This window comes from Herbaspirillum sp. FG34 (assembly GCF_057809315.1).
Genome location: NZ_JBMDJS010000014.1, coordinates 1 through 55,730 on the forward strand (window position 1 = coordinate 1; position 55,730 = coordinate 55,730).

53 protein-coding genes (1 of these 53 running past the window's edge) are annotated in these 55,730 nt (G+C 62.3%); 19 read left to right on the forward strand and 34 right to left on the reverse strand.

All coding sequences use genetic code 11. The features are described 5' to 3' along the window. Window positions 1-318 precede the first annotated feature (318 nt). Both ACODSZ_RS16935 and ACODSZ_RS16940 read left to right on the forward strand, forming a co-directional pair. Window positions 319-984, forward strand: coding sequence for an amino acid ABC transporter permease (locus ACODSZ_RS16935; protein WP_175344420.1), 666 nt, complete (start codon window positions 319-321; stop codon window positions 982-984). Between the two features lie 10 nt (window positions 985-994). Further along, entirely contained in the window at window positions 995-1,777 is a 783-nt protein-coding gene (locus ACODSZ_RS16940) for an amino acid ABC transporter ATP-binding protein (protein ID WP_283810193.1), read from the forward strand. Window positions 1,778-1,865: 88 nt separating this feature from the next. On the opposite strand, the gene ACODSZ_RS16945 is transcribed toward ACODSZ_RS16940, so the two are convergent. The 3 genes from ACODSZ_RS16945 to ACODSZ_RS16955 all read right to left on the reverse strand — a co-directional run bounded on the left by ACODSZ_RS16945 (window position 1,866) and on the right by ACODSZ_RS16955 (window position 5,082). Then, a complete protein-coding gene (locus tag ACODSZ_RS16945) occupies window positions 1,866-3,668 on the reverse strand; it encodes an NAD(P)-binding domain-containing protein (RefSeq protein ID WP_488928104.1) in 1,803 nt (600 codons plus the stop codon). Window positions 3,669-3,752: 84 nt separating this feature from the next. Beyond that, window positions 3,753-4,904, reverse strand: a complete 1,152-nt coding sequence (locus tag ACODSZ_RS16950; RefSeq protein WP_175344422.1) for a helix-turn-helix domain-containing protein — start codon at window positions 4,902-4,904, stop codon at window positions 3,753-3,755. Between the two features lie 31 nt (window positions 4,905-4,935). Further along, the gene (locus ACODSZ_RS16955; protein WP_175344423.1) at window positions 4,936-5,082 is read right to left on the reverse strand and encodes a hypothetical protein; all 147 of its coding nucleotides are present in this window, start codon (window positions 5,080-5,082) and stop codon (window positions 4,936-4,938) included. A 389-nt stretch (window positions 5,083-5,471) separates the two neighbouring features. Between ACODSZ_RS16955 and ACODSZ_RS16960 the strand changes: the two genes are divergently transcribed. After that, window positions 5,472-5,870 (forward strand): type II toxin-antitoxin system VapC family toxin, encoded by a 399-nt coding sequence (locus tag ACODSZ_RS16960; RefSeq protein WP_488928105.1) that lies wholly within the window; start codon window positions 5,472-5,474, stop codon window positions 5,868-5,870. A 106-nt stretch (window positions 5,871-5,976) separates the two neighbouring features. On the opposite strand, the gene ACODSZ_RS16965 is transcribed toward ACODSZ_RS16960, so the two are convergent. Beyond that, window positions 5,977-6,822, reverse strand: a complete 846-nt coding sequence (locus tag ACODSZ_RS16965; protein WP_008333817.1) for a transporter substrate-binding domain-containing protein — start codon at window positions 6,820-6,822, stop codon at window positions 5,977-5,979. A gap of 412 nt (window positions 6,823-7,234) precedes the next feature. Between ACODSZ_RS16965 and ACODSZ_RS16970 the strand changes: the two genes are divergently transcribed. Further along, window positions 7,235-7,561, forward strand: coding sequence for a hypothetical protein (locus tag ACODSZ_RS16970; RefSeq protein ID WP_175344425.1), 327 nt, complete (start codon window positions 7,235-7,237; stop codon window positions 7,559-7,561). Window positions 7,562-7,570: 9 nt separating this feature from the next. Here the strand turns inward: ACODSZ_RS16970 and ACODSZ_RS16975 are convergent, their stop codons facing one another. From ACODSZ_RS16975 to ACODSZ_RS17000, 6 genes are all read right to left on the reverse strand, one after another. Next, window positions 7,571-8,905 carry a DUF2863 family protein gene (locus ACODSZ_RS16975; RefSeq protein WP_488928106.1) on the reverse strand — a complete coding sequence of 445 codons (1,335 nt, stop codon included), beginning with the start codon at window positions 8,903-8,905 and terminating at the stop codon, window positions 7,571-7,573. Window positions 8,906-8,917: 12 nt separating this feature from the next. After that, the gene (locus ACODSZ_RS16980) at window positions 8,918-9,850 is read right to left on the reverse strand and encodes a DMT family transporter (RefSeq protein ID WP_488928107.1); all 933 of its coding nucleotides are present in this window, start codon (window positions 9,848-9,850) and stop codon (window positions 8,918-8,920) included. 170 nt (window positions 9,851-10,020) lie between these two features. After that, the gene (locus tag ACODSZ_RS16985) at window positions 10,021-10,692 is read right to left on the reverse strand and encodes a C39 family peptidase (protein ID WP_488928108.1); all 672 of its coding nucleotides are present in this window, start codon (window positions 10,690-10,692) and stop codon (window positions 10,021-10,023) included. Then, window positions 10,692-10,829, reverse strand: coding sequence for a hypothetical protein (locus tag ACODSZ_RS16990; RefSeq protein WP_488928109.1), 138 nt, complete (start codon window positions 10,827-10,829; stop codon window positions 10,692-10,694). The genes ACODSZ_RS16985 and ACODSZ_RS16990 overlap by 1 nt, the downstream gene beginning before the upstream one ends. Before the next feature lie 51 nt (window positions 10,830-10,880). After that, window positions 10,881-11,207 carry a hypothetical protein gene (locus ACODSZ_RS16995; RefSeq protein WP_488928110.1) on the reverse strand — a complete coding sequence of 109 codons (327 nt, stop codon included), beginning with the start codon at window positions 11,205-11,207 and terminating at the stop codon, window positions 10,881-10,883. A gap of 43 nt (window positions 11,208-11,250) precedes the next feature. Further along, window positions 11,251-12,138, reverse strand: a complete 888-nt coding sequence (locus tag ACODSZ_RS17000; RefSeq protein WP_488928111.1) for a hypothetical protein — start codon at window positions 12,136-12,138, stop codon at window positions 11,251-11,253. 401 nt (window positions 12,139-12,539) lie between these two features. On the opposite strand from ACODSZ_RS17000, the gene ACODSZ_RS17005 reads away from it, so the two are divergent. The 3 genes from ACODSZ_RS17005 (at window position 12,540) to phaP (ending at window position 14,890) form a co-directional block, all read left to right on the forward strand. Beyond that, entirely contained in the window at window positions 12,540-12,746 is a 207-nt protein-coding gene (locus tag ACODSZ_RS17005; protein ID WP_008333821.1) for a DUF3717 domain-containing protein, read from the forward strand. Between the two features lie 130 nt (window positions 12,747-12,876). Beyond that, window positions 12,877-14,082, forward strand: a complete 1,206-nt coding sequence (locus tag ACODSZ_RS17010) for a patatin-like phospholipase family protein (protein ID WP_008333822.1) — start codon at window positions 12,877-12,879, stop codon at window positions 14,080-14,082. A gap of 238 nt (window positions 14,083-14,320) precedes the next feature. Further along, entirely contained in the window at window positions 14,321-14,890 is a 570-nt protein-coding gene (phaP, locus tag ACODSZ_RS17015; protein ID WP_008333823.1) for a TIGR01841 family phasin, read from the forward strand. Between the two features lie 89 nt (window positions 14,891-14,979). Here the strand turns inward: phaP and ACODSZ_RS17020 are convergent, their stop codons facing one another. Continuing rightward, entirely contained in the window at window positions 14,980-16,587 is a 1,608-nt protein-coding gene (locus tag ACODSZ_RS17020) for an NAD(P)/FAD-dependent oxidoreductase (RefSeq protein ID WP_488928112.1), read from the reverse strand. Between the two features lie 244 nt (window positions 16,588-16,831). Here ACODSZ_RS17020 and ACODSZ_RS17025 point away from each other — a divergent pair, with 244 nt between their 5' ends. Then, window positions 16,832-17,809, forward strand: a complete 978-nt coding sequence (locus ACODSZ_RS17025) for a helix-turn-helix domain-containing GNAT family N-acetyltransferase (RefSeq protein WP_008333827.1) — start codon at window positions 16,832-16,834, stop codon at window positions 17,807-17,809. 347 nt (window positions 17,810-18,156) lie between these two features. Further along, window positions 18,157-18,381 carry a YXWGXW repeat-containing protein gene (locus ACODSZ_RS17030; RefSeq protein ID WP_349627570.1) on the forward strand — a complete coding sequence of 75 codons (225 nt, stop codon included), beginning with the start codon at window positions 18,157-18,159 and terminating at the stop codon, window positions 18,379-18,381. On the opposite strand, the gene mnmC1 is transcribed toward ACODSZ_RS17030, so the two are convergent. Continuing rightward, window positions 18,356-20,233 (reverse strand): FAD-dependent 5-carboxymethylaminomethyl-2-thiouridine(34) oxidoreductase MnmC1, encoded by a 1,878-nt coding sequence (gene mnmC1 / locus ACODSZ_RS17035; RefSeq protein ID WP_488928113.1) that lies wholly within the window; start codon window positions 20,231-20,233, stop codon window positions 18,356-18,358. The genes ACODSZ_RS17030 and mnmC1 overlap by 26 nt on opposite strands. 146 nt (window positions 20,234-20,379) lie before the next feature. Between mnmC1 and ACODSZ_RS17040 the strand changes: the two genes are divergently transcribed. Continuing rightward, on the forward strand, window positions 20,380-21,315 hold the full coding sequence (locus ACODSZ_RS17040) for an AEC family transporter (protein ID WP_008333833.1): 936 nt from the start codon (window positions 20,380-20,382) through the stop codon (window positions 21,313-21,315). A 69-nt stretch (window positions 21,316-21,384) separates the two neighbouring features. Here ACODSZ_RS17040 and ACODSZ_RS17045 read toward each other — a convergent pair whose 3' ends face one another. The 3 genes from ACODSZ_RS17045 to ribA form a co-directional block, all read right to left on the reverse strand. Continuing rightward, window positions 21,385-24,225, reverse strand: a complete 2,841-nt coding sequence (locus tag ACODSZ_RS17045) for a bifunctional diguanylate cyclase/phosphodiesterase (RefSeq protein ID WP_175344429.1) — start codon at window positions 24,223-24,225, stop codon at window positions 21,385-21,387. Between the two features lie 157 nt (window positions 24,226-24,382). Then, window positions 24,383-25,549, reverse strand: a complete 1,167-nt coding sequence (locus ACODSZ_RS17050) for a CobW family GTP-binding protein (protein ID WP_488928114.1) — start codon at window positions 25,547-25,549, stop codon at window positions 24,383-24,385. 177 nt (window positions 25,550-25,726) lie between these two features. Beyond that, a complete protein-coding gene (ribA, locus tag ACODSZ_RS17055; protein WP_008333841.1) occupies window positions 25,727-26,413 on the reverse strand; it encodes a GTP cyclohydrolase II in 687 nt (228 codons plus the stop codon). 235 nt (window positions 26,414-26,648) lie between these two features. Between ribA and ACODSZ_RS17060 the strand changes: the two genes are divergently transcribed. Together ACODSZ_RS17060 and ACODSZ_RS17065 are read left to right on the forward strand one after the other, a co-directional pair. Continuing rightward, window positions 26,649-28,280 carry a GMC family oxidoreductase gene (locus ACODSZ_RS17060; protein WP_488928115.1) on the forward strand — a complete coding sequence of 544 codons (1,632 nt, stop codon included), beginning with the start codon at window positions 26,649-26,651 and terminating at the stop codon, window positions 28,278-28,280. Between the two features lie 33 nt (window positions 28,281-28,313). After that, the gene (locus ACODSZ_RS17065) at window positions 28,314-29,732 is read left to right on the forward strand and encodes a coniferyl aldehyde dehydrogenase (RefSeq protein ID WP_488928116.1); all 1,419 of its coding nucleotides are present in this window, start codon (window positions 28,314-28,316) and stop codon (window positions 29,730-29,732) included. A gap of 6 nt (window positions 29,733-29,738) precedes the next feature. On the opposite strand, the gene ACODSZ_RS17070 is transcribed toward ACODSZ_RS17065, so the two are convergent. Continuing rightward, the gene (locus ACODSZ_RS17070; protein ID WP_488928117.1) at window positions 29,739-30,386 is read right to left on the reverse strand and encodes a Fic family protein; all 648 of its coding nucleotides are present in this window, start codon (window positions 30,384-30,386) and stop codon (window positions 29,739-29,741) included. Window positions 30,387-30,880: 494 nt separating this feature from the next. Between ACODSZ_RS17070 and ACODSZ_RS17075 the strand changes: the two genes are divergently transcribed. After that, complete coding sequence (locus tag ACODSZ_RS17075; RefSeq protein WP_488928149.1) at window positions 30,881-31,378, forward strand: biosynthetic peptidoglycan transglycosylase; 498 nt, start codon at window positions 30,881-30,883, stop codon at window positions 31,376-31,378. Here the strand turns inward: ACODSZ_RS17075 and ACODSZ_RS17080 are convergent. The 4 genes from ACODSZ_RS17080 to ACODSZ_RS17095 form a co-directional block, all read right to left on the reverse strand. Further along, entirely contained in the window at window positions 31,286-31,960 is a 675-nt protein-coding gene (locus ACODSZ_RS17080; RefSeq protein ID WP_154135099.1) for a hypothetical protein, read from the reverse strand. The two genes, ACODSZ_RS17075 and ACODSZ_RS17080, sit on opposite strands and share 93 nt — an antisense overlap. Window positions 31,961-32,058: 98 nt before the next feature. Next, window positions 32,059-33,051 carry a lipoyl synthase gene (gene lipA, locus ACODSZ_RS17085; protein WP_299534398.1) on the reverse strand — a complete coding sequence of 331 codons (993 nt, stop codon included), beginning with the start codon at window positions 33,049-33,051 and terminating at the stop codon, window positions 32,059-32,061. Between the two features lie 40 nt (window positions 33,052-33,091). Next, entirely contained in the window at window positions 33,092-33,784 is a 693-nt protein-coding gene (lipB, locus tag ACODSZ_RS17090; RefSeq protein WP_488928118.1) for a lipoyl(octanoyl) transferase LipB, read from the reverse strand. 35 nt (window positions 33,785-33,819) lie between these two features. Beyond that, complete coding sequence (locus ACODSZ_RS17095; RefSeq protein ID WP_241822570.1) at window positions 33,820-34,134, reverse strand: DUF2917 domain-containing protein; 315 nt, start codon at window positions 34,132-34,134, stop codon at window positions 33,820-33,822. Between the two features lie 195 nt (window positions 34,135-34,329). Between ACODSZ_RS17095 and gcvA the strand changes: the two genes are divergently transcribed. Beyond that, window positions 34,330-35,280, forward strand: coding sequence for a transcriptional regulator GcvA (gene gcvA, locus ACODSZ_RS17100; protein WP_488928119.1), 951 nt, complete (start codon window positions 34,330-34,332; stop codon window positions 35,278-35,280). A 65-nt stretch (window positions 35,281-35,345) separates the two neighbouring features. Here the strand turns inward: gcvA and ACODSZ_RS17105 are convergent, their stop codons facing one another. After that, window positions 35,346-35,627 carry an HP0495 family protein gene (locus ACODSZ_RS17105; RefSeq protein ID WP_017452757.1) on the reverse strand — a complete coding sequence of 94 codons (282 nt, stop codon included), beginning with the start codon at window positions 35,625-35,627 and terminating at the stop codon, window positions 35,346-35,348. Window positions 35,628-35,886: 259 nt separating this feature from the next. Here ACODSZ_RS17105 and ACODSZ_RS17110 point away from each other — a divergent pair, with 259 nt between their 5' ends. Both ACODSZ_RS17110 and ACODSZ_RS17115 read left to right on the forward strand, forming a co-directional pair. Continuing rightward, window positions 35,887-36,465: a ComF family protein gene (locus ACODSZ_RS17110; RefSeq protein WP_175344436.1), complete on the forward strand. Its 579-nt coding sequence runs from the start codon at window positions 35,887-35,889 to the stop codon at window positions 36,463-36,465. 73 nt (window positions 36,466-36,538) lie between these two features. Then, window positions 36,539-37,066: a hypothetical protein gene (locus tag ACODSZ_RS17115; RefSeq protein ID WP_488928120.1), complete on the forward strand. Its 528-nt coding sequence runs from the start codon at window positions 36,539-36,541 to the stop codon at window positions 37,064-37,066. 7 nt (window positions 37,067-37,073) lie between these two features. Here ACODSZ_RS17115 and ACODSZ_RS17120 read toward each other — a convergent pair whose 3' ends face one another. Together ACODSZ_RS17120 and ACODSZ_RS17125 are read right to left on the reverse strand one after the other, a co-directional pair. After that, the gene (locus ACODSZ_RS17120) at window positions 37,074-37,922 is read right to left on the reverse strand and encodes a D-amino acid aminotransferase (RefSeq protein ID WP_175344437.1); all 849 of its coding nucleotides are present in this window, start codon (window positions 37,920-37,922) and stop codon (window positions 37,074-37,076) included. A 129-nt stretch (window positions 37,923-38,051) separates the two neighbouring features. Then, entirely contained in the window at window positions 38,052-39,827 is a 1,776-nt protein-coding gene (locus tag ACODSZ_RS17125) for an ABC transporter ATP-binding protein/permease (RefSeq protein ID WP_175344438.1), read from the reverse strand. Window positions 39,828-40,367: 540 nt separating this feature from the next. Between ACODSZ_RS17125 and ACODSZ_RS17130 the strand changes: the two genes are divergently transcribed. Next, window positions 40,368-42,224, forward strand: a complete 1,857-nt coding sequence (locus ACODSZ_RS17130; protein WP_175344439.1) for an ABC transporter ATP-binding protein — start codon at window positions 40,368-40,370, stop codon at window positions 42,222-42,224. Window positions 42,225-42,338: 114 nt separating this feature from the next. Here the strand turns inward: ACODSZ_RS17130 and bglX are convergent, their stop codons facing one another. After that, window positions 42,339-44,693: a beta-glucosidase BglX gene (gene bglX, locus ACODSZ_RS17135; protein ID WP_175344440.1), complete on the reverse strand. Its 2,355-nt coding sequence runs from the start codon at window positions 44,691-44,693 to the stop codon at window positions 42,339-42,341. A gap of 258 nt (window positions 44,694-44,951) precedes the next feature. Between bglX and ACODSZ_RS17140 the strand changes: the two genes are divergently transcribed. Then, a complete protein-coding gene (locus ACODSZ_RS17140; protein WP_081486121.1) occupies window positions 44,952-46,508 on the forward strand; it encodes a glucan biosynthesis protein G in 1,557 nt (518 codons plus the stop codon). 84 nt (window positions 46,509-46,592) lie between these two features. Here the strand turns inward: ACODSZ_RS17140 and ACODSZ_RS17145 are convergent, their stop codons facing one another. The 7 genes from ACODSZ_RS17145 to ACODSZ_RS17175 form a co-directional block, all read right to left on the reverse strand. Continuing rightward, window positions 46,593-47,504, reverse strand: coding sequence for a ParB/RepB/Spo0J family partition protein (locus ACODSZ_RS17145; RefSeq protein ID WP_008333870.1), 912 nt, complete (start codon window positions 47,502-47,504; stop codon window positions 46,593-46,595). A gap of 41 nt (window positions 47,505-47,545) precedes the next feature. Continuing rightward, window positions 47,546-48,316, reverse strand: coding sequence for a ParA family protein (locus ACODSZ_RS17150; RefSeq protein ID WP_008333877.1), 771 nt, complete (start codon window positions 48,314-48,316; stop codon window positions 47,546-47,548). A gap of 18 nt (window positions 48,317-48,334) precedes the next feature. Then, complete coding sequence (leuE, locus tag ACODSZ_RS17155) at window positions 48,335-48,967, reverse strand: leucine efflux protein LeuE (protein ID WP_008333879.1); 633 nt, start codon at window positions 48,965-48,967, stop codon at window positions 48,335-48,337. A 69-nt stretch (window positions 48,968-49,036) separates the two neighbouring features. Further along, window positions 49,037-49,588: a lipocalin family protein gene (locus ACODSZ_RS17160; RefSeq protein WP_175344441.1), complete on the reverse strand. Its 552-nt coding sequence runs from the start codon at window positions 49,586-49,588 to the stop codon at window positions 49,037-49,039. Then, window positions 49,588-50,250: a 16S rRNA (guanine(527)-N(7))-methyltransferase RsmG gene (gene rsmG / locus ACODSZ_RS17165; protein ID WP_175344442.1), complete on the reverse strand. Its 663-nt coding sequence runs from the start codon at window positions 50,248-50,250 to the stop codon at window positions 49,588-49,590. The genes ACODSZ_RS17160 and rsmG overlap by 1 nt, the downstream gene beginning before the upstream one ends. A gap of 52 nt (window positions 50,251-50,302) precedes the next feature. Then, complete coding sequence (mnmG, locus tag ACODSZ_RS17170; protein WP_175344443.1) at window positions 50,303-52,231, reverse strand: tRNA uridine-5-carboxymethylaminomethyl(34) synthesis enzyme MnmG; 1,929 nt, start codon at window positions 52,229-52,231, stop codon at window positions 50,303-50,305. Window positions 52,232-52,538: 307 nt separating this feature from the next. Then, on the reverse strand, window positions 52,539-53,300 hold the full coding sequence (locus ACODSZ_RS17175; protein ID WP_488928150.1) for a sulfite exporter TauE/SafE family protein: 762 nt from the start codon (window positions 53,298-53,300) through the stop codon (window positions 52,539-52,541). Window positions 53,301-53,400: 100 nt separating this feature from the next. Here ACODSZ_RS17175 and ACODSZ_RS17180 point away from each other — a divergent pair, with 100 nt between their 5' ends. Continuing rightward, window positions 53,401-53,586, forward strand: coding sequence for a hypothetical protein (locus ACODSZ_RS17180; RefSeq protein ID WP_488928121.1), 186 nt, complete (start codon window positions 53,401-53,403; stop codon window positions 53,584-53,586). A 15-nt stretch (window positions 53,587-53,601) separates the two neighbouring features. Here the strand turns inward: ACODSZ_RS17180 and ACODSZ_RS17185 are convergent, their stop codons facing one another. The 3 genes from ACODSZ_RS17185 to ACODSZ_RS17195 all read right to left on the reverse strand — a co-directional run. Continuing rightward, window positions 53,602-54,582, reverse strand: a complete 981-nt coding sequence (locus ACODSZ_RS17185) for a branched-chain amino acid ABC transporter permease (RefSeq protein ID WP_008333895.1) — start codon at window positions 54,580-54,582, stop codon at window positions 53,602-53,604. 12 nt (window positions 54,583-54,594) lie between these two features. Next, on the reverse strand, window positions 54,595-55,479 hold the full coding sequence (locus tag ACODSZ_RS17190; RefSeq protein WP_488928122.1) for a branched-chain amino acid ABC transporter permease: 885 nt from the start codon (window positions 55,477-55,479) through the stop codon (window positions 54,595-54,597). A 131-nt stretch (window positions 55,480-55,610) separates the two neighbouring features. Continuing rightward, on the reverse strand, window positions 55,611-55,730 hold the 3' end of the coding sequence (locus tag ACODSZ_RS17195) for an ABC transporter substrate-binding protein (protein WP_008333899.1). 1,089 nt of this gene lie beyond the right edge of the window; 120 of the gene's 1,209 nt are visible here — the last part of the coding sequence; its start codon lies beyond the right edge, outside the window; the stop codon is at window positions 55,611-55,613.

The following is a 55,730-nucleotide window of genomic DNA, read 5'->3' on the forward strand; positions in this document are numbered from 1 at the left end:
TTCATCCCAAACGGGACTCGCTCGCACTCACGTCTATTTATGAAATGGGTTCTAGCCAAAGCCAGCATCTACGGGGGTTCCCGGCGCATGATGAGACGTTTTGTTCAGTTCGTGCCCAAGCCGTTCTCCTTTACAATGGCCGGGTTCGCGGCACGCCGCCGCCTCGATTGCGGTCGATGCGCGGGCGGCTTGTCCCATGTCCTCACCTTCCAGCACCAGGCTCGCTTTGCCCCTGGATGACCAGGGCATGGTTCGTGCATGCGCTGCACACCCCGCCCTCCCCGGGCTCCAGCAATCGGCAACCAAGGAAAATCGCAGATGTATCAATGGGACTTCGGCTCGCTCTGGCAATTCAGGAGCATCATCGGAATCGGCTTCGTCTATACCCTCTCCTACACCGTGGCCTGTATCGCTCTGGGCCTGCTGGTAGGTCTGGTGGTCGGGCTGGGCCGACTGTCTTCCAATCCCTTCATCTCCGCCCCGCTGCGCGCCTTCGTCGAAGTCTTCCGCTGCACGCCGGTGCTGGTGCAACTGGTGTGGTTCTACTATGCGCTGCCGGTGCTGCTGGGCATCGAGATGTCGGCGGGCATGGCGGCCATGCTCTCGCTGGCGCTGTATGGCGGCGCGTTCTATTCCGAGATCATTCGCGGCGGCATCGTCTCCATCGATGTCGGCCAGTCCGAAGCCGGCTGGGCGCTGGGCATGACGCGATTCCAGCTGATGAAGCGCGTGATCCTGCCGCAAGCCTTCAAGCGCATGACACCGCCGCTGGTGAACCAGTCCATCATGCAGTTGAAGAACACCTCGCTGCTGTCGGTGCTGGCCGTGCCGGACCTGCTGTACCAGGGCCAGATCATCGCCCACGAAACCTATCGCCCGCTGGAAATCTACACCCTGGTGGCGATCATCTACTTCGTGATCCTGCTACCGGCCACCATCTGGGCCAAGCGCCTGGAAAACCGCCTGTCGGTCCAGCACGGTTGAGGAGCAGCACATGAGCAACCCATCTTCCAACGCGATGAACGCGATGATCCAGATCAGCAATCTAAAGAAGTCCTTCGGCGAGCACGTGGTGCTCAAGGACATTTCCATCGCCGTGCCCCGTGGCAGCGTGGTGGCCATGATCGGCCCGTCGGGCTCGGGCAAGTCCACCCTGCTGCGCTGCCTGAACCTGTTGACCGTGCCGGACCAGGGCACGGTGCGCATCGGCGAGCGCCACTTCGAATTCAGCGGTCGCAACTCGCGCCTGCCCAAGGACCGTGAACTGGCCGCCTTCCGCGCGCGCACCGGCATGGTGTTCCAGCACTTCAACCTGTTCCCGCACATGACGGCGCTGGAAAACGTGATGGAAGGCATGGTCACCGTGCTGCGCACGCCCAAGGCCGAAGCGCGCGCCAAGGCCATGGTCCTGCTGCAGAAAGTGGGCCTGGCCGAACGCGCCGACATGTATCCGCAAAAGCTCTCCGGCGGACAGAAGCAGCGCATCGCCATCGCCCGTGCGCTGGCCATGCAGCCGGACGTGATGCTGTTCGATGAAGCCACCTCGGCGCTGGACCCGGAGCTGGTCGGCGAAGTGCTCAACGTGATTCGCGGCCTGGCGGCCGATGGCATGACCATGATTCTGGTCACGCACGAAATCGCCTTCGCCCGCGAAGTCGCCGATCAGGTGGTGTTCATGCGGGATGGCGTGGTGGTCGAAGCCGGCCCGCCCGCGCAGGTGATCGACCATCCGCAGGAAGCGGCCACGCAGGCTTTCCTGGCCCGCTTCAATGCCTGATCGTCCAGATCACGCGGCGCAAACCCACTGAAAAATGGCGCACAGAGAAATCTGCGCGCCATTTTTTCACCTGCGTTACGCCAGCGCTTTACTGCAGGTGATGCACTTCCTGCAAGCCATACACCGGCGTCGCAATGCCTTCCATGCGCGCCTTCAACTGCAGCGCCAGATACAGCGAGTAATGACGCGACTGGTGCAGATTGCCGCCGTGGAACCACAGCGCGGCTTGCTGCGTGGGCTTCCACATGTTGCGCTGTTCGCCCTCCCACGGCCCCGGATCCTTGGTGGTGGCCGATCCCAGCCCCCAGCACTTGCCGACCTTGTCGGCCACCTCGCGCGAGATCAGGTCGGCGGCCCAGCCATTCATGGAGCCGTATCCGGTGGCATAGACGATCACGTCGGCCGGCAATTCGCTGCCATCGGAGAGCAGGATGGAGTGCGCGCGGATCTCCTTGACGTCGACGCCGCTCTTGAGGCGGATCTTGCCCTCGGCGATCAGCTCGGAAGCACCGACGTCGATGTAGTAGCCGGACCCGCGCCGCAGGTATTTCATGAACAGGCCCGAATCGTCGTCGCCGAAATCGAGCAGGAAGCCGGCCTCTTCGAGCCGCCGGTAGAAGTCCGCATCGCGTTCGCGGATCTTGTCGAACACCTGCTTCTGCATGGACGGCAAGACCTTGTAGGGGATCGAGGCGAACAGCAGGTCGGCCTTGCCGGTCGTGAGGCCGCTGGCCACTGCGCGCTCCGAATAAAGATCACCGAGGGCCAGTTCCATCAGCGAATCGGACTTGACGATATGGGTGGAGGAACGTTGCAGCATGGTCACGTCCACGCCGTTCTCCCACAGGGCCGCGCAGATGTCGTGCGCCGAATTGTTGGAGCCGACCACCACCACTTTCTTGCCGCGATAAGCATCGGGGCCGGGATGGCGCGAGGAGTGATGCTGATCGCCCCGGAAGTTTTCCGCTCCGGGAAACTGCGGCACATTGGGCTTGCCCGACATGCCGGTAGCCAGCACCAGCTGGGTCGGCTGAAGCACGACTTCCCGGCCTTCGCGCTCGACCACGACGGTCCACTTCTGCGTGCTCTCGTCGAAGCTGGCGGACTTGCAGACGGTGCTGCCCCAGTAGTTCAGCTCCATCACCTTGGCATACATCTCCAGCCAGTCACCGATCTTGTCCTTGGGCGCGAACACCGGCCAGTTCTCGGGGAAGGGAATGTAGGGCAGATGGTCGTACCACACCGGATCATGCAGGCACAGCGACTTGTAGCGCTTGCGCCAGCTGTCGCCGGCACGCTCGTTGCGTTCGATGATGATGGTCGGTACGCCCAGCTGGCGCAGCCGCGCACCCAGCGCAATGCCCCCCTGCCCGCCGCCGATGATGAGGCAATACGGTTGCTGCTGGTAGCCCAGTTCACGCGCCTCCGCTTCGCGTTCTTCCTTCCAGGTACGGCGCTGCGTATGCACGCCATGCACCGCCCCGCGCGGGCGGTTTAGGCCCTTGGGCTCTTCGTGGCCCTTCAGTTCGGCGGCGGTGGTCAGCAGGGTCCAGATCTTGCCGTCGCGCAGGCGCAGGTAACCCTTGCCGCGTGCGATGCCGGTCTCCAGCAGGATCCAGCCCTGGGTCACGCCATCGGCTTGCGATGGCGTCTCATCCGGATCCAGGCGCAGCTGTATGGGTCCCAGCTGCGGCACTTGCGATTGCAGCATGGCGCGGATCTGGTCGCGGCCTTCCAGGGTCTTGATGTTCCAGGTGAAGGCGATCAGGTCGCGCCAGTAGCCCTCCTCCTCGAACAGGGCGGCGGCCTTGGCGGCATTGCCTTCGCGCAATGCGGCTTGCAGGGTTTCCAGCGTATGGGCAATGGCCTGGCTGGCGTTTTCTTCGGGCATGACAAGTCTCCTCTATCTCGACAATAGATCTCGTGGTTGGATGGGGGTGGCGGTTCTTTGACCGCCTGGATGAAGCCTGCAGCGCTAACGTCGATGCGGCGGCAGGATGCGGTAGCGCGCCATGCGCCGGTACAGCGTGGCGCGTGACATGCCCAGCAATTGGGCGGCGTGCGGGGCACGCCATTTGCATTCGGTCAGGGCGGCGACGATCTGGTCGCGCTCCTGTCGTTCATCGGCCTTGATGGCGTTGCCCTCGTCGCTGGAGGCAGCCGGTGTCGTAAGCGCATGCGCGCGGGCCGGGCGCAGCGCGCGCGATACCGGCGCGCGTACGCGGCCATAGAGCGTGGCGCCACCGTGCAGGCGCAACAGGTGCAAGCCTTGCAGGGCGCGACTGTCGAGCAGGCTTTCAAAGTGCAGGTCGAAGATTTCGTCCAACGGGCAGGGCAAGCGTTGCAGACCGGCGATGCACTCGCGCGCACGGCCATTGGCGGCGATGACGTTGCCCAGGGCATCGAAGGCGATGAGGATTTCCGGTTGCGCTTCGACATAGTGGCGGCTGCGATGCACCAGCAGTACCCAGGCGCAGGCCATGGCGTTGAGGAAATAGCCATCTTCGATCAGGGTGGCGCTTTGCTGGACGATGCGATTGACCAGGTTCTGGCTGTCGCGCGCATCGGGTGAGCGGATCGCCGAGGCATCGAGCACACCGATCAGTTCGCCCGCTGGCGAAAAGATGGGGGCGGCGCTGCAGGTCAGGGTGGTAAAGGCGGCGCGAAAATGATCGCCCTTGTGCACCGTGATGGGCAGAGCATCCTGCAGTACGGCGGCCACGCCGCAGGTGCCTTCTTCACTCTCGGACCAGCAGGAACCGAGATAAAGGCCGGCGCGCTTGAAATCCTGACGGCGTTCGCGGTCCACGCGATAGTCGATGGTGGTACCGCCGGCATTGGTGAGCATGACGCAGTAATCGGCTTCGCGCACGGTCTGGTGCAGCACCGACAGGCATTGACCGGATGCGCGCAGAAAATCCTCCTCGCCCTGCTGCACCTGGCGCAGTTCGCCGGAACTCAACACGCGCGGGCCCCGCATGTCGGCGGGGTCGAGGTGATGCTGGTCCAGTGAACGCAGATAGGACGAGCTCAGCCGTTGCAGGTAGTGACTGGCGGCGGGATCGGGCTGGCCATCGAGCAGACGGCGCACGCGGTCGAGATGGCTGACTTTCGCAACGTAGGGCATGGCGGCTCCTGGCGGGACGAGACTGCGCGAATCAATGCGGATCAATGCGGATCAGGGCGAAGACGACGGTGAAGCGATGGGTGATGTTGTAGCACAGCGTGCGCGGCGAGTTGTCCTGCGGCGCAGCATGGGGGGATGGTGAGACGCTTGTCTCACGGGCCGAGGGACTCGAGTGCATGCGGAGCTGGTGCGTTCATGTGGATGATGCAGAGGTGGCGACCTGCCAGCCGGCGGGAGAAGGGCCGCAAAAAGTCGAGACCCTCCGGCAGAAATCTGCCATGACCTCGACATCGGAGAAGGCATCGGGCAAGGTCGCCGTTCTCCCCTTTTCCCTGACTGGAGGCTCATCATGCGTACTACAGCCATCGCACCCTACGTGGTCAAGGCGCCCCCGAACAACCAGAAACCGATCGCGGGAAAGTCCCGGTCTCGAGCATCTTCACCAGCCACTTCCAGCGTTGTTCCAGGTTCGATTCGTTCACTCAAGGGATGTGTGACTGCGCCGCAGCATCCGGTGTCTCTGGCGGACATGGAGCTGGCCATTGCCCGACGCGGCGGAGCGCCGCAATGATCGGATTGGATACCAATGTGCTGGCGCGCTATTTTGCCCAGGACCATCCGCAGCAATCGGCCCGGGCGACCGCGCTGATCGAATCGCTGGACGCGCAGCATCCGGGCTTTCTATGCCAGATCGCCCTGGCAGAACTGGTGTGGGTACTACAATCTGCCTACAAGGTGCGCAAGCCTCAATTGGTGTGCATCATCGAGCGGCTCCTGATGGCCCCGGAAATCGTGGTGGAAAACACTGAAAGTACCTTGCAGGCACTGCACCGTTTTGCTGAGTCGACAGCCGGATTCGCCGATTGTCTGATCGAGCGATGCGGCCATCAGGCGGGATGCAGCGATACGCTGACCTTTGATCGCAAGGCCGCCCGTACCACCGGGATGCGCTTGCTCAACGACTGACGCGACGACCAGCAAGCCACCTCTGACCCGGTCACAAAAAACCCGCACGGCATCACCCGTGCGGGTTTTTCTTTGCGCCCTGTGCGGCCCGCCAGGCCGCCCGCCATTACAACGGAATCTGCGCCGGCACATCCTCCGGCTTCACGCCCGAGAGCTTCTCCAGGTTGCCCAGCACGGTCGGCTTGATCTTGCCGGCGGCGCGTTCGGCGGCGATCCACTTGTTGATGGTCTCGACCCAGGCCTTGCTCTCTTCCTTGGGCACGCCGATGTTGGTGGAGGTCGCTTCCAGCGGCTGCGGGACAGTCATCTTGCCCAGCGAGGGATTCTTCTTGAGGATGTTCAGGGCCAGCAGCCACACCAGCACCTGCGCATCGACGCGACCGGTCTGCAGCGCCAAGGTGGCGTCATCGGCCTTTTCCAGGCGCACGATGGTGGCATTCGGGCAGACCCGGCTGATCATCTGGTCGTGCGAGGAACCGATATCGACGGCGATCTTCACCTCCGGCTTGTTCAGGTCTGCCCAGGTCTTGTAGTCCTTCTTGGACACCACGGTGAAGGCATTCAGGAACAGCGGCTCGGAAAAATTGATCACCTCGCGCCGCGCCGGGGTCGGGTTCATGCCGAAGAACAGATCGATCTTGTGCGTCTGCAGATCCAGCACCGAATTGCCCCAGGTGGTCTCGGTGATGTCGAGCTTGACGTTCAGGCTGGCCGCCAGGCTCCTGGCAAAATCGATCATGAAACCGCCCCACTCGCCGCTGGCCAGATCCTTGTTGTAGTACGGCGCGGCACCGCGCACGGCGCCGATGCGCAGGGTCTTGGTGCGCTGTACGCGCGCCAGGGTCGGCTCGGTCGAGCCGGTCGCAGCGGCGGCCTGGGCAAAGACGTTGGGGATGGCAGTGGCGGCGGCAAGGCCGGCCACGCCAGTGATGAAACTGCGACGGTTGGTCATTCTCGGTTCTCCCTGATTTGGCGGATGGCGCCGCTGCCCTGTGGTCGGCAACATGGCGCACGGGTCTGCGGTCCGGCTTGGCCAGACCGCGTCGATGATTTTAGCCCAGCCGCAAGCCGCTCGCGCAGGCAAATGCCTGCTACGGACCTCACCAGGCGGCGCTCTCCCGGCAGGCAGGAAATTTTTTACGCCATCACCGATCGTGCGAGCTCCTGACATGGCTGTACGAAAATTGACAGCCAGCTCTCTTGTGCGAGCTTCATTGAAGATTTTTTTACAGCCACGGCATCCGGGTAAAACCGGGTAAGCCGCCGCCAGCGGAGCCTGGCGCGCGCGTAGGCTTGGCCTGTCGCGTTGATGCCGCAGGGCAATTCGGCGGAGCGCACGCGTCACGAGCATAACGGGGGATCTCATGCGCATTGAACGTCATCATCATCGCCGCAGCGGCAGCCTGCTCGCAGCCTGCCTCGGTGCCGCCGCTCTGGGCGGCTGTGCCAACTTCAGCGAAGTCAGCGCCGGGCGCGACGACCTGTACATGGTCTCGGCCACGGGCGTGAGCTACACCATGTCCATTCCGGCCCTGACCTCGGCGGCCCGCGAAAAGGCCAACGCTTTCTGCGGCAAGCAGCAGATGCGGGCCGACCTGCGCCAGCTCATCCGTGGCTGGCGTCCGATGCAGGTGGAGCTGTACTTCCGCTGCCAGCCCGCTGGAACCAGCCTGCAAGCTTTGCTGGACTGATCAGGCCGCTCAGGCCGCCGGGAGATCACGTGCGCGCAGCGGCAATCCATCCGCATCGAAGCCATCGGCCAGACGCAGCGCGGACACGCCCAGCGAGCTCACGGCATCGGCTGCATCCAAGAGAAGGGCCTGCAGATTGCCCTCCACCGCATGCTCCGACTGCGCCAACGTCGCCTCTGCACTGCGCAGCACGACTTGCAGCGTAGTCTGCTCGTCCTCGTCCACCAGTGCCAGGAAGGCGGTGGCCGCTGCTGCCTGCGCACCGGACTGTGCCAATCCTGCTTCCAGTTCGGAAAGCATCTGCAAGGTGCGGTACTCACCATTGCCGGTGTGCTTGGCGCCATGGAACAGATCCTGGTACAGGAAATGCAGCTGGCACTGCGCAGCCTGGCCGGATTGCCCGGTCAGACATTGCTGCATCAGCGGCGTGATCTCTTGGCTCCACTGGCGGAACCGTTGCGCGCGCGATTCGAAGTAAGCATCTGCGGCGGCTTCCTCTTGCGGAATCGCGTAGAAGGGATCATTCACGTCCTTGAGCGAAAAGCCCAGCAGGAAGCGCAGTTCCAGTGCCTCGTCATCGGCCGCAAAATGACTGGCCGGCCAGCCGCGCATGCTGCGCTCGATGGCCGGCACGCTCAGGATCTTCTTGTCGGTCAGGGAGGCGAAGGCATCGCGGTTCATGGCCTCCACTTCACTGAAGCTCAGGGCGTTGATCTCTTGCGGGTGGTAGAGGTGATGCACCAGTACCACGCGCGCCTTGGGGCTTTCCAGACCGGCCTGCTGGATGCTTTCGCGCAGGGCGTCGAAGGCATCGCCATCGGCCATGGCCAGGTCCTCGCGCAGGCCACCACGCGTGCGGGCCAGCAAGGGGATCAGGAAGGCATTGATTTCCAGTTCCTTCTCGCCCCGTCGCAGCACGATGATGTCGGCGCTCTCCTCGACCACCTCGCGCAGAAAAGCATGGCCGCGCGTATCGTCGTAGCGCAGCTGCTCCAGTGCTTCGTAGAGGGTGTCATCATCGCGCTCGCGCAAGGCATGGCGCACCATGCGCTCCAGTTCATCCTGCCCGACACGACGGCCCGCACGGTCCGGAGCATCGGCGGCGACGGCACTGGCCAGTGCGACCATCTGCTGCACCCGCAGTTCGTCCTCGTCCATGGTCTGTGAGGCGGCATGCGCCTGATGCTGGCGGCGACGCGCGGCTTCAGTGGAGACGTGGGTCTTGGGCTTGTCACGCAGCGGGCCGGCAGGCGCCGGCTTGGGAGGGTGCCTGGCCTGGCCCGGCGCGGGCTTCCTGGCTCCCGGAGACTGTGGTTTGCCTGATGGGCGTTTGGCTTGATTCACTTTTTTCCTCGCTCAGTTCAGCGGTAATTTGTCGGCCGCGCTGCGGCCCGGCAGCGTGGCCAGGAACATCCCGGCCAGGGCCACGGCGAAGGCGCCGGCCTGCAGCGCGGAGAGGCTTTCACCCAGCGCCAGCACACCGACCACGGCGGCCGAGACCGGCAGCATCACGGTAAAGACGCCAGCACGTGCAGCCGGCACCACCTTCAGTCCGGTCATCCACAACCATACCGTCCAGACGCTCGCGGCCAGGGCATAGAAGACCAGCAGCAACCAGATGTTGAGCGGCACGCTGGAGAAATGGAAATGCAGTGCCGTGTACAAGCCCATGGGGGTCATCAGCAGCAGCCCCCACAGGTTGATGACGGCGCTGATGCGCTTGGGCGTGAGGACCGTGGTCAGCTTCTTGCCGATGACGGCATAGGCGGCCTCGCACAGCACGGCGCAGAACACCAGCACATTGCCCAGCCAGGCGGTCTGCCCGCCAGGTGCGGCGGCAGCGCCGTGGCCATCCTTGGCCAGGGACAGCAAGCCGATGCCGATGGCCCCGCAGGCCACCGCAGCCCAGACGCGCAGGCTGATCTTTTCCTTGAGGAAGATCCAGCTCATCACCGCCACCACGGCCGGGATGGAGGACATGATCACGCCCGCCGAGACTGCATTGGTCATCGACACGCCGGTAATCATGCACAGCGTGAAGAGAAAATTGCCGAGGAAGGATTCGAGGAAGACCAGCCAGCGCGACTGCGTGGAGAGCGGCTTTTCATCGGCCGGCTTCTTCAGCCAGCGCAGCATGGCCACCGCACCGATGGCGAAACGCAGCCAGGCCAGCAGGAACACCGGCAGCAGCGCCGCCAGCGGCTTGGTCAGCGCGACGTAGGCGCCGACCAGGGACATGCTCAGGATCAGACAGCCGTAGCCCATGGGGCGGCTGGGGGTGTAAATCATGTTCGTCGAGACTCACAGGAAGATGCAGCGCTCACGTACGCCGCTGCTGAAATGGATAGGGCATTTTACCCGCTCGGATCTATTTCTCCTGAAACACCAGTCCACGCTCTTCTCGGTGAGAGTAGAACCCATTTCATCAATAGGCGTGAGTGCTCTGAACGCGCTTTCGACTATGGGTGATTTCTTATGGAAAGAAGACGCTCTGAAACAAAGGTCCTATTAGGTAGCGAGCGAGAAAAATACTCCCTGTCAATTTCCCGTTTCTGTAGCGGAAGGATCACGAGGAATTTCCCCTGAGGGCTGCCCTCAGATTCATTGTCGCGAAGGGTCTCTCGTGTGTACCACATCTCCAGGAATTCTCTTCTGCTGAATATTCGATTACCGAAACTCGAGTCGGCAAGCCACACGGATGTTGAATCGATTCCTCTAATGACCGAAAAATGATCCTGTCCCCTGTACTTTAGATAAACAACTACGGGAATTCTCAGCTGCGACAACTGGCTCCAGTCGGAAGCAAAGCCTTGCGCCTTATACCCGAATGTCGGAAGAACACGCGCCATATCGCTAAAACTCGCTTTCTTTTCGCCTTGGCCGAATGCGTTTAAGAAGTCTTTTTCGCTGAGCGATTCGCCATATTGCCCATTGAGTAAGGTAGCCAGAGAAGCTGAGCCGCAGGAGAAATCAAGCGCTTGCTTAACAATTTTCTCGTCGCGCATGCTCTTCCAACTCCGCACAGGCAGCGGAGCAAATTCGGTAGCCAAGGGCATCACTGCAAATTGAGCATAAGCGCTGTTCGCTAAGCTCAAGCTTGCAAAAAGGCATAAGGTTCCTGTCTTGAGCATCAGAACAAAACTCTTTCCACCAATGCTGCGAGCAATAGAAAAGCGGCTACAGTAACAGCCAAAAGGTCCATCGCTAAATAACAGGTCCCCATTTCACCCTTCTTTAAATCGCGGACAAAGTTTTTGATGAATTTCACAATAGCTCCAATGCGCGATTTGCCTGCCGACAAATCGCGTAACAGTTTTATTTACCTGCGCCAGAAACTACTAGCAAAATACGAAAGGTGATACATCGGCATATAAGCAGATGTGTTGTAGAGAGCATATGCTGCCGAAGTCGCCCCCGGAGCGAAATAATATGCCATCCAGATCCATGCTCCTTCCGTCTCCTGCATTTCCTTTTGGCTCAATGCCATAACTGCTAACTTTTGTTTTCCGTCCTTTGCAAATGCACTTTGCAGCTCACTCTCGGAGACTTGAAGATGCTGTGGCTTTTCGAGGTTATGGGCCACTTCCGCAAACGCGGTGGTAGTGACACTAGCCAATAAAGCCAATAAGACAATCCATTTTTTCATTTCGATTTCTCCATTTATAGCTGGGGCACAATTTGATGCAGAATCACGGAAACGTGTGCATCCACACCGCTCGTAGGTCGGCCCCATTGCGACCCGAGACATTGGACTTTAGCGAGAGATTAATGATGCTTTCACGGTCAACCGCATAGGCCACGCCCAACAACAAGTCAGTGCGTGTATGTCGGGCAGATTGCTCGATGCCGTTGATTTGATCTGGAAAGCGAAGGGTCCATTGCAACCCCGATGTAAGGCTTATCTTCTCGTTGACAGCAAAACCTAGCGAAGGGTTGAACAGGAGATAGCTTCCAGCTTTATAGGTAGCACCGCCCTCGTGGCGCGGCGCACTGTACTTGTAAGTACCAGTAGCGGCCAAGACGACTGGATCAATAGATTTGTAAGACGTGACACTGAGCAGCAGCGATTTGAAGAAGGATGCTTGGGAGTTGTATTTTTCGAGAGGCGCCGTTTCCGCAGAGGCTATGATGTTCTCCGAAAGGCGATAACCCCAACCAATCCATACATCACTCATTCCGCTGCCGGATGTCTGAGAAGCCTCGTTGAACTCTGACTTTCGGTAGGACGCAATAAACCAACTTGCACGACCGTAAATTTCCATTCCGTCACGAATGCCGTATTTCAGCCCCAGTGTTCCGACGCCAACGTCGCTGTTAACATTTCCGTCTGCGACCTTCGTGGGGACGAATACGAAGCTTGTTGGCCCCGTCTGTACCTCCAGATAATCGCCGGTTGATACCTTTTGTTTTTCTGCGTTCGCGTACGAGAGACTGACGTCAAGCCGAAGTTTTCCTGACGCGGTTAGCAAGCCTTCTACCGCCAAAGGGACATCTGCCCAACAGACAGCGATACAAAAAAATAGATAGGTGCCAAGCAGCACCTTCAGACGATGTTTGTATTTAAAGAGTCTGTGCATCTCGCCGATACCTCTAACAGAATCGGCAGAGCATACCGTCGTGATCCTGCTCACTTTAGTGAACAAGTGGAACAGAGACCTTTTCTCTGATTATTACGAAATCCTCATTGTCATATGCCAAAAAACTATCCTGAATGACATCAGCTTTCGTCATGCAAGGGGAATTTTGGATGTGACGGCCAGGCTGCCGACATCCCCTTTGAACGCGATCTCGACGTACCTTGTCACCTCTAATCCGTCAGTACGAGCTGGTTGACTGCGGCAGCGTACGATCTTGCTCGCGCATGGTGGTCGGCGACACGGCAAGCCCGGCCATACTGTGTTTTCAACCAGTATCGGACACTGAAATCGGTTAGAATGCCGCGACGTTTCACCTTACGTCTCTATCAAGAAATACCGCCATGCTCACCCTCACCGAACTCGAAGATGCAATCAACTACTGGCGCCAGCAGCGCCCGGCCAGCGGAGAGGAGTGCGCACTGTCCCCGGAAGTCAATGCCCTGGCGGGCCTGTACGCGATGATGATCTTCCATCGCCGCCATGAAGTGGACCTGGAGCAGATCGATGCCCAGGCACGCCAATTGATCGAAGCCTGGCTGGCCAGCTAAGCTGCGGTTTTTCGTACGCCCGCGTACAGTGACGGTCACTTCCTTGTAAGCGCGTTATCCTAGGGCCTCTGCAATTGCAGAACCTTCACGTTGTTGCCGGATCCACCCGGTATCCCTGAAAGGAAGAACGATGCGCAAGGATCAGGATCAGTCACCCCCCTCCCCACGCCGCAAGACCGCTGCCGCCGTGGCCACCAGGCCGCGCGTGGCGCTGGTGTTGCAGGGGGGCGGTGCGCTGGGTGCCTACCAGGCCGGGGTCTATCAGGCCCTGCACGAACATGACCTGACGCCCGACTGGGTGGTCGGCACCTCCATCGGTGCCATCAACGCCGCCTTGATTGCCGGCAACCCGCGCGAAACCCGCATCGCGCGCCTGCGCGAATTCTGGGAAACGGTGGCCCACCCCGACCTGTTCGACCTGCGCCAGGTGCCGGACACCCTGCGCCCCTGGGCCACGCGACTGACCACGCTGGACACCTTCCTGCGCGGTGCGCCCGGTTTCTTCCGGCCGCGTCCCCTGAACGCCTTCGCGCTGGGCCTGCCGGTGCCGCCCGACGAGGCCAGCTTCTACAGCACGGCTGAACTGGGCCAGACACTCTCGCGCCTGGTCGACTTCGATTACCTCAACGGCCCCTCGGGCATCCGCATGACGGTCTCGGCAGTCAAGGTCACCTGCGGTACGCTGGTCAATTTCGATTCGCGCAAGCGCCCCCTGGGGCCGGAGCACGTCATGGCCAGTGGCGCCCTGCCCCCGGGCTTTGCCCCGGTGCGCATCGAGGGCGAACTGTACTGGGACGGCGGCCTGTACTCCAACACGCCCCTGGAAGCCGTACTCAATGACGAAGCGCGCAGCAACCTGCTGTGCATGATGGTGGACCTGTGGCATGCCGACGGCCCTGAACCGCGTACGCTGGAAGAAGTGCAAACGCGCGAGAAGGATGTCACCTTCGCCTCGCGCTCGCAGCGTCACATCGACGCCTATCTCCAGCAATACCGCCTGCGGCGCGCTGCCCATGCACTCTACAAGCGCCTGCCCGCCGATCTGCTGACCCAGCAGGATCGCCAGATGATGGCCGAACTGGGTGCCGACAGCACCATCCACATCGTGCGCCTGGCCTATGCAGGACGCGACTGGAACATGGCCTCCAAGGACGTCAATTTCGCCAAGGGCTCGGTCATGTGGCGCTGGGAACAAGGTTATGAGGATGGCCTGCGTGCCGTCGCCTTGGGCCGGGCTTGCCCGTTCGGAGAAAGCGATACCGGCATCGTGGTCCACGACCTGCCCGGTGGTGATACCCATGTCCGTCCGGAGAAAACGGCCGACCGTTCGGCTTGATCGCGGGCAAAGCCGCAGCGGGCACGACGTCGCATAATCCCCACGGCACCCGGCATTATTTTTGTGCGACGCACAAATAACACTTGATTTCACCAAAGAAGTGCATAAAATAGGAATTGTTGCGGCGCACAAATCATGATTGTTAATTGATTCTGGTCGAAAGCCGCGCTCGAACGCCGATTGTTTTGATCGTCACGCTCGTCGGCAACTCATTTGTCATATCACTTAGGAGATGAACATGTTTTCGTACCAAGATCAGTTTTCCGCCGCTACCAAGGCAAATCTGCAAGCCCACCTGGACCTCATCAACAACCTGACCGCCAAGGCCTTCGAAGGCGTGGAAAAGATCGTTGAACTGAACCTGTCGGCCACCAAGGCGACCCTGGAAGAAGCCACCGCCGCCGCCAAGCAGCTGGCCGGCGCCAAGGATCCGCAGGAACTGCTGGCGCTGGCCGCCGCGCAAGCCCAGCCGGGCGCTGAAAAGGCCACCGCCTACAGCCGTCACCTGGCCGGTATCGTGTCCTCGACCCAGGCTGAATTCACCAAGGCGGCCGAAGCCCAGATTTCCGAAACCAGCCGCAAGCTGTCGGCCCTGATCGACGAGATCAGCAAGAATGCGCCCCCGGGTTCGGAGCAGGCCGTCTCGATCCTGAAGGCGACCCTCACCAACGCCAACGCTGCCTACGAGCAACTGTCCAAGAACTCCAAGCAAGCCGTGGAAACCCTGGAAGCCAACCTGGCCAATGCGACCAAACAGTTCACCGCTGTGGCTGAAAAGACCGTCGCTTCGACCCGCGCCAAGAAGTAATCTTCACTTCTGGCCGTAACAGCAAAACGCCGCCCCGGGCAACCGGAGCGGCGTTTTGCATTGAGTGATCCAGACCGTGGATCAGCGCATCAGGACTGCGCCACGATATCCAGCGCCAGCGCCTCGGCCACGCGGATGCCGTCGATGGCCGCCGACATGATGCCGCCGGCATAACCGGCGCCCTCGCCAGCCGGATACAGGCCCTTGGTATTGAGGCTCTGCAGGGTGTGGTCATCGCGCTTGATGCGGATCGGTGACGAGGTACGCGTCTCGATGCCGGTCAGCACGGCGTCGTGCATGGAGTAGCCGCGAATCTGCTTCTCGAAGGCCGGCAGCGCCTCGCGGATGGCATCGATGGCGTACTTGGGCAGCGACGGGTTCAGATCCCCCAAGGTCACGCCGGGCTTGTAGGACGGCTCCACGCTGCCCAGCCGGGTCGAGGGACGATTGGCGATGAAGTCGCCCACCAGTTGGCCCGGAGCATTGTAGTTGGCCCCGCCCAGTTCGTAGGCGCGGCTTTCCCACTCGCGCTGGAAGGCGATGCCGGCCAGCGGATGGCCCGGATAGTCGGCCGGCGAGATGCCCACCACGATGCCGCTGTTGGCGTTGCGCTCGTTGCGCGAATACTGGCTCATGCCGTTGGTGACCACCCGGCCCGGCTCGGAAGTCGCCGCCACCACCGTGCCACCGGGACACATGCAGAAGCTGTAGACCGAGCGACCATTGGACGCATGGTGCACCAGCTTGTAGTCGGCCGCGCCCAGGATGGGATGACCGGCACCGGGGCCGAAGCGGCATTTGTCGATCAGCGACTGCGGGTGCTCGGCGCGGAAGCCGATGGAAAACGGCTTGGCCTCGATGTAGACACCGCGTTCGTAGAGCATCTCGAAGGTGTCGCGGGCGCTGTGGCCGATGGCCAGCACCACGTGGTCGGCTTCGATCTGTTCGCCGGTATTGAGCGTCAGGCCACGGATCTGGCCGTCTTCGATGAGCACATCCTCGACGCGCTGCTCGAAACGGAATTCCCCCCCCAGCTTCTCGATCTTCTCGCGCATGAGCTGGATCATCTTGACCAGGCGGAAGGTACCGATGTGGGGCTTGCTGACATACATGATCTCGGGCGGCGCATCGGCGGCCACGAACTCGGCCAGCACCTTGCGACCATAGTGCTTGGGGTCCTTGACCTGGCTGTAGAGCTTGCCGTCGGAGAAGGTCCCGGCGCCGCCCTCGCCGAACTGCACGTTCGATTCCGGCTTCAACTCACGCTGGCGCCACAGGCCCCAGGTGTCCTTGGTGCGCTCGCGCACGGTCTTGCCGCGTTCCAGGATGATCGGGTTGAAGCCCATCTCGGCCAGGATCAGCGCCGCAAACAGACCGCAGGGACCGAAGCCGATCACCACCGGACGCTTCTTGATGATGGCCGGCGCACGGGTGACGAAGTGATAGGAGGTATCGGGCGTGGGGCCGACATTGGTGGTCTTGGCGTGGCGCGCCAGGACGGCCGGCTCGTCCTTCACTTCAACATCGATGGTGTAGTTCAGGGTGATGGCCGTCTTCTTGCGGGCATCGTAGCTGCGGCGAAACAGCGTGAAGGACACCAGCTCCTCAGCCGGGATGCCCAGGCGGTCGAGGATGGCGGCGTTCAATTCTTCTTCCGTATGACTCAACGGAAGGGTCAGTTCAGAGATGCGCAACATGTGCGGGGACTTTCAACAAGACTGGGGGTGCAGGAGGTGGCGCAGGCCACGATGGCCGGTGAGATCACGGCGCAAGGCTGCGCGAAAGGCGACATTCTACTCCAGCCGGGCAGGCGCTCCCAAGCGGCCCACGCCAGTTGCGCGGGTGCCACAACGGCGGCACCGGCTGCCGCCAGACAAGTTGCGTAACGCAATCATCTCGCGGTACATTGATTGCACTTCGCAACCATTACAGGATATCGCCATGGACTACGATGGCCTGCACTCTCCCCCGCGTGACCAGACCATCCGCCAGTTGCGCGAGCTCTCGCGCAAGCTGGTGCGTGAGCTGGGCTTCATGCGCAGCACCCTGGCCGGCAGCGACCTGGCGCCCTCGGCGGTCCATGCCTTGATCGAGATCGGGCTGCGACCGGGTCTGCAAGCGCGGGAGCTGGGCGAGCTGCTGTATCTGGACAAGTCCAATACCAGCCGCCAGTTGGCCAAGCTGGAGGCGCTGGGGCTGGTGCGCCGCAGCCCGGTGCCAGGCGACGGGCGCGCCTTCAGCTTGGCGCTCACCGAGGACGGGCAGGCGCTGCGCAAGAAGATCGACAAATTCGCCACCGATCAGGTCTCCGGGGCTTTGCGGCGCATCCTGCCGGAAGACCAGCAGGGCCTGGTGCGTGCGCTGGCGCTGTATTCGGAAGCCCTGTCGCGCGACAATCCCAATGCCGCACCGCGCCCGGCCAAAGGCGCGACGGTGCCATTGAGTACCGGCTACCAGCCCGGCTGCATCGGAGATATTGCCAGCCTGCATGCGCGTTACTACGCCGAGGCCGCCGGGTTCGGCGTGTTCTTCGAGCACAAGGTCGCCAGCGAACTGGGCGCCTTCGTACAAACGCTGCCCCATGCGGGCAAGCAACTGTGGACTCACATCGAGCATGGGCGCTGCCTGGCCTCCATCGTGATCGATGGCGATCTGCAACGCCGGCAAGCGCATCTGCGCTGGTTCATCGTCGATGGCAGCCTGCGCGGCAGCGGCGTGGGGCGGCGCCTTCTGGAACAGGCCATGGCCTTCGTCGATGCCCATCGTCTGGCCTGCTATCTGTGGACGTTTCAGGGACTGGACGCGGCACGCCACCTCTATCTGTCCGCCGGCTTCGCGCTGGCCGAGGAATCGCCCGGCCAGCAGTGGGGAAGCCGCGTGGTGGAGCAACGTTACGTGCGTCCGGCACGCAAGAGATGAGCGGAGGATGGCGCGCGGCATGTATCGCGGCATGTATCGATGTGCCGCGATTTGTTACCGGAATTGCTCGGTACGGAACGCGCTTCGGGATAGCCACACGGGCCAGCGCTACGCACGGACACAACTGGAAACACAACATTACAGTCTTAAAGAAGCCCGGCTCCTAGAGTGGTTTCACAGCGTGGCCCTCGCGGCGCGCGCTGCATCCACGCAACACCACCTTGCAGGAGCCCGACATGAAAACCAAGACCACTCGCTTAGCCTTCGCTCTTCTCACCACCCTCTGCGCCCTCGGCGCCACTGCGGCGCTATCCCCTGCCGCCCAGGCACAGGTAGTCGGGGTGGACGTGCGCATCGGCACACCGCCCCCCGCCCCGCGCTACGAGGCAGTGCCCCCGCCGCGCCACGGCTATGCCTGGGCGCCCGGCTACTGGGCGTGGAACGGTCATCGCCACCTCTGGGTCGGCGGCCACTGGGAGCGCGTGCGCCGCGACTACGCCCGCTATGAACCGGCCCACTGGCAACCCCGTGGGCGCGGCTGGGTCTTCATTCCGGGTCACTGGGTACGTTGATGGCCCTGGCTGAGTCCGCGCCGAAGCGGGCCGGGTCCAGCGCCGCCACCAGCTCGCGGGGCAGCGGCAAGGGCTCGCGCTCGAGCATCGCGGCCAGCAGCTCGGCCATCAGCGGCGCCCAGATCAAGCCGCGCGAGGCATAGCCCAGCAGGCCGTACAGGCCATCCTGCCCGGGCAAGGCGCCCACCAGCGGCAAGCGGTCCGGTGCGATGCAGCGCTGGCCGACCCGGCCCGCCAGATGGGCATCCGCTTGCGGCAGGGGCAGGTGCGCCGCGATCTGCGGCAGCATGTGCTGCAGGCGGGCCAGATTCCCGGCGTGGCTGTCGGCGCGCAGGGCCGGATCGTCGAAACGATCATAGCTGGCACCCATGCAGACTTGACCAGCATAGGGACGCGTGAGGTAACCATCGCCACACAGGGCATACGGCAAGTCGGGAAAATCCGCTGCCGCCAAGTGCGTCACCTGCCCGCGCACCGCCGCCAAGGGCAAGCCCGCCGCCTGTTGCAACGCACGCGCCTGGGCGCCCGCCGCCAGTATCACCAGCGGCGCTTGTGCAATGAGCACATCGTCGGCATCCCGTGCCTGCCACTGGTCGTCCACGCGAACCAGACGGGCGACGGCACGCCCGAAATGCGTGCGCACCTCTGCTTGCGCCTGCGCCACCGCCAGCAAGCGGCGGCATACCGAGGGCGGATTGAGCCAGCCCGCTTCCGGGAAGAAGTAGCCACCGCCCATGGTCGGCATGCCCAGCGCCGCAGCCGTCTGCTCGGCGCTCATCCAGCGGGCATAGCGCGGCGGATATTGCCACTGCTGCGCCCCCTGTTCGAAGGAGACCGCCTGCTTGGCATCGCGGCCGAACTGCAGAATGCCGCAGCGCTCGCCACGAATGGCCGTGCCCTCCTCCAAACCCACGCCGCCCAGATCGTCAAGACGCTGCGAAGCGAACAGGAAGGCTGCGCGCGTGAGCCGGGCCAGCGGACTGTCGTCACGTGCCAGCGCCGGCATGAACAGGCCACCATGATTGCCGGAGGCGCGCGTGGCGACCTGCGCCCCGGCATCGATGAGATCGATGCACCAGCCACGTGCCGTCAGCCGCTCGGCGGCGGCGGTACCGGCCAGCCCGGCACCGATCACCAGGGCGTGGCGCTCATGCACGGGATCGCGTCGCAAAGGCGTGTCGATCCGCGCCACGTGGGTGGCCGGACGTGCCCAGGCCGGCGCATAGCGCAAGGCCAGCGCACCGTCCCGGGCTTGTCCATGGAAACCGACCTGCCGCATCGCCGCCACCAGCGCTGCCTGCCCGGCTGCGCCGAACACCAGCGCCCGGGCGCCGGTCCAGGCCAGGCGCGCCAGCCGCTTGCAGGCATGCGCATGCCAGGGCGATGCGGCCGGGTCGAAGCGGGATGGATCGGCATGGAGGTAGAACAGGTCGACCGGCGCCTCAAGCCGCGCCAGCTCTTCTTCCAGCGCGCCCCACACCAGGGTGAGCGTGAGGCGCCCTTCATCGAGCAGCAGGCGGTGTGTGCCCGGCAGCGGCAAGGGCCATGCCGCGCGCAAGGCCTGTGCATAAGTCAGATCGGCATGCAGCGCCTCGGCCTGCGGCGGATGCGGCAGGATCGCGATGTAATGCAGGCGGGCCGCACCCTGCCCCAGCGCGCGCTGGCGGGCAAAGGCATGCCAGGTGGCGAAGAAGGCATGACCCAGGCCGAAATGCAGGTCCAGCACGGTGGCGCTGTGCTGTTCGTGCAGGCAGTCCGGCACCGGCTGCAGCGCCTGTACCACGGTATCGGCCTCGGCGCGCCAGGCAGCCAGCAGTTCCGGGGAGGCAAGTTGAAGAGGACGCGCAGGCATCTTGAAAAGCCCTGTGGATAAATCAGAGAAGGCCGCCATTCTACGCTCCCGCTTGCGTGCGGCATTGCGCCTTGACAAAGGGTAGCGCTCTCCCTAGTCTGGGCCCTCGCCGATCAACCAGCCCCGCAGCATGGCTGCGCAACGCCATGCTCGCCATCTTCAACATCGTCTTTCCGATCTTCTCGCTGATCTTCCTCGGCTGGATCTGCCGCAAGCGCCACATCCTCTCGGCGGGCGCGGCCAGCGAACTGAACCGCTTCGTGATCTGGCTGGCACTGCCGGCGCTGCTGTTCGATTCCATGTCGCGCCTGAAGGCGACCGATTTTGCCAACCTGCGCTTCATCGCCGTCTTCGCCATCGGCGTGGCCGTGGTGTTCCTGTTGACGGCCTGGCTGCGCCTGCGCCAGAAGGCGGCAGCGCCCGACGTCATCATCGACAGCCTCGGCAGTTCCTATGCCAACACCGGCTTCATCGGTATCCCGCTGTGCTACCTGGCCTTCGGCAACGAAGGCTTGCCGCCCTCGGTGATCGCCATGGTGATGACGGCCTGCCTGCTCTTCGCGGTGGCCATCGTGATGCTGGAGAGCTGTCTGCATGCCCGGGCAGGGTGGATGCAGACCGTTGCCAAGGTGGGCCGCTCGCTGCTGCGCAATCCCATCATGATCGCCCCCGTGGCCGGCATCATCGTGGCCTTGAGCGGGGTGAGCCTGCCCGGCAGCGTGCAGCAGTTCTTCAAGATCCTGGGGGGTGCGGCCAGCCCTTGCGCGCTGGTTTCGCTGGGTCTGTTCCTGGCGCAACCGGTACGCGCCGGCGATGGCGCACCGGTGTGGCTGCTGGTGGCCTTCAAGCTGCTGCTGCAACCGGCCGTCACCGCCGTGCTGGCTTACTGGCTGCTGCCGCTGCCACGCCTGTGGGCCGACAGCGCGGTGCTGCTGGCAGCCCTGCCCATCGGTACCGGGCCCTTCATGCTGGCCGAGCTGTACCAGCGCGAAGTCACGGCCATGTCGCGCGCCATTCTCATCTCCACCACGCTGTCATTGCCCACCATCGCCGTGATCCTGGCCTGGATTGCGCATCATTGAGCCGGATATGAACAAGGCCGCACAGCGATTGCCGTGCGGCCTGATTCGCAAACCGGGCGTGAAGAAAAATTACAAAATCACCCGCTCTTCCCGCAGGATCTGCTCGAACTTCTCGGCCGCCACCGGCGGGCTGAACAGGTAGCCCTGGATCTCGTCGCAACCATAGTGGCGCAGGTAGTCCAGTTGCTCGTCGGTCTCCACGCCTTCGGCAATGACGCGCAGTTTCAGGTGGCGCGCCAGCGAGATGATGGAGGCGGTGATGGCCGCATCATCGGCATCGATGGTGATGTCGCGCACGAAGGAGCGGTCGATCTTGAGCACGTCGATGGGGAAGCGCTTCAGGTAGGCCAGTGAGGAATAGCCGGTGCCGAAGTCATCGATGGACAAGCGAATGCCCAGCTTCTTCAGGCCGGCCAGGATGCCGATGGCATGCTCGACATCGGTCATCATGAGGCTTTCGGTGAGTTCGATTTCCAGCGAGGCCGGTGGCAGGCCGGTACTGTCGAGCACGTCGGCAATCGAGGAGACCAGGTCCTTCTGCAGGAACTGCCCCACCGAGAGGTTGACCGAGACGCTGATGTCCTCATGCCCGGCCAGCTGCCACTGGCGGCACTGGGTACAGGCGGTGCGCAGCACCCAGGCGCCGATGGGCAGGATCAGGCCGGTCTCTTCGGCCAGGCCGATGAAGCGCGCCGGCGAGACCATGCCCAGTTGCGGATGCTGCCAGCGGATCAGCGCCTCGCTGCCCACCACACGGCCCGAGGCCAGGTCCACCTTGGGCTGGTAATGCAGCAGGAACTCGCCGTGATCCAGCGCATTGCGCAGGTCGCCTTCGATGCGCAGACGCTCCAGCGCCTGCTCGTTCATGGCCGGCGTGTAGAACTGGAAATTGTTGCGACCAGTCTGCTTGCCACGGTACATGGCGATGTCGGCATGCTTGATGAGCGTCTCGCCGTCAGTGCCATCGTTGGGATAGCAGGCCACGCCGATGCTGCAGGTCATGAACAGCGTATGCCCGCCCAGCGTGACCGGTGCGGCCACCGCATCCATGATGCGTTGCAGGCTGCGGGTGTCGAGCGTGAGTTCATCCTGCTCGGGCAGGATCATGATGAATTCGTCGCCACCCAGGCGCGCCACGGTATCGGCTTCGCGCACGGCGGCGCGCAGGCGACCGGCCACGGTGCGCAGCAAGGTATCGCCGGCCTTGTGACCCAGCGTGTCGTTGACGAACTTGAAGCGGTCCAGGTCCACGAACACCACCCACAAAGCCTGCTTCTGGCGCTCGGCCGCGCCGATGGCCTGTTCCAGGTGATGACGCAGCATGTGGCGGTTGATCAGGCCCGTGAGCGTATCGCGGCTGGCCTGGAATTCCAGTTCGGCTTCGTAGCGCTTCATCGAGGTGATGTCGTAGAGTGCCGCCACGAAATGGGTCACCAGGCCGCCCTCGTCACGCACCGGGGCGATGTAGAAGTCATTCCACAGCTCCGAACCATCCTTGTGGTAGTTGCGCAGCACGACGTTGTGTTCGCGCTGTTCGCGCATGGCGATCCAGACGGTCTCGAAGCCTTCGGGATCACTGTCACGGCCTTCCAGGAAACGCAGGCTCTTGCCCACGGCTTCGGCGCTGCTGTAACCGGTGATGCGGGCAAAGGCCGGGTTGACGTATTCGATGGCGTAGTCCGGCTCCTGGGCCGAGAGAATCAGGATGGCATTGGCACTGGCTTCGATGGCCTGGTGCCGCAGGCGCAGCGCACGTTCGGCCAGGCGGCGCGCCTTGATGTCGTCCGACAGCAGGGCATTGGTGGTGCGCAGCTCGGCAGTCTTGTCTTCCACCAGCTGCTGCACCCGATGCGAGCGCATCGACAAGGCACGCATGTAGGCCGCGCCCAGCAACGAGGCGATCACGCCGACCAGGCCGATGAGCAACGAGCCATAGTGATCGGAAAAGACCGAACGCGGTGGAATGCTGATCTCCATGTGCCAGCTCTGGCCGGCGATATCAAAGCTGGTGACGGTCGTGGAGGGATGGCGGAACAGGCTGCCAGGCTTGATGAGCTGGTCCAGCCACTGGGTCGGGCGCGGCTGGCTGTCATGGTGGTAGACCAGGTTGGTCGGATCGGCTTGCCGGCCGACGTAGAGACGCAAGCCGATCTCGTGGTCCGACATCAGGCCGGCGCCATCGAGGATCTTCTGCACCAGGCCGTTGAGTTCGAGCACCGCCGTGGTATCGCCGATGAGCAGTGCACGGCGGGCGGCGGTATCGGTAGGCTGCACGCCGCCGCGATAGACCGGCTGGATCACCAGCAGGCCGCGTTCATCAGGGCCGGACTGGGCCAGGCGGATGGGCGGGGTGGAGGAGGGTCGGCCGCTGACGACGGCGGCATCGAGCGCCCCCATGATGGCGGGGTTGCGCGAGACGTCCAGTCCCAGCGCAGCTTCGTTGCCGGCCAGGGGCTCCACATAGTCGACCACCAGATAGGTCGGTTGCTGCGAAGCGCGCACGGACCGGTCGCCATCGAGCGCGGTGATCTCGAAACCCGGCTTGGCGCCCTGGCGCAGGGCCTCGAACACCAGCCGGTCCTCGTCGGCCACGAAGCGCTGCACGCTGAAGGCGCGCACGTAGGGATAGCGTTCCAGCAGCGGGCGGGTGAAGCTCTCGAACTGTTCGCGCGTAGGATCGCCTACGGTGGCATAGAAATGGTTCACCACCGACTGCACCTGCACCGCCTCTTCCAGCCCGCGCTGAATGGTGAAGGCGCGCAGGCCCGCCCTACGCTCGAAGTCGAGCTGGACGGCATCCTCTTCCAGATGGCTGGTGGCGACGAACACCGTCGCGGTGGCACATAAACCCAGCATCAGCGTGAGCGATGCCGACAACGTTGCCCCCAGCTTGTTGATCACACGCTGCATAAACGATTCGTTATATCCCTTGGGAGAGCCCGATCATAATCCGGTACTCCCCTCGTTATCGGTCAAAGCGCATTTATTTTTAATCGGACCCACCCCGCAGCACGCTACTCGCATATTGCCACACGGGAACAAACGCATTTGTCGAATGTGCTCCGGCTCAATATACCGATGGTGACGGGCGCTGCTCGCGTGCCGCACGTTCGATGGCCTGGGCCTGCATGAAGGCATCGAAGGAGCGTTCGATGGTGGCGCGCTCGACATCGCGGGTGATGAAGACGATGCGGCTGCGGCGGTCCTCCGAAGGCCATTGCGGCAGCGTGGCGGTGGGGTGGAAGATGTGCTGCACGCCGTGGATCACGGTCGGCTTGTCCTCTCCCTTGAGATTGAGGATGCCCTTGATGCGCAGGATGTTGGGGCCCTTGAAGCCAACCAGCAGGCTCAGCCACTCATCGAAGAGCACCGGGTCGATGGGTTCGTCGAAGGTAAAGCAGAAGGCGCGGATGTGGTCATCGTGACGGTTGACGTCATGGGCATGATCGTCGTGGTCATGGCCATGATGATCATGGTGATCGTGATGACCGTGTGCATGGCCGTGGTCATGATGATGATGCGCATGCGCCTGCTGCTCGGCAAAGGCTTCCTCGTTGAGCCAGCGGGCCACGTCCGGCATCTTCTCGCCTGGCTTGAACAGGCCCGCATCGAGCAACTCGGCAGCGGCGATCTGGCCGACCTGCGGCTGCAACTGGCGCGCGCCCGGATTGAGCGTGCGCAGGCGCGCCTGCAGGGCCGACAGCGTGGTGGCATCGACCAGATCGGTCTTGGTCAGCAGCAGGCGGTCGGCGACGGCGGCCTGCTGGATGGCTTCCGGATGGTTGTCCAGGGTCGCCATGCCATTGACCGCATCGACGGTCACGATCACGCCATCGAGGCGATAGCGCGCCGAGATGAAGGCGTCGGTCATCAGGGTATGCAGGATGGGGGTGGGCGAGGCCAGGCCGGTGGTCTCGATGACCACGCGGTCGAACTTGCGCTCGCCGCCCTCGGCGAAGCGCCAGGTGATGTCCTTGAGGGTTTTCTTGAGATCGCCACGGATGGTGCAACACAGGCAGCCGCTGCTCATCTCGACGATGGTCTCTTCCTGGCTGTGGGCCACCAGCAGGTGATCCAGGCCAATCTCGCCGAACTCGTTGATGATGACCAGGGTGTTCTTCATCTCCGGCTGGGTGATGAGGTGGTTCAGCAGCGTGGTCTTGCCGCTGCCGAGAAAACCGGTCAGCAGGGAAACGGGAATCGGCGCAGCGGCGGCGGGGACGGATGGATTCATGGCGGGAAACGGGATGAGTAGGGACCAAAATAGACGACCGAGCCGCCATGCTACCCGATGCGTCAAGCCGGCTGCTTCGGCCGGGCAAAAAAAAGACGGACCGCGAGGGTCCGTCCTGCCGGTGAGCCGCGCCCGGCGGGGATCGCGGTCTTTACCTGGTTTTACAGCTACGCTGATCTACTCGTTGTCATGCGCGTCCAGCGGCACCTTTTCAGGCTTTTCTTCGGTTTTGGCCAGCCCCGGCAGCAGGTGGCCCAGCTTGCGCGCCTTGGTGCCCAGGTAGCCGATGTTGAAGGGATTGTGGTTGGCGATCAACGCAATGCGCTCGGCTACCGTAATGCCGCTGTCTTCCAGCGCCTTGACCTTGCGCGGGTTGTTGGTCATCAGGCGCAGGCTGGTGATCTTCAGGTGCGCCAGCATGGGCAGCACGATGGTGTAGCGCCGCATGTCGGCGGGGAAGCCCAGGCGCTCATTGGCTTCGACGGTATCGGCCCCCTGGTCTTGCAGGTGGTAGGCGCGGATCTTGTTCAACAGGCCGATGCCGCGCCCTTCCTGGCGCAGGTAGAACAGTACGCCACGACCTTCCTTGGCGATCTTCTTGAGGGCCGCTTCGAGCTGGGCGCCGCAATCGCAGCGCTGGGAGAACAGGGCGTCGCCAGTCAGGCACTCGGAGTGCACGCGACCCAGGACCGGTTCACCATTGCCGACCTCGCCCAGGGTCAGGGCCAGATGTTCCTTGCCGGAAATTTCATCGTAGAAGGCGTGCAGTTCGAAGGTCGCCCAGGGCATGGGCAACTTGCACGAACTGACGAAAACCAGTTTTTCTTCCGGCGCGGCTGCGGCCGGTGCGATCGGTGAGGACATGACAACCTGCTTTCGAATCGAATGCTCAGAACCGCGTATCTTACCTTGCGCACGGGTTTATTTCAGCGCGGCGGCCGCTGCGGTGAAGGCAATTGTCCGATTCGTGCAGGCAATTTGAACAGACGCTGCCTGCCGGTTCATAATGCCAGCCAGTCCGGGACACACCGGACACGGTGCCAGCCCCAAGGGCGGCATCCCCTTGAAAGCCGGTCAACGATAAAAAAGGGAGACAACCGTGCTGTTCGATTACGTCATCGTCGGTGGCGGCTCGGCGGGTGCCACACTGGCCGCGCGCCTGTCGGAAGATCCAGGCGTCACGGTCTGCCTGCTGGAAGCCGGCGGCCAGGGCGACAGCCTCTTGGTGCGCACCCCGGCGGCCGTGGTGGCCATGCTGCCCGGCTATGGCAAGCTCAACAACTGGGCCTTGCAGACCACGCCCCAGCCGGGCCTGAACGGCCGCCGTGGCTACCAGCCGCGCGGTCGCGCCCTGGGCGGCTCCTCGGCCATCAACGCCATGCTCTACATCCGCGGACAGCGCCAGGATTACGATGGCTGGGCCCAGGCCGGCTGCCCTGGCTGGGACTGGGAGTCGGTGCTGCCCTATTTCAAGCGATCCGAAAACAATATACGCGGAGCCGATGCCTGGCACGGGGACAGCGGCCCGTTGCAAGTCTCGGAACAGAATCGCCCGCGCCCCATCACGCGCGCCTTCATCGAGGCGGCGCAGGCGCGCGGCTATCCGCTGTGCACTGACTTCAATACCGGCGACAACGAAGGCGTGGGCCTGTACCAGGTGACGCAATTCCACACGCCCGCTCATCGTGGCGAGCGCTGCTCGGCGGCGGCGGCCTACCTGCATCCGGTGATGGGGCAACGGCCCAACCTGAGCGTGCTGCGCCAGGTGCGCGCGCAACGTGTGTTGTTCGAGGGCAAGCGCGCGGTGGGCGTGGCCTATCGCCAGCAGCAGCAGGATGCGCAGGTGCGCGCCACGCGTGAAGTCATCCTCGCCGCCGGGGCCTTCGGCTCGCCGCAATTGCTGCAACTGTCAGGCGTGGGCCGGCCCGAGGACATCCTGCCGCATGGCATCGCCCTGCATCACGCCCTGCCCGGCGTGGGGCAGAACCTGCAGGATCACCTCGATTTCACGCAAGGGTGGACCACCCGCGACACCGACAACTTCGGCCTGGGCGTGGTCGGCGGCCTGCGCCTCTTGGGCCAGCTACTGCCCTGGAAGCGCCATGGCGAGGGCCTCATCGCCACCCCCTTTGCCGAGGGCGCGGCCTTCCTCAAGACGCGGACCGGACTGGATCGCCCCGACATCCAGCTGCATTTTTGCATCGCCATCGTCGATGACCATGCAAGAAAGCTGCATGCCGGTTATGGCTTCTCCCTGCACATGTGCCTGCTGCGCCCGCATTCGCGCGGGCGTGTGGGCCTGCAATCGGCCGATGCGATGGCCGATCCGCTCATCGATGCGGGCTATCTCTCCGACCCGCGCGACCTGCCGTCCATGATCGAGGGCGCCCGCATCGCGCGCGACATTGTCATGACCGAACCGCTGCGCCGCTACTGCCGGCGTGAACTGTTCGGTGGCCGGGAGGGCATGGATGAGGCGGCATGGGAAGCCATGATCCGTCGGCGCGCCGACACCATCTATCATCCCGTAGGCACTTGCCGCATGGGTGCGGACCCGATGGCGGTGGTCGATGCGCAATTGCGCGTGCATGGCCTGCACGGTCTGCGCGTGGTCGACGCCTCGGTGATGCCCACGCTGGTGAGCGGCAACACCAATGCACCCACCATCATGATTGCCGAGAAGGCAGCCGACATGATCCGCGCCAGCCAGGCGCATGCCGAAGCGGCCTGACATCGCTCGATAATGCAATGCAAGGATGAATCAATGACCGATACCACCGCTGCAGAATTGCAGCAGCTTTTCACCGCGCAGCAACAAGCGTTCACCGCCCACGGCGATCCCTCCCATGCGCTGCGCATGGACCGGCTGGCTCGTCTGCTGGCGCTGATGGACGAGCATGAGACCGCCCTCATCGCCGCCATCGATGCCGACTTCGGTGGCCGTTCGCATCATGAGACGCGCATGGCTGAACTCTTCGTTCTGCGCGCCGGGATCCGCCATGCGCAATCGCACCTGAAGCGCTGGATGCGACCGCAACGGGTGGCCACCGCCCTGCACTTCCTGCCCGGCAGCAATCGCCTGCTGGCGCAGCCACTGGGTGTGGTGGGCATCATCTCGCCGTGGAACTATCCGCTGCAACTGGCGCTGGGTCCGGCGCTGGCGGCCTTGGCGGCGGGCAACCGGGTACTGCTCAAACCCTCGGAACTGACACCGCGCCTCTCTGCCCTGCTGGCCGAGCTGGTAGCGCGGTATTACGCCCCGGAGGAAATGGCCGTGGTCACCGGGGACGCCGGCATCGGACAAGCCTTTGCTTCACTGCCGTTCGATCATCTGTTCTTTACCGGATCGACCCAGGTCGGGCGGCAGATCGCGCAACTGGCGGCGGCCAATCTCACGCCGGTCACGCTGGAACTGGGCGGCAAATCACCGGCCATTCTCGATGTCTCGTGCCGCATGACGAGCAGCCTGCAACGCATCGCCTTCGGCAAGCTGCTCAATGCCGGGCAGACCTGCGTGGCCCCGGACTACCTGCTGGTGCCGCGTGGTCAGGCGGCCAGCGTAGCGCAGCAACTGGTCGCAGCCATGGGCCGGCTGTATCCGCGTCTGCACGACAACCCGGACTACACCGCCATCATCAGCCCGCGCCATCGTGCGCGCTTGCAGGCGCTGGTGGAGGACGCCCGCACGCGGGGTGCACGGGTGATCGAAGTCAACCCCGCGGGGGAAGACCTGGAGCAGAGCCGCAAGCTGATGCCCACGCTGATCCTGGGCGCGAGCCCGGCGATGCGGGTGCTGCAGGAAGAGATCTTCGGGCCGGTCCTGCCCATCCTGGAATACGACACGCCCGAGCAGGCCATCGCCCATGTGCGACAAGGTCCGCGTCCGCTGGCGCTGTACTGGTTCGGCGAGGATGCGGTACGGCGCGAGCAGGTGCTGCGGCAGACCCATGCGGGCGGCGTGACCATCAATGATTGCCTGTGGCACCTGGTGCAGGAGGAGCAGCCCTTTGGCGGTGTCGGCGAAAGCGGCATGGGGGCGTATCACGGACGCTGGGGCTTCGATACCTTCAGCAAGCGCAAGCCGGTGTTCCGGCAGGCGCGTTGGAACGGCGGGACGCTCTTGCATCCGCCTTATGGAAAAACGTTTGAATGGGTGATGGGGTTGATCAGGCGATTGAGCTGATGCCGCTCATCCGGGCGCCGGCAGCAGATCCAGGTACAAGCGCAGCGAACGCTGCACGCTCTCTGCCACAAGGGTGGTGATGGCCGCATGGTCGCCGCTGACGCAGGCTTCATCGAGGGCGTCGTAATACGCCAGGCGATCTTCCTTGCGGATGACCGCCGGGGGATAGCCGGATTTCATCAGTTCCAGATTCAACAGCAGGCGACCAGTGCGGCCATTGCCATCGATGAAGGGATGGATCTTCACGAAGCGCGTATGCAGTTGCGCTGCACGTTCGACCGCATGCAGGCTGCCGGCCTGCTGATACCACGCCAGCAAGGCGCGCATTTCATCGTTGAGATGCAGGAAATCGGGCGGGGTGGTGCTGGCGCCGGCGATGACCACGTTCTCGCGGTGATAGCGGCCGGCTTCATCGGCATCGATCCCCTTGAGCACGAGACTGTGGATGTCCTTGATGTGCGCTTCGCTCAGGGGCTCGCAGCCGGCCACGAGCTGCTCGACGAAGAAGATGGCATCGCGGTGATTGATGGCCTCGAAGTGCTCGCGCAGCGACTTGCCACCGACGGTGATGCCTTCCAGCACTACCTTGGTTTCGCGCAGGGTCAGCGTGTTGCCGCTTAACGCATTGGAATGGTGAATCCAATCTAAGGCCAACTTAGTTCGAACTGCTGCGGCAGTGTATCGTGGGATAAGGCTGGCGTTAGGGAGCTTCGCGCGTGAGGCATCGATTCTTATCAGCAAATCCAAAGTTTTCCCCATCGGTGTTTTCCGCGTTCGGCAGTTACTGAAAAGCACATCGCACCTTTTCTCTAGCAACTTCCTCTATTGAAATGCCATTAGAAAAATGGGATAGCCTAGTCAAGGCTGAAATCCTAAGTTGCACGTCACCGAGATAAACTCGAAATTAGAGGACTAGCAAACTATATTAAATTCACGCTAGTCAATTTCGGCTTAGCACAAAATTTTTTCAAACCAAATCTATTAAAGCAGAGAGAACAGAGATGAGCGTTATCGATAACAAACCCAGATGGAGGCTCTTCTCTTTACGAGAGTTTTTGCTACGTGTGCATACTGATCTCTTACAAATCGAGAGATCAATCGATCGATTTTGCATCTACGGTGCAGAGCAACTATCAGCTGTCGAACAAATGGTGTTGATACTTGAGGACCGGCGATTTTTTAAACACGGTGGAGTAGATCTAAAGTCTGTATGTAGAGAAACCTTAAAAGCGTGCTTAGGAAAACGCCACGGTGGCGCTAGCACAATCGACATGCAGTTCGTACGAACAGTAACTGGCTACCGTGAGCGGACCATTAAAAGAAAAATCTATGAGATTTTTCTCGCCAGTCTCATCCAAATCAGATACAGCAAAATAGTTATCCTGCGATCTTATTTGGGCTGTGCCTTTCTTGGCTCACATTTGCGTGGAGTACAGTCGGCATCCTTGAGGATGTTCAATAAACCAGCAGCGGATCTGAATCTGCAGGAGGCATCTACCATTGCAGCGATGCTCGTATATCCTCGTCCGCTAAGACCTACCGAAAGCTGGAACTTAAGAATTCAACGTCGAGCGGATTACGGTCAGCGAATTTATATTTCGACTAAACAGCGCCTTGAAAAGAAACCAAGTAGAAAACCTGTGTAGATTTGCTTGGGTAAAGGGAATTGCTTCTCCTTCGTACAAAACCTTTTTTCGGTCAAGCGCGACGCATAATAAATGCTTATTAAAGTTCGTAGCTTTAGCTTGAAGAGCATAGGATGACTTAAGCGCTGCGCGCGCCTCTTTGGCCAGAACCTCCTTACTTTCTGATCGTTTTTTTAGTAGATCCGAAATCAGGTCAGACAACTTTTTCAGCGAATTTTGGATACTACTTTCCAATTTATTCGCTTCACCTTCGCCCATCAAAAGGGAAAGTCGTACATAAAACGACGTAAGGCGAATATTCCAGCGCTTGATGATGTCATCGTAATCCATAAGTTTGGATTCGAGTTTCTCGTCGGGATCTTCGGCAATAGACAAAAGAACTCTTTGACTGAGATAGATCCGTTCGCCGAGGAGCTGAGCGATCTCGTCTATTAATTCTTTCAGCGCAGCATATTCTTTTTCGTTGCCATTGAAACGCTGTTGCGAGATCCAGTTACGGTTCTGCCAATGTTGCAGCAGGCGGTTCCCAATTAGCCCGCTGAGAATAAATCCCGCTACCACTGGTATTAACGAGGTGAGCATAGCCTTATCGCATCTCTTAAATATTGGAGCACGACTGCTGCAATGGCAAAACTAAGCACACCGCTGGATCTGAACAGCGTGCCTGTTCTTCAAGAAAATTAGACCAACCCGTGCGCCTGCTGATCCGCATGGTAGCTCGAGCGCACCATCGCGCCCACGGCGGCATGCACGAAGCCCATCTTGTAGGCCTCTTCCTCGTACATCTTGAAGGTGTCGGGGTGCACGTAGCGGCGCACCGGCAGGTGGTCGCCGCTGGGCATGAGGTACTGGCCGATGGTGAGCATGTCGACGTTGTGCGCGCGCATGTCGCGCATGACCTGCAGCACTTCCTCGTCGGTTTCGCCCAGGCCCACCATGATGCCGGACTTGGTCGGTACTTCCGGATGCAGGTCCTTGAAGCGCTTCAACAGGCTCAGCGAATAGTCGTAATCCGAACCCGGACGCGCTTCCTTGTAGAGGCGCGGTGCGGTTTCGAGGTTGTGGTTCATGACGTCCGGCGGGGCCATCTTGAGGATTTCCAGCGCGCGGTCCATGCGGCCGCGGAAGTCCGGGGTCAGGATCTCGATGCGGGTCTCGGGCGACAGTTCACGCACACGCTGGATGCAGGCCGCGAAGTGGGCGGCGCCGCCATCGCGCAGGTCGTCGCGGTCCACGCTGGTGATGACCACGTAGGACAGGCGCAGCTGGGCGATGGTCTTGGCCAGGTTTTCCGGCTCGTTGGGGTCCAGCGGATCGGGGCGGCCGTGGCCGACGTCGCAGAAGGGGCAGCGGCGGGTGCACTTGTCGCCCATGATCATGAAGGTCGCCGTGCCCTTGCCGAAGCACTCGCCGATGTTGGGACAGGAGGCTTCCTCACAGACCGTCACCAGGTTGTTGGCGCGCAGGATGTCCTTGATCTCGTAGAAGCGGGTGGTCGGCGACCCGGCCTTGACGCGAATCCAGTCCGGCTTCTTCAGCTTTTCGGCGGCGACCACCTTGATCGGGATCCAGGCGGTCTTGCCGGCGCCCTTCTGCTTGTCCAGCGGATTGGCGCGCGCCGAGCCGGTGGCATTGGAGGAAGAATCTGCTGCGGGAGTGAGTTCGGTAGTCATGTCGGTCGTTCCGGCCCCGGGCGCACGCGGCGCGTGGGGCTCAAGCCATGCCCGCGAAGCGGGCGATCAGTTGGTCGGCAAGCAAGTCCTGGACAGCGTCCAGCCGGGCGTTGGCAGCCCCGAGGGTCTGCATGTCCACGGTGGCCAGGCCCTCGTAGCCGCAGGGGTTGATCCAGGAAAACGGTGCCAGGTCCATCGCCACATTGAGCGAGACACCATGGTAGGTGCAGCCGTTGCCCCGTATCTTCAAGCCCAGCGCGGCCACCTTGGCGCCCTGCCAGGGGCCGTCGGCGGCGTAAATGCCGGGCGCCCCCTCCTTGCGTACACCGGCCAGATTATACGCCGCCAGCGTGGCGATCACCGCCTCTTCGATGTTGTGCACGAATTCGCGCGCGAACAGGCGCGCCCCGCTGCGGTTGCGGCGCAGGTCCATCAGCAGGTAGATCACCACCTGGCCGGGGCCGTGGTAAGTGACCTCGCCGCCGCGGTCGGTCTGGACAATGGGGATGTCGTGCGGATTCAACACATGGGCGCGGTCAGCGCCCAAACCCAGCGTGTAGACAGGGGGATGCTCGACGATCCAGAGCTGGTCGGGGGTCTCGGGGGTGCGCGCATCGGTATAGGCGCGCATGGCGGCGAAGCTGGCCTCGTAAGGCTCGACGCCGCGCCGGACGATCTCGGGCCGGCGGGCGCCAGCCACGGGTGTGCTGGCGGTGGGCAGTGCAGTTTGCATGCCCGCCAGTGTAGCGAATTTCCTCTTTGCCCGTATCAGAACCAGCGGATCAGGCCGTGCGGCAGGAGCTTGGCAATACGTACCGTATCGTCGCTGCACCCCTTGGGAGGCAAGGGAGTGACCGTGAATTCGGCCGCACCGTTGACGGCTTCGAAGATGGCCTCGCCGCGCCCGTGAAAATCAAAGCAGCGGCCCGCCTTGAGCCAGATATCCTCGCGGCAGCCGGCAATGGTCAGCCACACCAGTCCGGAGTTCACACGGATGCGCACGCCGCCCTGCAGGCGACGGGTCTGTACCTGGCCTTCCTGCAACTGGCCCGGGAGGCTTGAATCTGTGAATGAAATTGTCATGGCGCTGGCTCCTTTGCTCGACTCTCTGATTCGCCAGGCAAGCCGCGTCCCTGCCGCGATGCCCGGGAGGGTGCGGCTGCAAGCGGGAAATGCCTGGAATGATGTGTGATGAGTCATCATTGTAGGAAAGCCCGCAAGCGCGGCAAAACGATATATATTGGTTCTCCTTGCTAATTGAATTCACAAGGAGCCGTCATGGCCGATTTGCGCAAGCTCCCCAACCTGGCCGCCCTGCGCGCCTTTGATGCGGCCGCCCGCCATGGCTGCTTCTCGCGTGCGGCCGAAGAAGTGCACGTCACGCCCGGCGCCATCAGCCACCAGGTGCGCGCGCTGGAGGAAGACCTGGGCCTGCAGCTGTTCCATCGCCATGGCAAGCGCATTTCCATCACCGAGACCGGCGAACGCTTCGCCGCCACCATCCGCAAGGCCCTGGGCGAGATCGCGCAAGCGGCCGACCACCTGCGCAGCCTGACGCGCCAGCAGCGGCTGGTGATCTCGGCCACCCCCTCCTTCGCTTCACGCTGGCTGGCACCGCGCCTGTGGAAGTTCATCGATGCCCATCCGGAAATCGAGGTGGTGCTGCAATCGGGCAGCCACCTGGCCGACCTGCGGCTGGACGGGGTGGACATCGGCATCCGCTTCGGGCGCGGGCAGTACAGCGGCGTGGTCACCGAAAAGTTGAGTGACGATTACTACTATCCGGTGGCCGCGCCCGGCTATCGCGGCAAGCAGAACAAGAAGCTCGTGCGCCCCGCCGACCTGGCGCACTGCACGCTGCTGCGCATGGACACGCGCGAATCCTGGCAGCCGTGGCTGACCCTGGCCGGGCTGGACCTGCCCGAGCCGCGCGGCACGCTGGTGGTGGAGGATTCTTCGCTGACGCTGCGCCATGCCGTGGAGGGCAAGGGGGTGGCGCTGTCACGCCATACGATTGCCTGGCAGGAGATCGCCAGCGGCACGCTGGTGCGGCTGTTCGACGTGGCGCAGCTGTGCGAGGAGGCACACTACCTGGTGCACCTGCCGGAGGGGCTGGAGAAGCCGGGGGTGGCGGCCTTCAGGAAATGGATCGTTGAAGAGATGCGGCAATTCCAGGCGCAGTCGGAATGGCCGGGCACGGTGCAGAAAACGTCAACTCGCAAGAAGTGATGCGGCCATGAAAAAACCGGCGCGCCTTGCGGGCTGCGCCGGTTTTCGCGTGGATGCAGTTGCGCTCAGAGCACGAACTTGACCATCTCGTGCGTGGAGAGCGCGCGGTAGATGTTGTCGAGCTGAGTGCGGCTGGTGGCGCGCACGGTCAGGGTGAGCGAGAGGTACTTGCCCTGGGTGGAAGGACGCATCTCGACCTTGCCCGCGTGAAACTCGGGATCATGCTCGATGACCATGGCGACGATGGTCTCGGCGAAGGCGTCATGGGTGATCCCGACCACCTTGATGGGGAAGTCGCTGGGATACTCGATCAGGGATTCTTCAGGGGAAATAGTGGGCATAGTCATGGCAAACCGCCTTGGCGTTGTCCGCCTGGCGCTCCGAATTCAATGCTCCCAGATGGGGATGAACCTGCGGGCTTCAAGCGGGGGGACTCGGGTGGGGAATGCCTGCATTCTACGCCATGCGGGCGCGGCGGCGTGCAGAAAGCGTCATCGGCCCGGAAGTCCGCGCAAGCAATCTGTTCCAACATCTCCAACTATCGCGATTGATGAGCATGCGCTGCCGCACAAGACTCTGTGTCTTCCCGACAAGATGCGGTGTCCCATGCAAGTCAACCTCAAAATGCTCCAAGGTCGCTTTGAGAGGGGGTATGCCCTCGACAAGCACTCGCTCTACAGTCTCCCGACCGGGTACAACGCGGCGGGCCACATCCAATGGCACACGCAGCGCACCGAAGTGGGAGAAGCCCTGTATCAGCTGAAATACCGGCAACAGCAGCGCTACGTCCTGCCGCTGGCGCTGGCCGTGCAATCCCACATCCTGCCCTTGCTGCCGACATTCGGCCTGATCGTGCCAATGGCTTCATCGCATGTCCGGCGCGTGCAGCCGGTCGCCGCCATCGCGCATGCGCTGGGACATCTGGTCGGCAAACCCGTGCTTGCGCTGTTGAGCAAGGCCAAGGGTGCAGCGCTTCTGAAAGACTTGCGCACGCGCGCCGAAAAGGACGCTGTGCTCACCGATACGCTGATCCTGAATCGCCTTATCCACGGAGAAGGCCGCTGGGACACGTTGCTGCTCGACGACTTGTACGATAGTGGTGCTTCGGTCGATGCTGCATGCGATGCGCTGCGCGCCTATGAGAAAATCGGGGACATTTTCGTGGCAACGCTGACGTGGAGGTAAGCCCATGACTACCGTTTTCATTGCTGGCTCTATCAGCATCCGACATCTGCATCCCAAGGTCCAGGAAAGGATCATGAACATCGTGCGCCAGGAGTTCGACGTGGTGGTTGGCGATGCTGACGGCGCCGACACGGCGATCCAGCACTTCCTTCATGCGATGGCTTACCGGCGCGTGACGGTCTTCTGCAGCGGGCAGGTACCACGCAAAAATATCGGCCAGTGGCCCGTGCACCACATCCATACCACGCTGCGCCCGGGTACGCGCGCCTTCTTCACGGCCAAAGATATCGCCATGGCCGACATCGCTGATTCCGGGCTGATGATCTGGGACGCCAAAAGTACTGGCACGCTCGGGAACGTGATCGAACTGCTGAATCGCCAGAAGTACTCCTGGGTCTTCATCGACCCGCCCAGCCAATTCCTGGCAGTCAAGTGCGCGGAGAGGATCGAGGCCCTGCTGTCGTGCATGAGCGCCTCCGCGCGTCTGCAAGCGCAGCACAAGCTCGGCCTCGAACGCCGGCTTCCTGCCCTGCATGTCACTGAAAAGCAATCCACGCTGTTCGCGCAGAATGTGAGCGACGTATTGCACGCCGCCCACTAGGGCCTGTTCACAGCCGCGCCTTGGCCGCCTGATACGCCGCATACACCTTGGCAAACACCGGCCCCGGCTGGCCGCTGCCGACCGGCTTGTCATCCAGCGTCACCACCGGCAGCACTTCCTTGCTGGCCGAGGAAATGATCAGTTCGTCAGCCGCCAGCACTTCCTCCCGCGTGATGCGGCGCGATGCCAGCGCGATACCCTGCTCGGCGCACAGCTCTTCCATCAGGCCATAGCGGATGCCTTCCAGGATCAGGTTGTCCTTGGGCGGTGCCGAGATCTTGCCATCCTTGACCACCCACACGTTGGAGGACGACGCCTCCGACAGATAACCATCGCGGAACTGGATCGCCTCCGTCACCTGATGCTCGGCGGCGAACTGCGCGGCCAGCACGTTGCCCAGCAGCGAGGTGGACTTGATCTGGCAGTTCAGCCAGCGACGATCTTCCAGGGTCACGCAGGCCACGCCCTTCTCGATAGCCGCAGCCGGAGGCAGGGCCATCGGATTGGTCATGATCAGCACCGTCGGCACCACGTCCTTGGGGAAGGCATGCGCACGCTTGGCCACGCCCCGGGTGACCTGGATGTAGATCATCTGGTCCTCCAGGCCGTTGGCCTCGACCACCTGGTGGATGAGGCCGTTCCAGCCGGCTTCGTCATGCGGATTCGGAATACCGATGCTGGCCAGGCTGCGGAACAGGCGCGCCAGGTGTTGCTGGCCACGGAAAGCCTTGCGGCGATACATGGGGATGACTTCGTAGATGCCGTCACCAAAGATGAAGCCGCGATCGAGCACCGGTACGCGGGCTTCGGAGAGGGGCGTGAGTTCGCCGTTGAGATAGACGATGGGATCGTTCATGATGGGCTTTCCGGTAGTCGTGAGTGAGGGTCGATGAAGCATGCAGGCGGCAACGGTGCCGCGATGAATTCATTCTGTCACGCAGGCTCCGGACTGCCCATGCAAAAACGGTATAAGGTCTCCCTGCCCTTATCCGGCTATCGGCAGTGCCTGGACCCGATGTCCGCTGCCCTCGCCGTCGGCCGGCGGCACGAATTTCCAGCGCACGTCATGGAAACGTGCCAGCGTCTCGCGGTGCGCGATGCTGATCACGGTCACGCCGGGCAACTCGCGTGGCAGGGCGGCATAGAGGGCTTCCTCGGTCTCGCCATCCATGGCGCTGCTGGCCTCGTCCAGGAAGACCAGACGCGGACGATTCAGGAACACCCGCACGAAGGCCAGCCGCTGCTGCTCGCCCGGTGACAGCGCCTGACTCCAGTTGGCCGCCACATCGAGTCGCGAGGCCAGATGCGCCAGACGGCACAAACCCAGGTAGCGCGTGATGAGCGCATCCTCGAAACTGCCCTCGGCGGCCGGATACGAGAGGGCTGCGCGCAGCGTACCGATGGGCAGGTAACTGCGCTGGGGCAGGAACATGGCCGGTGCATCCTGTGGCAGTGCGATGCGGCCCTCTCCATAGGGCCAGATATCGGCCAGGGCGCGGATCAGCGTGGACTTGCCGCATCCTGAAGGACCGCTGATGAGCACGTGTTCGCCCGACTCCACCCGCGCATCGAGGCTACGCAGCATCAGGCTGCCATCGGGGAAGGACAGCTGCACGCCATCCAGCGTGACCGCACTGCCGCCATGCCGGGTGACGGCCAGTGTGCGCGGCATGCCGGCGGCGCGTTCGATATCGGCATGGAAGCCCGCCAGCCGGTTGATGCTGGCCTTCCATCCGGCCAGCGTAGTAAAGGCATTGATGAACCAGGACAGCGCATCCTGCACCTGGCCGAAGGCATCGCTGATCTGCATGAGCACCCCCAGCGAAATGGCCCCGGAGAAGTAGCGCGGTGCCGACACCAGCATGGGAAAGATCACCGCAAACTGCCCGTAGAAATTGACGGCCACGTTGAGTTTCTTGGTCAGGCGCATGATGTTCCACCAGTTTGCGCGGATGTCGTCCAGCCGCGCCGTGAGCTGCATGCGCTCCTGCGGCTCGCCGCGATACAAGGCGACGGCCTCCGCATGTTCACGCACACGGATCAGGCCAAAACGGAAATTGGCCTCGAAGCGTTCCTGATTGAAACTCAGGCCCACCAGCGGGCGACCGATCCACCACACCACCCCCGAGCCGATGGCCGCATAGGCGATCACGAACCAGACCATGTAACCGGGAATGACCCACGATTGCCCCAGGGCCGAGAAGGAGAGCGGCCCGCTTACCGACCACAGGATATGGATGAAGGAGAACAGGGTGACGCTGCTGGAGATGAAGCCCAGCACCAGTGACAGCGTGTCGCTGGTGAGCGCATGCAGGTCCTCGGCGATGCGCTGGTCGGGGTTGTCCGAGAGGCGGCCCTCCTGGCCCTGCTCGATGCGATAGTAGGCGCGATGTGCCAGCCAGCGATCGAGATAACGCGTACTCATCCAGTAGCGCCAGCGGATCTGCAGCGCCTGCTTGAGGTAGACGCTGTAGATGGCGATGGCCACGAAGATGAAGGCCAGTCCCGAGAACTGCCACAACAGCGACTTGAAGTGCGGGTAATCGCGCGACTGCAGCACGTTGTACATGTCGCGGTTCCAGGAATTGAGCCGCACGTTGATGTAGACCATGCCCAGGTTCAGGGCCAGGATGGACAGCAGCAGCGCCCATGCCTTCCATTTTTCTTCCGAGACCCAGTAGGGCTTGATGAGGCCCCAGATCTCGGCACGGGTGGCGCGATTGGCGTGGCTACCCTGGCGGGCAGGTGTTTGTTCGATCATGGCGAATCCTGTGGATGTTGTCCTCTTTGCTGCCCAGCTTGCCGCAAAAGACTTAAACCAGGCTTAAAGAAGGATAAATGCTCCTGCCGCCGGCATTCACGGAAACTGAATGCTCGCAACCATGCCTGAGAATCCTGTGTACCGCGCTGGTCATCGCGCCTGTCCTGCCGGCTTGCCTGTCTGACACGGGCCTGACGCTGGTCTGACACGGGGCGGGCGGCGCATGACAGACCGATGCAACATCCCCCACCATTCCGATTTTCCGACAAGTGTTTTTCCCCGGCTCCGCTACACGCAGGCGGGCCGCATATGAGATGATGCGGCTTCCATCTTCTCGCGGCCTGCCCCGGGATCACGATAGCGGCCCCGCTGCCGCAGCGATCCGCACGCCGCACATGAATGGCGTATCGCCACCTGCCGCTTTCTCTTGGGGTACGCCACAGTAACAACGCCCGACCACGCCTGTCCGGCCGACTGCCTTGCTGGCTGCCGGCCTGCGGCACCCGTCGTCGGCCCTGGTCCGATTTTTGGAGTCCCCTGATGTTCAGCTGGTTTGAAAAACTGGTCCACCCCTACCCCGAGTCGCAACCCTTGCCGCCGCCGCGCGGCTTCATGCGTTTCATCTGGTTCTGTACCAGGGGCGTACGTCCCTACATTGCGGCCATGACCCTGACGACGGCCATCATCGGCGTCTTCGAGGCGCTGCTCTTCGCCGCGCTCGGCCGCATCGTCGATTGGCTCTCCAAGATACAACCCGCGCAATTGTGGCCGCAGGAAGGTCATACCCTGGCCTGGCTGGCGCTCATCCTGGCGGCCAGCCCGCTCTTGATCGCGCTGCAGACCATGTACAAGCACCAGACCCTGGCCGGCAATTTCCCCATGCTGCTGCGCTGGAATTTCCATCGCCTCATGTTGAGCCAGAGCATGAGCTTCTACCAGAACGAGTTCGCCGGACGGGTGGCCACCAAGGTCATGCAAAGCGCGCTGGCGGTGCGCGACTTCTGCATGATCGTGGGCGATATCCTGGTCTTCATCACGATCTACTTTGCCACCCTCATCGGCGTGGTCGGCAGCTTCGATATCTGGATGCTGGCCCCCTTCTTCGTCTGGCTGGCCGCCTTCGCGGTGGCCATGCGCTACTTCGTGCCGCGCCTGTCCGCGGTGGCACGCAACCAGGCCGATGCGCGCTCGCTGATGACCGGACGCATCACCGATGCCTACACCAACATCGCCACCGTCAAACTGTTTTCGCACGCAGGGCGCGAGGCCGAGTACGCCCGCAGCGCCATGCGCGAATTCCTCGCCACGGTCCATCGCCAGATGCGTCTGGTGTCGGGCTTCGAGGTGGTCAATCACCTGCTGAACATGGTGCTCATCATCGGTGCCACCGGGGTGTCGCTGTACCTGTGGACCCAGGGCAAGGTGGGGGTGGGCGCAGTTGCTGCCAGCACCGCCATGGCGCTGCGCCTGAACGGTATCGCGCACTGGGTGATGTGGGAAATGTCTTCCCTGTTCGAACACGTGGGCACGGTGCAGGATGGCATCAATACGCTGGCCCGTGCGCATGAGGTCAAGGATGCACCCGATGCGACGCCGATCAAGGTCAGTCGGGGCGAGCTGCGCTTCGAGGGGGTGAGCTTCAGCTACGGCGGCGCGGCGCCGCGCCCGGTGGTGGACCAGCTGGACCTGGTGATCCGCCCCGGTGAAAAGATCGGACTGGTGGGCCGCTCCGGCGCCGGCAAGTCGACCATCGTCAACCTGCTGCTGCGCTTCTACGATATCGAGGGTGGCCGCATCACCATCGATGGCCAGGACATCGCCCATGTCACGCAAGACAGCCTGCGCGCGCAGATCGGCATGGTCACGCAGGATACTTCCCTGCTGCATCGGTCGGTGCGCGAGAACATCACCTATGGCCGTCCCGATGCGAGCGACGCCGAGATGATCCACGCCGCCGAACGCGCCGAGGCGCATGACTTCATCGGCACGCTGGCCGATGCCAAGGGCCGCCGCGCTTATGACGCGCATGTGGGCGAGCGCGGCGTGAAGCTCTCCGGCGGCCAGCGCCAGCGCATCGCGATTGCCCGCGTGATGTTGAAGGATGCGCCCATCCTGCTGCTGGATGAAGCCACCAGCGCGCTCGATTCGGAAGTGGAAGCGGCCATCCAGACCTCGCTCTACAAGCTCATGGAAGGCAAGACGGTGGTAGCCATTGCGCACCGCCTGTCGACCATCGCCGCGATGGATCGACTCATCGTGCTGGACCAGGGTCGCATCGTCGAGCAAGGGACACACGCCGAACTGCTGGCCGCCAATGGCCTGTACGCGCGGCTATGGTCGCACCAGAGTGGCGGCTTCCTGGGAGAAGAGGAAGAGGATGCGGTGATGACGGCGTGACGCCTGATCTTGGTAAATGATTTATATCATTTACGATGAATGCAAGAAGATTGCTGCAAAAAAATGGGCGCACTCGACGGTGCGCCCATTTTTCTTGCCCGCCCGGTTTTATCTTTATTGCAGAGTGAACGAAGCCGTCTTCACCTCCTTGGAATCCAGCCCGATCTGCACCTGGAATTCACCCGGCTCGGCCACGTATTCCAGCTTGGCGTTGTAGAAGGACAGTGCCTTGCGGTCGATACTGAACTGCACCTCTTGCTCTTCACCCGGCTGCAACATCAGCTTGCGGAAATCCTTCAGTTCCTTGACCGGACGCACCACCGAGGCCGCCACATCGCGGATGTACAGCTGCACCACGGTGGCGCCTGCGCGGCGGCCCACGTTCTTGACCGTCACGCTGGCCTGCACCTGGCCGTCAGCGCTCATGGCGGCCTGCGACAGATGCACGTCCGAGAGCTTGAACTCGGTATAGCTCAAGCCGTATCCGAACGGATACAACGGGCCATTGGGCTCATCGAAGTACTGCGAGGTGTAATTGCCCGGCTTGCCTTCGGTGTAGGGACGGCCCACGCGCGGATGATTGTAGTAGCTCGGGATCTGGCCCACCGAACGCGGGAAGGTGATGGGCAGCTTGCCCGAAGGATTGACGTCGCCGAAGAGGATATCGGCAATCGCATTGCCGCCCTCGGTTCCGGTGTACCAGGTCTCCAGGATGGCCGAGGCGTTCTCGCGCGCCCAATTGAGATCCAGTGGACGGCCATTCATCAGCACCAGCACCAGCGGCTTGCCGGTGGCTTTGAGGGCCGTGAGCAGATCCTGCTGGCTCTGCGGCAGCGACAGCGAGGTACGGCTGGAGGATTCATGCGACATGCCGCGCGACTCGCCCACGGCGGCCACGATGACATCGGCATCGCGTGCGGCCTTGAGGGCCTCATCGATCATGGCCTTGGGGCTGCGCTTGTCCTGGATCACTTCCGGATCATCCCAGTTCAGGAAGTTGAGGTAGTCGACGATGTGCTTGTCTTCGGTGATGTTGGCCCCGCGTGCGTAAAGCAGCTTGCCCTGCCCGCCCAGCGCATTCTGCAGCCCCTGGCGCAGGGTGATGGTCTGCCTGGCCTGGCCGGCTGCAGACCAGCTGCCCAGCATGTCGATGTGCGAATCGGCCAGCGGACCGACCAGGGCGATGCGCGCGGTCTTCTTCAGCGGCAGCGCGGCATGGCGGTTCTCCAGCAGCACCATGGACTGCTGCGCGACTTCGCGCGCATCGCGACGATGCAGGCGGCGCTCGGCATGGACGTCCGGCGGATCATCGGCGGCGCGGCCGATGCGGATATACGGGTCCTTGAACAGGCCCAGATCGTACTTGGCACCGAGGATGTCGCGCACGGCATTGTCCAGCTCCTGCTGCGCTACCTTGCCCGAGCGCACCAGCGCCGGCAGTTGCTTGATGTAGACCTGGTCGGCCATGCTCATGTCGGTACCGGCCTTCATCGCCAGGCGTGCCGCTTGGGCATCGTCCTGTGCCACACCGTGGTTGACCAGTTCGGTGATGGCTCCGTGGTCCGACACCGTCAACCCCTTGAATCCCCAATCCCGGCGCAACAGGTCCTGCAGCAGCCAGGTATTGGAGGTGGCCGGTGTCCCGTTGATGGAGTTGAGCGCCACCATCACCGCGCCCGCGCCGGCATCGATGGCGGCACGGTAAGGCGGCAGATAGTCGTTGTACATGCGCTGCGGGTCCATGTTGACGACGTTGTAGTCGCGTCCGCCCTCGACTGCACCGTACAGCGCAAAATGCTTCACACTGGCCATGAGGCGATTGGCGGCGATGGGCTTGGTATCGCCTTGCAGGGCGCGCACCGAGACCTCGGCAATGCGCGAGACCAGGTAAGGATCTTCACCAAAGCCCTCAGACGTGCGCCCCCAGCGCGGATCGCGGCTGATGTCGACCATCGGGGCGAAGGTCATGTCGATGCTGTCGGCCGCGGCTTCTTCGGCGGAGATGCGCATGGCGCGGCCGACCAGGTCCATGTCCCAGCTGGAGGCCAGGCCCAGGCCGATGGGGAAGGTGGTGCGATGGCCGTGGATGACGTCATAGGCGAAGAACATCGGGATCTTCAGCCGTGAACGCATGGCGCCCTCCTGCAGCGGACGATTCTCGGGCCGGGTGATGGAGTTGAAGGTGCCGCCGACACGGCCGGCGGCCAGTTCCTCGATCAGCTTCTTGGCGGGCATGTCCGGACCGATGCTGATGAGGCGCAGCTGGCCGATCTTTTCTTCCAGCGTCATCTGACGCAGCAGGTCATTGATGAAGGCGGTCTTGTCGCCGAGCAAGGCCGGATTGGCTTGCGCATGCGCGGCCGTGCCGGTGAGCGCGGCGCTGCAGGCCAGCGCGCACAAGGTCATGACCAGGGCCAGGCGGGGACGACGCGGGGACGCGGCGCGCCGCTCGGTAAGCTTGTGGGACACGGGTTTCCTCTCTCTTTTTTAAACTTTGGCGGCGCTCTGCCCTCTACTGTGTGACCTGCACAAGCGGGACAGCGGCCGGGCGGCGGGAGCATTTATTGCTTGCGTTCTTTGATGCGTCGCCAGCCAGACGGTTCGCTATATTATTCTGTTTTGATGCCTGCCGGACGCGCAGGCACACAGCGGCGTAGCAGGCCAACATGCCCGCGCGCCGCTTCTTTGTGGAGAAATACATTGATCAGACATGGATTGAAATGGCCCCTGCTGCAGGGGCTGGTGTTGTCGGCAAGCCTGCTGGCTGCCTCGGTGCAGGCACAGAGCGCGCAAGGCTTCGACCTCAACCAGGCCGTGGCCCGCGCCCAGGCACTGGCCGCCAAACCCTATCAGAAGCCGGTGAGCAATCTCTCGCCGACGTTTGCGGCGATGCAGTTCGCCGATTACATGAAGATCCAGCCCAAGAGCGACAAGTTCGAATGGCGCAACCAGCCTACCCCCTTCAAGCTGGCCTTCTATCATCAGGGCATGCAGTTCAACTCGCCGGTGGCGATCCACGAAATCGTCGATGGACGCGTACAGGATGTGGGCTACAGCACCGACCGCTTCAACTTCGGTGACCTCAATCTGGCCAAGAGCAGCACCGCCCATCTGGGTTATGCCGGCTTCCGGGTGGTCTATCCGCTCAACCGCGATGACAAGGAAGACGAGGTCATGAGCGTGCTGGGCGCCAGCTATTTCCGCGTCATCGGCAAGGGTCAGGTCTATGGCCTCTCGGCACGCGGACTGGCGATCGATACGGCCATGTTGAGCGGTGAGGAATTCCCCCGCTTCACCGAATTCTGGATCCAGCGTCCGGCCCCCGGCGACAAGCAGCTGACCTTCTATGCACTGCTGGATTCACCGCGCGCTACCGGCGCCTACAAGTTCACGCTCACGCCGGGCAAGGATGCCCTGCTCGATGTGCAGGCACGCGTGTTCCTGCGCGCCGACGTGGGCCGCCTGGGCATTGCACCGCTGACCAGCATGTTCCTCTTCGGTCCCAACCAGCAATCTTCGCGCCGCAACTTCCGTCCGGCCATCCATGATTCCAATGGCCTGGCGATCCATACCGGCAATGGTGAATGGCTGTGGCGACCGCTGAACGATCCGCAGAACGTGGAAGTGAGTTCCTTCGAGGTCAGCCATCCGCGCGGCTTCGGGCTGTTGCAGCGGGGCCGCGATTTCGCCTCCTATGAAGACCTCAAGGATCGCTACGACCTGCGTCCCTCGGCCTGGATCGAGCCCAAGGGTGACTGGGGCCGTGGTGCCGTGCAACTGGTGGAGATCCCCACCGCCGACGAGACCAACGACAACATCGTGGCCTACTGGCTGCCTGCGCAACTGCCGCCGCGCGGCACGCCGCTGGCCTATGACTACCGCATCCACTGGACCATGGATGAACCGGCCATCCTCAACAATGAAGTGGGCTGGGTCAAGCAGACCTTCCATACCGATGGCGAACTCACGCAGGCCAACCTGATCCGCGCCTTCGATGGCACCACGGCCCTGCTGGTGGATTTCACCGGTGGTCCGCTGGGCTCGCTGCCCGCCGGGACGACGGTTCAGCCGCAGGTGAACGTTTCCAACAATGGCGAGCTGATCGATGCCCAGCTGCAGCCCAATCCGGCCATCAATGGCTGGCGGCTGACGCTGCGGGTGAAGATTCGTAACGTTGCGCAGGCCGTGGAATTGCGTGCGGCACTCACCGCCAATGGCAAGCCCTTGACCGAGACCTGGAGTTATCAGCTGCCGCCGCGTTCGGATGTACAGCGGACTTTCTGATATTTCGGAAATTATTTATATCAATAAAAATGGGCTGCTCCGAATCGGGCAGCCCATTTTGTTTGGTGCATCCTGCCGGCGCGATCAGCTCTCCACCGACTCCCCGCGCAGACGCACGATCACGCCATCGAGGGCATCGAGGTCGTTGAAGTTGATGATGAGCTGGCCCTTGTTGCGGGCACCGGTCTTGATGCTGACCTGGGTGGCCAGCAGGTCCGAGAGTTCTTCTTCCAGGCGTGCGATATCGCGTGACTTGTCCTTGGCTTCGCGCGGCTTGGCGGCCTGCTCTGCGCTGGCGCGGGTGACCAGTTTCTCGGCATCGCGTACCGACATGCGCTTGGCCACGATCTGGTTGGCCAGCTGGATCTGCGTTGCCGAATCGACGGCCAGCAGCGCACGGGCGTGGCCCATGTCGATGTCACCGGCCATGAGCATGGTCTGCACCGGCTTGGCCAGGTTCAACAGGCGCAGCAGATTGGAAACCGCACTGCGCGAGCGCCCCACGGCCAACGCGGCCTGCTCGTGCGTGAAGGCGAAATCGGTAATGAGGCGATGGATGCCCTGGGCTTCTTCCAGGGGATTCAAATCCTCGCGCTGCATGTTTTCGATCAGGGCCATGGCGGCCGTGGTCTGGTCATCCACGTTCTTGACCAGCACCGGCACCTCGGTCAGCCCGGCGATCTTGGCCGCGCGGAAGCGGCGTTCACCGGCGATGATCTCGTAGGTATCGCGACCGTTCTTCTGGCCGATGGCGCGGATCAGAATGGGTTGCAGCAGGCCCTGTTCCTTGATCGAGGCAGCCAGCTCGTTGAGCGCGCCTTCATCCATGCGGGTACGTGGCTGGTACTTGCCGGCCTGCAGTTCGGTGACCGCCATCACGGTGGGCAAGCCCTGCGCGGCCTGCGCCTGGACTTCTTCGGTGATGTCGGAGGATCCGCCCAGGAGCGCGTCCAGTCCGCGTCCCAGACCCTTGGATTTTTTCGGTAAAGTTGCCATGCGATTGCCTGATGAAAAACGATGCGTAATGACGGGGCCGGTTATAGCGTCTTGATGCGCTCGACCATTTCCGCGCCGAATGCGATATAAGCCTGCGCGCCCTTGGACAGCGGATCGAAGGTCACGCCCGGCAGACCATACGAGGGCGCTTCGGCCAGCCGCACGTTGCGCGGGATGACGGTCTTGAAGACCTTGTCGCCGAAGTGCTGTTCCAGCTGGTCCGAGACCTGCTGCGACAGTGTCATGCGCGGATCGAACATCACGCGCAAGAGACCAATGACCTTCAACTCCGGGTTCAGCTTGGCGTGCACCTTCTTGATAGTGTTGACCAGGTCCGACAGCCCCTCCAATGCGTAGTATTCACACTGCATCGGAATGATGACGCCATGCGCCGAGCACAGCCCGTTCAAGGTCAGCATGGACAGTGCGGGCGGGCAATCGATGAGGATGAAGTCATAGTCCTCGGCAACCTGGGCGAAGGCCATCTTCAGGCGCGCCTCGCGCTGCTCCAGCTCGACCATTTCCACTTCGGCGCCGGCCAGTTCGCGATTGGCGGGCAACACGTCGAAGCCCCCGGCTTCGGAACGCTTGCGCACGGCACGAATGTCGGACATGCCCAGCAGCACTTCATAGATCGAGCCTTCCAGGGTCGCCTTGTTCACGCCCGAACCCATGGTGGCATTGCCCTGCGGGTCGAGGTCGGCCAGCAGCACGCGCTGATTCAGTTGCGCCAGCCCGGCAGCGAGATTGACCGCAGTAGTGGTCTTGCCTACGCCACCTTTCTGGTTGGCGACACAAAATATTTTTGCCATATCGTTGTTATGTGAGCGTTATTGCGTGGTCAACTTGATGCCGAAACCGATCAGGAAAATACCTGCCGCGCGAGAAGCCAGCTTGGCGATGGTGCGATTGCGGGCCATGCGGCGCGCGGCGGCATTGCCGACGATGACCAGGAAGCTGCCATACAGGAAGGTGCAACTGCTGATGACTGCGCCCATCGTGAAGAAGGTCAGCGCGCCTTGCTGCGTGGCCGGATCCAGGAACAGCGGGAAGAAGGCCATGTAGAACACGATGGCTTTCGGGTTGAACAAGGTGACCAAAAAGCCGCGCCGGAAGTCTGCGGCATTGGAAAAGGGTACGACTGTACCACCGCCCTCGCCTCTTGCAAACAGGAGACGTCCGCCCAGGTAGGCCAGATAGGCCGCGCCCAGGTATTGCAGGCCGTGGAACAGCAAGGGATTGGCATGCAGCAAGGCGGCTACGCCAGCCGCGGCCAGGAACATCAGCACGATGTCGCCCAGCATGATGCCCGCCTGCGCCATGAAGCCGCCGCGCAAGCCGCCCTTGGCCGCGCAGGTGAGCATACAGAAGGTACCGGGACCGGGCAGCAGCAGGAACACCATGGTGGCGGCGATCAGTTGCCAGATATCGGTGATGCCGAGGGAATGAAAGATCGCCTGCATGGTGGGTCTCCTTGAATGTGCGCGGCCCGGGTTGCTGCCCGGGCCGCTGGCCTGATCTCAGGTGCCGTATTACGGTTTGCTCTTGACCACCCGCGCGGTATCGAAACCTTGCTTGGTGGCGTTGTTGAGGGCGTTCTCGTATTGCTCGTCGCTGATGGTGGGCGTGCGCGAGAGAATCCACAGGTATTCGCGCGAGGGGCTGCCCACGGTGGCCAGGGTGTATTGATCGTCCAGGTCCATGATCCAGTAGTCGCCCCACACCATCGGGATCCAGGACAGCCAGGCCGGCGCAAAGCGCACTTCCAGCTTGCTGTTGTTGCTGCCCGGGACCACCCGCGCCACGCCCTTGGCTTCATCGATGCCGTCGGCCGTCTTGCAGCGGTTGACGACATCGATCATGCCATCATTGCGCGCGGAATACTCTGCGCTGGTGCCGGAAATGCACTTTTTCTGGAAGCTGTTGGGAATCTTGGCGATTTCGTACCACTTGCCGGCGTAACGCTTGAGGTCCACCGAAGCTACCGTCTTGACCTCCTGGGCATGGACGCAAGCCATGCCCAGCGCGCCATAGGCTGCCATCGAGACCATGGTGGCCACCAGGGCCCGTTTCAGTTTGTTCATCAGGTCGTTCTTTCCATGAAGATGAGATGCCGTTCAGCATCCAGGCCCGGTACCTGCAGGGGCTGCACCTGGCGCACTGTCCACCCCGCCGGCAATCGGTCGATTTCCTCTTGCGGCAGCACACCCTTGAGGGCGATGTACTGACCACCTTGTTGCAGGAGATGATTCGACCACGTCACGAAGTCCTTGAGTTCCGCAAACGCGCGCGACGTGATGACATCGTATTGTTGCTCGACAGGCAACTGCTCCACACGGGCATGCAGCACCGTGACATTGCTCAAATGCAATTGCGCCTTGACCTGGTTGAGGAAGGCGGTTTTCTTGGAGACCGTATCGACCAGGGTAATCTGCATCTGCGGCTGCGCCTCGGCCGCCCAGATGGCCAGCACGATGCCCGGCAGGCCGCCGCCCGCGCCCACGTCCAGCACGCGTCGGGCGCCGGCAAAGGCCGACATCGCCGACAGGGAATCCAGCAGATGATGCGTGACCATCTGCGCCGGGTCGCGCAAGGCAGTCAGGTTGTAGACCTTGTTCCACTTGGCCAGCAGGGCCTGGTATGCCATGAGCTTGTCGATCTGGGCATCGGAAAGCGTCAGGCCCATGGCCTGGGCGCCTTCCTTCAGGGTATGGGTCAAAAGGTTCAGGTCTGCAGTGTTGCTCATGCGTGATGCCTTGGGTTGGATCTGGTTCGAGGGCGATGCCTGGTATTTTTCTTCACGCTGCCTGGTTGTCGGCGCCGCTCGGCTGTTTCAGGCCACCCTTCTTCAGGTGCACCAGCAGCAGCGACAGCGCCGCAGGCGTCACGCCGGAAATGCGCGAAGCCTGGCCCAGGGTTTCCGGACGATGCTTGTTGAGCTTCTGGCGCACTTCGATGGACAGTGCCTTCACATCCATGTAATCGAGGTCAGCCGGCAGCTTCAGGTTTTCATTGTGATCCTGGCGGCTGATCTCGTTGGCCTGGCGGGCAATGTAACCGGCGTACTTGACCTGGATCTCGACTTGTTCGCGCACCGGACCCTCTTCGATGCCGGGACCGGCCAGGGCTTGACCCTCGGTGCCGGTCAGGCCCATCAGACTATCGTAGGTCACGTTGGGACGGCGCAGCAGGTCCAGCAGGTTGTATTCGCGCTCGATGGCCTTGCCCAGCACACGCTCGGCTTCGACGGCCGCCAGGATGCGCGGGTTGACCCAGGTCGACTTGAGGCGTTCCATTTCACGTGAAACAGCTTCGCGCTTCTTGTCGAAGGCTTCCCATTGCGCATCGCCGACGCAGCCGAGTTCGCGGCCGATTTCGGTCAGGCGCAGGTCGGCATTGTCTTCGCGCAGAGAGAGGCGATACTCGGCACGGCTGGTGAACATGCGATACGGTTCCTGCACGCCCTGGGTCACCAGATCGTCGACCAGCACACCGAGGTAGGCTTCATCACGACGCGGGGTCCAGGCTTCACGGCCCTGGGTCTGCAGCGCGGCGTTGATGCCGGCCAGCATGCCCTGGGCGGCGGCTTCTTCATATCCGGTGGTGCCGTTGATCTGGCCGGCGAAGAACAGACCCTGCACCTGGCGGGTTTCCAGCGAGGACTTCAGGCCGCGCGGGTCGTAGTAGTCATATTCGATGGCATAGCCCGGACGCAGGATGTGGGCGTTTTCCATGCCCTTCATCGAGCGCACCAGTTCCAGTTGCACATCGAAAGGCAGGCTGGTGGAAATGCCGTTGGGATAGAACTCGTGGGTGGTCAGGCCCTCGGGTTCCAGGTAGATCTGGTGCGAATCCTTGCCGGCGAAACGATGAATCTTGTCCTCGATGGAAGGGCAGTAACGCGGGCCCACGCCTTCGATGACGCCGGTGTACATGGGGCTGCGATCCAGTCCGCCGCGGATGATGTCGTGGGTGCGGCTGTTGGTATGGGTGATCCAGCACGGCATCTGACGCGGGTGCATGGCGGCATGACCCATGACGGAGAACACCGGTACCGGGTCCAGGTCGCCGGGCTGTTCTTCCAGGATCGCCAGGTTGATGGTGCGGCCATCGATGCGCGGCGGCGTACCCGTCTTCAGCCGGCCTTGCGGCAGCTTCAATTCCTTCAGGCGCGCCGACAGCGACACCGCAGGCGGATCGCCGGCACGGCCACCGGAATAATTGTTCAGGCCCACGTGAATCTTCCCATCCAGGAAAGTCCCGGCGGTCAACACCACGGCCCTGCCCGCGAAACGGATACCGGCCTGGGTGATGGCACCGACGACGCGGTCGCCTTCCAGCATCAGATCATCCACGGCCTGCTGGAACAGCCACAGGTTGGGCTGGTTCTCCAGGCGAGAACGGATCGCTGCCTTGTACAGGATACGGTCGGCCTGGGCGCGGGTCGCGCGCACGGCCGGGCCCTTGGAGGAATTGAGGATGCGGAACTGGATCCCCGCCTCGTCGGTGGCGATGGCCATCGCCCCACCCATGGCATCGACTTCCTTGACCAGGTGGCCCTTGCCGATCCCGCCGATGGAGGGATTGCAGGACATCTGGCCCAGGGTTTCGATGTTGTGCGTCAGGAGCAGGGTTTTCTGGCCCATGCGTGCTGCGGCCAGTGCAGCTTCGGTGCCGGCGTGACCGCCGCCAACGACGATGACGTCAAATTGTGTGGGGAATAGCATGATGCGGGCCTCGCGTAGAGGTGAGAACAGAGGCGAGATTATAAGACCTTTTATCTGACGGGGTCGGGGGTGAGGTCCTTGGCTGTTGGTTTACCGCACTTCCCTGCCCCGCTGGACACTATCGCCGGGTCAGATTGATAGCAGGAGCTGATCAATGAAACATCCACGTGGACTGTTTCACGTGAAACAGTGAGGCTGGATTTTGCCCACGAGGGCGTTATATTAATAAAAAAACGGAGCAGCGCGCTCCGTCTTTCTGGTCGGGGCCCGGTTGTTTCACGTGAAACAACCGGTGAAGTTTTCTCCCTTATTTAAGGAAGGCGTCATAGCCCGACTTGAGGATCAATGCACCCACCACCACGAGAAACAACTTGCGGACAAAGACGCTGCCATGTTTCATCGCCAGGCGGGTCCCCACCAGCGAGCCCCCAATATTGAATACCGCCATCAACAAACCCAATTGCCAGATCACATGCCCGCTATAGCCGAACCAGCACAAGGCCGCCAGATTGGTGGCAATGTTGACGAACTTGGAGACGGCTGACGCCGAGAGAAAGTCGTAGCTGAATACGCGGACAAAGAGAAAGACCAGGAAGCTCCCTGTCCCCGGACCGAACACCCCATCGTAGAAACCCACCGCCGCACCGATCAAGGCCGCGAACACCATTTCACGACTCCCCGTCAGGGTCGGCGCGTGGGTCGTCCCGAAATCCTTCTTCTTCAGCGTGTACAGGGCGACCGCCATCAAGATGAAGGGCAATGCCTTGCGAATGAGATCGGTCGGAATATGGGTAACGACATAAGCACCGAAAAAGGAAAAGGCAAAGGCTGCCATCGCAGCCGGTGTCACGGTACTCCAGCGCACGGCCACCTTGCGCGCAAAGTTGATCGCGGCGGCACTGGTGCCCATCACGCCGGCGACCTTGTTCGTCCCCAGCAAGGTCGCCGGGGGGGTATTGGGAAAGACCGAGAACAAGGTCGGCACCAACACCAGTCCACCTCCGCCCACCACGGCATCGATCAAGCCGGCCACGAAAGCTGCGCAGCACAACACCACATCATCGACCATCACTTGCCCTCCGCTGACGAAGTGAAGAAACAATCGGAAAAATCGGCAAGGGATGAAACAGGGCTGAACATGGGATGAGGGGGAATGGATGGACGGTGAAATGAAGAATGGAGCAGGCCGGCCACATTCTACCGCCCTGCCCCGGCTGGCATCAGCCACAGAGATGACGCTTCGCGCACTGTTGCGAAACACCTGGCTGCTGTTCTGGTTCGCCGAAAATGAAGATAAAAAATTACCGCCGGGAAATCACCCCAAGGTGACTTGCCGGCGGCAGATGAAGCGTTGAAGTTCAGCGCAAAAACTAGTGCGATCCCTTGGCCTGCCCCTTGCCCATGAATGCCAGGATCTCGCCCACGATGCCCTTGCGGAAAGCCAGCACGCAAACGATGAAGATGAAGCCGGTCACAATCGTCACCGAATCTCCCAGGGTATTGAACCAGTCGATGTGGGTGACGCTGGCCAGCCAGTTGCCGATATCCCCCAGCTTGTTCTCCAACATGATGATGATGACCGCACCGACGATGGGACCGAGGATGGTGCCCAGCCCCCCCACCAGGGTCATCAGCACCACCAGGCCGGACATGCTCCAGTGCACGTCGGTCAGGGTCTCGAAGCCCAGCACCAGGGTCTTGGTGGCCCCCGCCAGCCCGGACAGGCCAGCCGAGAGCACGAAGGCCAGCAGCTTGTAGCGGGCCACGTCATAGCCCAGCGAGACGGCACGCGGCTCGTTCTCCTTGATCGCCTTCAAGACCTGACCGAAGGGCGAATGGATGGTCCGCACGATCAGCGCAAAGCCCGCCACGGCGATGACCAGCACGACGTAGTACAGGGTCATGTCGTTTTCCAGGTTCAGGAAGCCCAGCAGCTTGCCGCGCGGCACGCCCTGCAAGCCATCCTCACCGCCCGTAAACGGCAGCTGCAAGGCCACGAAGAACAGCATCTGCGCCAGCGCCAGGGTGATCATGGTGAAGTAGATGCCCTGACGACGGATCGCCAGCAAGCCCATGACCAGGCCGATCAAAGCACCGGTCAGGGTACCGATGATCAGACCCAGTTCGGTCGGCAAACCCCACACCTTCAGCGCCTGGCCGCACAGGTAGCCGGCCCAGCCCAGGAAGGCAGCATGACCGAAAGACAACAGGCCGGTATAACCGATGAGCAGGTTGAAGGCGCAGGCGAACAGCGCAAAGCACAGCATCTTCATCAGGAACACCGGGTAGATGCCGAACGGTGCCGCCAACAACAATATTAGTAAAACAGCAATTCCGATTTTCTTGTTCATGCCGGTCTCCGATTATTTCTCTTTGCCGAACAGGCCGGCCGGACGGACCATCAGGACGATGGCCATGATGATGAAGACCACGGTGGCCGACAGCTCCGGGTAGAACACCCGGGTCAGGCCCTCGACCAGGCCCAGCAACAGGCCCGTGATGATGGAACCGAGGATGGAGCCCATGCCGCCGATCACCACCACCGCGAAGACGGTAATGATGAGGTTGGAACCCATCAGCGGCGAAACCTGGATCACGGGTGCGGCCAGCACGCCGGCAAAGGCGGCCAGCGCCACGCCGAAGCCGTAGGTCAGGGTCACCATGAGCGGCACGTTGATGCCGAAGGCTTCCACCAGCTTGGGGTTCTCGGTGCCGGCGCGCAGATAGGCGCCCAGGCGGGTCTTCTCGATCACGAACCAGGTAGCGAAGCAGATCACCAGCGAGGCCACCACGACCCAGGCGCGATAGTTGGGCAGCACCATGAAGCCGAGATTGGTCGCCCCCTGCAGCAGGTCAGGCACCGAATAAGGCTGGCCCGAGACGCCATAGATGGAGCGGAAGATGCCCTCGACCATCAGCGTGATGCCGAAGGTCAGCAAGAGGCCGTAGAGGTGATCCAGCTTGTAGAGCCAGCGCAGCATGGTCTTTTCGATGACGATGCCGAAGGCGCCCACCAGGATCGGTGCGAGGATGAGCATGACCCAGTAGTTGAGCCCGAAATAGCTCATGCCCATCCAGGCCAGGAAAGCGCCCAGCATGTAGAGCGTGCCGTGCGCGAAGTTGATCACGTTGAGCAAGCCGAAGATCACCGCCAGACCCAGCGAGAGCATGGCGTAGAAGGAGCCGTTGACCAGGCCCAGCAGCAGCTGGCTCAACAAGGCTTGCAGGGGTATGCCGAATAGTTCCATAAAAACCCGTTCATCCAGATGGGTAAAAAACGCCATCGCTTACAGCAAAAATCTGCCATCCCCGCGTGAACAGAAATGACAGATTTTGCTGGGCTGTGCGATGGCCTTACTGCTACGGTGCTACGCCTTGCTTACTTCCAGGCCGCGCACTTGGACTCGGCCTTGGTGGTCCAGGCCTGCTCGGCAGGGATGGTCTGCACCAGCTTGTAGTAGTCCCACGGATACTTCGATTCCGACGGTGCCTTGACCTG

Excerpts from the sequence above, each read along its gene's own strand:
- ACODSZ_RS17110 (WP_175344436.1), top strand. The coding sequence starts at position 35,887 with ATGCAAGTCAACCTCAAAATGCTCCAAGGTCGCTTTGAGAGGGGGTAT.
- ACODSZ_RS17120 (WP_175344437.1), bottom strand. The coding sequence starts at position 37,922 with ATGAACGATCCCATCGTCTATCTCAACGGCGAACTCACGCCCCTCTCC.
- ACODSZ_RS17185 (WP_008333895.1), bottom strand. The coding sequence starts at position 54,582 with ATGAACAAGAAAATCGGAATTGCTGTTTTACTAATATTGTTGTTGGCG.
- ACODSZ_RS17190 (WP_488928122.1), bottom strand. The coding sequence starts at position 55,479 with ATGGAACTATTCGGCATACCCCTGCAAGCCTTGTTGAGCCAGCTGCTG.
- ACODSZ_RS17075 (WP_488928149.1), top strand. The coding sequence starts at position 30,881 with ATGGTGTTGATACTTGAGGACCGGCGATTTTTTAAACACGGTGGAGTA.
- lipA (WP_299534398.1), bottom strand. The coding sequence starts at position 33,051 with ATGACTACCGAACTCACTCCCGCAGCAGATTCTTCCTCCAATGCCACC.
- ACODSZ_RS16950 (WP_175344422.1), bottom strand. The coding sequence starts at position 4,904 with ATGCCCTACGTTGCGAAAGTCAGCCATCTCGACCGCGTGCGCCGTCTG.
- phaP (WP_008333823.1), top strand. The coding sequence starts at position 14,321 with ATGTTTTCGTACCAAGATCAGTTTTCCGCCGCTACCAAGGCAAATCTG.
- leuE (WP_008333879.1), bottom strand. The coding sequence starts at position 48,967 with ATGCAGGCGATCTTTCATTCCCTCGGCATCACCGATATCTGGCAACTG.
- ACODSZ_RS17080 (WP_154135099.1), bottom strand. The coding sequence starts at position 31,960 with ATGCTCACCTCGTTAATACCAGTGGTAGCGGGATTTATTCTCAGCGGG.
- ACODSZ_RS17005 (WP_008333821.1), top strand. The coding sequence starts at position 12,540 with ATGCTCACCCTCACCGAACTCGAAGATGCAATCAACTACTGGCGCCAG.
- ACODSZ_RS16960 (WP_488928105.1), top strand. The coding sequence starts at position 5,472 with ATGATCGGATTGGATACCAATGTGCTGGCGCGCTATTTTGCCCAGGAC.
- ACODSZ_RS16980 (WP_488928107.1), bottom strand. The coding sequence starts at position 9,850 with ATGATTTACACCCCCAGCCGCCCCATGGGCTACGGCTGTCTGATCCTG.
- ACODSZ_RS17040 (WP_008333833.1), top strand. The coding sequence starts at position 20,380 with ATGCTCGCCATCTTCAACATCGTCTTTCCGATCTTCTCGCTGATCTTC.
- ACODSZ_RS16955 (WP_175344423.1), bottom strand. The coding sequence starts at position 5,082 with ATGCACTCGAGTCCCTCGGCCCGTGAGACAAGCGTCTCACCATCCCCC.
- ACODSZ_RS16935 (WP_175344420.1), top strand. The coding sequence starts at position 319 with ATGTATCAATGGGACTTCGGCTCGCTCTGGCAATTCAGGAGCATCATC.
- ACODSZ_RS17125 (WP_175344438.1), bottom strand. The coding sequence starts at position 39,827 with ATGATCGAACAAACACCTGCCCGCCAGGGTAGCCACGCCAATCGCGCC.
- ACODSZ_RS16985 (WP_488928108.1), bottom strand. The coding sequence starts at position 10,692 with ATGCTCAAGACAGGAACCTTATGCCTTTTTGCAAGCTTGAGCTTAGCG.
- ACODSZ_RS17105 (WP_017452757.1), bottom strand. The coding sequence starts at position 35,627 with ATGACTATGCCCACTATTTCCCCTGAAGAATCCCTGATCGAGTATCCC.
- ACODSZ_RS17020 (WP_488928112.1), bottom strand. The coding sequence starts at position 16,587 with ATGTTGCGCATCTCTGAACTGACCCTTCCGTTGAGTCATACGGAAGAA.
- ACODSZ_RS17000 (WP_488928111.1), bottom strand. The coding sequence starts at position 12,138 with ATGCACAGACTCTTTAAATACAAACATCGTCTGAAGGTGCTGCTTGGC.
- ACODSZ_RS17050 (WP_488928114.1), bottom strand. The coding sequence starts at position 25,549 with ATGAATCCATCCGTCCCCGCCGCCGCTGCGCCGATTCCCGTTTCCCTG.
- rsmG (WP_175344442.1), bottom strand. The coding sequence starts at position 50,250 with ATGAGCAACACTGCAGACCTGAACCTTTTGACCCATACCCTGAAGGAA.
- ACODSZ_RS17145 (WP_008333870.1), bottom strand. The coding sequence starts at position 47,504 with ATGGCAACTTTACCGAAAAAATCCAAGGGTCTGGGACGCGGACTGGAC.
- ACODSZ_RS17065 (WP_488928116.1), top strand. The coding sequence starts at position 28,314 with ATGACCGATACCACCGCTGCAGAATTGCAGCAGCTTTTCACCGCGCAG.
- gcvA (WP_488928119.1), top strand. The coding sequence starts at position 34,330 with ATGGCCGATTTGCGCAAGCTCCCCAACCTGGCCGCCCTGCGCGCCTTT.
- ACODSZ_RS17180 (WP_488928121.1), top strand. The coding sequence starts at position 53,401 with ATGAAGAATGGAGCAGGCCGGCCACATTCTACCGCCCTGCCCCGGCTG.
- ACODSZ_RS17025 (WP_008333827.1), top strand. The coding sequence starts at position 16,832 with ATGGACTACGATGGCCTGCACTCTCCCCCGCGTGACCAGACCATCCGC.
- ACODSZ_RS16995 (WP_488928110.1), bottom strand. The coding sequence starts at position 11,207 with ATGAAAAAATGGATTGTCTTATTGGCTTTATTGGCTAGTGTCACTACC.
- ACODSZ_RS17010 (WP_008333822.1), top strand. The coding sequence starts at position 12,877 with ATGCGCAAGGATCAGGATCAGTCACCCCCCTCCCCACGCCGCAAGACC.
- ACODSZ_RS17150 (WP_008333877.1), bottom strand. The coding sequence starts at position 48,316 with ATGGCAAAAATATTTTGTGTCGCCAACCAGAAAGGTGGCGTAGGCAAG.
- mnmC1 (WP_488928113.1), bottom strand. The coding sequence starts at position 20,233 with ATGCCTGCGCGTCCTCTTCAACTTGCCTCCCCGGAACTGCTGGCTGCC.
- ACODSZ_RS17175 (WP_488928150.1), bottom strand. The coding sequence starts at position 53,300 with ATGGTCGATGATGTGGTGTTGTGCTGCGCAGCTTTCGTGGCCGGCTTG.
- ACODSZ_RS17160 (WP_175344441.1), bottom strand. The coding sequence starts at position 49,588 with ATGAACAAACTGAAACGGGCCCTGGTGGCCACCATGGTCTCGATGGCA.
- ACODSZ_RS17095 (WP_241822570.1), bottom strand. The coding sequence starts at position 34,134 with ATGACAATTTCATTCACAGATTCAAGCCTCCCGGGCCAGTTGCAGGAA.
- mnmG (WP_175344443.1), bottom strand. The coding sequence starts at position 52,231 with ATGCTATTCCCCACACAATTTGACGTCATCGTCGTTGGCGGCGGTCAC.
- ACODSZ_RS17045 (WP_175344429.1), bottom strand. The coding sequence starts at position 24,225 with ATGCAGCGTGTGATCAACAAGCTGGGGGCAACGTTGTCGGCATCGCTC.
- ACODSZ_RS17115 (WP_488928120.1), top strand. The coding sequence starts at position 36,539 with ATGAACATCGTGCGCCAGGAGTTCGACGTGGTGGTTGGCGATGCTGAC.
- ACODSZ_RS16965 (WP_008333817.1), bottom strand. The coding sequence starts at position 6,822 with ATGACCAACCGTCGCAGTTTCATCACTGGCGTGGCCGGCCTTGCCGCC.
- ACODSZ_RS16940 (WP_283810193.1), top strand. The coding sequence starts at position 995 with ATGAGCAACCCATCTTCCAACGCGATGAACGCGATGATCCAGATCAGC.
- ACODSZ_RS17130 (WP_175344439.1), top strand. The coding sequence starts at position 40,368 with ATGTTCAGCTGGTTTGAAAAACTGGTCCACCCCTACCCCGAGTCGCAA.
- ACODSZ_RS16945 (WP_488928104.1), bottom strand. The coding sequence starts at position 3,668 with ATGCCCGAAGAAAACGCCAGCCAGGCCATTGCCCATACGCTGGAAACC.
- ribA (WP_008333841.1), bottom strand. The coding sequence starts at position 26,413 with ATGTCCTCACCGATCGCACCGGCCGCAGCCGCGCCGGAAGAAAAACTG.
- ACODSZ_RS16970 (WP_175344425.1), top strand. The coding sequence starts at position 7,235 with ATGCGCATTGAACGTCATCATCATCGCCGCAGCGGCAGCCTGCTCGCA.
- lipB (WP_488928118.1), bottom strand. The coding sequence starts at position 33,784 with ATGCAAACTGCACTGCCCACCGCCAGCACACCCGTGGCTGGCGCCCGC.